Origin of the sequence: Protofrankia coriariae (assembly GCF_001017755.1) — a bacterium.
GTDB lineage: Bacteria > Actinomycetota > Actinomycetes > Frankiales > Frankiaceae > Protofrankia > Protofrankia coriariae.
In genome coordinates this window covers 27,537-74,673 of record NZ_JWIO01000003.1, presented here as the reverse complement: position 1 = coordinate 74,673, position 47,137 = coordinate 27,537, and the positions used below count along the sequence as shown (strand labels likewise).

39 protein-coding genes and 3 pseudogenes (1 of these 42 running past the window's edge) are annotated in these 47,137 nt (G+C 70.3%); 9 read left to right on the top strand and 33 right to left on the bottom strand.

Going from position 1 to position 47,137, the window contains the following annotated elements; translation table 11 throughout:
* Window positions 1-84 precede the first annotated feature (84 nt).
* The 7 genes and pseudogenes from FrCorBMG51_RS33440 to FrCorBMG51_RS34380 form a co-directional block, all read right to left on the bottom strand.
* Window positions 85-492: pseudogene (locus FrCorBMG51_RS33440) on the bottom strand (NAD(P)H-dependent oxidoreductase subunit E); the annotation flags it as partial.
* The gene (locus FrCorBMG51_RS02670) at window positions 492-1,991 is read right to left on the bottom strand and encodes an NADH-quinone oxidoreductase subunit D (RefSeq protein WP_047221543.1); all 1,500 of its coding nucleotides are present in this window, start codon (window positions 1,989-1,991) and stop codon (window positions 492-494) included. The gene FrCorBMG51_RS02670 and the pseudogene FrCorBMG51_RS33440, both read right to left, overlap by 1 nt.
* A gap of 175 nt (window positions 1,992-2,166) precedes the next feature.
* On the bottom strand, window positions 2,167-2,856 hold the full coding sequence (locus FrCorBMG51_RS02665; protein ID WP_047221542.1) for an NADH-quinone oxidoreductase subunit C: 690 nt from the start codon (window positions 2,854-2,856) through the stop codon (window positions 2,167-2,169).
* Complete coding sequence (locus FrCorBMG51_RS33435; protein WP_047221541.1) at window positions 2,853-3,674, bottom strand: NuoB/complex I 20 kDa subunit family protein; 822 nt, start codon at window positions 3,672-3,674, stop codon at window positions 2,853-2,855. Before FrCorBMG51_RS33435 ends, FrCorBMG51_RS02665 begins: the two co-directional genes overlap by 4 nt.
* Complete coding sequence (locus FrCorBMG51_RS02655; protein ID WP_476742089.1) at window positions 3,665-4,027, bottom strand: NADH-quinone oxidoreductase subunit A; 363 nt, start codon at window positions 4,025-4,027, stop codon at window positions 3,665-3,667. The genes FrCorBMG51_RS33435 and FrCorBMG51_RS02655 overlap by 10 nt, the downstream gene beginning before the upstream one ends.
* Window positions 4,028-4,523: 496 nt before the next feature.
* A pseudogene (locus FrCorBMG51_RS02650) lies at window positions 4,524-5,591 on the bottom strand (geranylgeranyl reductase family protein); the annotation flags it as partial.
* Between the two features lie 167 nt (window positions 5,592-5,758).
* A pseudogene (locus FrCorBMG51_RS34380) lies at window positions 5,759-5,971 on the bottom strand (FAD-dependent oxidoreductase); the annotation flags it as partial.
* 744 nt (window positions 5,972-6,715) lie between these two features.
* Between FrCorBMG51_RS34380 and FrCorBMG51_RS02645 the strand changes: the two are divergent.
* Window positions 6,716-7,435 carry a dienelactone hydrolase family protein gene (locus tag FrCorBMG51_RS02645; protein WP_047221540.1) on the top strand — a complete coding sequence of 240 codons (720 nt, stop codon included), beginning with the start codon at window positions 6,716-6,718 and terminating at the stop codon, window positions 7,433-7,435.
* Between the two features lie 150 nt (window positions 7,436-7,585).
* On the opposite strand, the gene FrCorBMG51_RS02640 is transcribed toward FrCorBMG51_RS02645, so the two are convergent.
* The 3 genes from FrCorBMG51_RS02640 to mqnC form a co-directional block, all read right to left on the bottom strand.
* Window positions 7,586-8,353 carry a demethylmenaquinone methyltransferase gene (locus FrCorBMG51_RS02640; protein WP_076843066.1) on the bottom strand — a complete coding sequence of 256 codons (768 nt, stop codon included), beginning with the start codon at window positions 8,351-8,353 and terminating at the stop codon, window positions 7,586-7,588.
* Between the two features lie 284 nt (window positions 8,354-8,637).
* Window positions 8,638-9,831, bottom strand: a complete 1,194-nt coding sequence (gene add / locus FrCorBMG51_RS02635) for an adenosine deaminase (protein ID WP_047221539.1) — start codon at window positions 9,829-9,831, stop codon at window positions 8,638-8,640.
* 178 nt (window positions 9,832-10,009) lie between these two features.
* Complete coding sequence (mqnC, locus tag FrCorBMG51_RS02630) at window positions 10,010-11,146, bottom strand: cyclic dehypoxanthinyl futalosine synthase (RefSeq protein WP_047221538.1); 1,137 nt, start codon at window positions 11,144-11,146, stop codon at window positions 10,010-10,012.
* Between the two features lie 761 nt (window positions 11,147-11,907).
* On the opposite strand from mqnC, the gene FrCorBMG51_RS02625 reads away from it, so the two are divergent.
* Window positions 11,908-12,933 carry an NAD(P)/FAD-dependent oxidoreductase gene (locus FrCorBMG51_RS02625; protein WP_235433256.1) on the top strand — a complete coding sequence of 342 codons (1,026 nt, stop codon included), beginning with the start codon at window positions 11,908-11,910 and terminating at the stop codon, window positions 12,931-12,933.
* A gap of 659 nt (window positions 12,934-13,592) precedes the next feature.
* Entirely contained in the window at window positions 13,593-14,435 is an 843-nt protein-coding gene (locus FrCorBMG51_RS32970) for a sirohydrochlorin chelatase (protein ID WP_420848565.1), read from the top strand.
* 273 nt (window positions 14,436-14,708) lie between these two features.
* Here FrCorBMG51_RS32970 and cobA read toward each other — a convergent pair whose 3' ends face one another.
* From cobA to FrCorBMG51_RS02595, 5 genes are all read right to left on the bottom strand, one after another.
* The gene (cobA, locus tag FrCorBMG51_RS30395) at window positions 14,709-16,769 is read right to left on the bottom strand and encodes a uroporphyrinogen-III C-methyltransferase (protein WP_052914240.1); all 2,061 of its coding nucleotides are present in this window, start codon (window positions 16,767-16,769) and stop codon (window positions 14,709-14,711) included.
* Between the two features lie 427 nt (window positions 16,770-17,196).
* The gene (locus FrCorBMG51_RS02610) at window positions 17,197-17,868 is read right to left on the bottom strand and encodes a phosphoadenylyl-sulfate reductase (RefSeq protein WP_047221537.1); all 672 of its coding nucleotides are present in this window, start codon (window positions 17,866-17,868) and stop codon (window positions 17,197-17,199) included.
* A gap of 191 nt (window positions 17,869-18,059) precedes the next feature.
* On the bottom strand, window positions 18,060-18,275 hold the full coding sequence (locus FrCorBMG51_RS02605; protein ID WP_013875167.1) for a hypothetical protein: 216 nt from the start codon (window positions 18,273-18,275) through the stop codon (window positions 18,060-18,062).
* Window positions 18,275-20,164 (bottom strand): nitrite/sulfite reductase, encoded by a 1,890-nt coding sequence (locus FrCorBMG51_RS02600; RefSeq protein ID WP_047221536.1) that lies wholly within the window; start codon window positions 20,162-20,164, stop codon window positions 18,275-18,277. Before FrCorBMG51_RS02600 ends, FrCorBMG51_RS02605 begins: the two co-directional genes overlap by 1 nt.
* An 86-nt stretch (window positions 20,165-20,250) precedes the next feature.
* Entirely contained in the window at window positions 20,251-20,406 is a 156-nt protein-coding gene (locus FrCorBMG51_RS02595; RefSeq protein ID WP_157180363.1) for a putative leader peptide, read from the bottom strand.
* A gap of 137 nt (window positions 20,407-20,543) precedes the next feature.
* On the opposite strand from FrCorBMG51_RS02595, the gene FrCorBMG51_RS28910 reads away from it, so the two are divergent.
* Window positions 20,544-20,720, top strand: coding sequence for a hypothetical protein (locus tag FrCorBMG51_RS28910; RefSeq protein WP_162233161.1), 177 nt, complete (start codon window positions 20,544-20,546; stop codon window positions 20,718-20,720).
* Between the two features lie 121 nt (window positions 20,721-20,841).
* Here FrCorBMG51_RS28910 and FrCorBMG51_RS02590 read toward each other — a convergent pair whose 3' ends face one another.
* On the bottom strand, window positions 20,842-21,255 hold the full coding sequence (locus tag FrCorBMG51_RS02590) for a response regulator transcription factor (protein ID WP_013875170.1): 414 nt from the start codon (window positions 21,253-21,255) through the stop codon (window positions 20,842-20,844).
* A gap of 391 nt (window positions 21,256-21,646) precedes the next feature.
* On the opposite strand from FrCorBMG51_RS02590, the gene FrCorBMG51_RS27825 reads away from it, so the two are divergent.
* The gene (locus FrCorBMG51_RS27825) at window positions 21,647-21,820 is read left to right on the top strand and encodes a hypothetical protein (protein WP_157180362.1); all 174 of its coding nucleotides are present in this window, start codon (window positions 21,647-21,649) and stop codon (window positions 21,818-21,820) included.
* A gap of 950 nt (window positions 21,821-22,770) precedes the next feature.
* Here the strand turns inward: FrCorBMG51_RS27825 and FrCorBMG51_RS02585 are convergent.
* Window positions 22,771-23,655, bottom strand: a complete 885-nt coding sequence (locus tag FrCorBMG51_RS02585; RefSeq protein ID WP_047221674.1) for a menaquinone biosynthetic enzyme MqnA/MqnD family protein — start codon at window positions 23,653-23,655, stop codon at window positions 22,771-22,773.
* A 278-nt stretch (window positions 23,656-23,933) separates the two neighbouring features.
* Window positions 23,934-24,110, bottom strand: coding sequence for a hypothetical protein (locus FrCorBMG51_RS02580; RefSeq protein ID WP_235433255.1), 177 nt, complete (start codon window positions 24,108-24,110; stop codon window positions 23,934-23,936).
* Between the two features lie 19 nt (window positions 24,111-24,129).
* Here FrCorBMG51_RS02580 and FrCorBMG51_RS30390 point away from each other — a divergent pair, with 19 nt between their 5' ends.
* Window positions 24,130-24,300 carry a hypothetical protein gene (locus tag FrCorBMG51_RS30390; protein WP_235433254.1) on the top strand — a complete coding sequence of 57 codons (171 nt, stop codon included), beginning with the start codon at window positions 24,130-24,132 and terminating at the stop codon, window positions 24,298-24,300.
* Window positions 24,301-24,636: 336 nt separating this feature from the next.
* On the opposite strand, the gene FrCorBMG51_RS02575 is transcribed toward FrCorBMG51_RS30390, so the two are convergent.
* From FrCorBMG51_RS02575 to FrCorBMG51_RS02545, 7 genes are all read right to left on the bottom strand, one after another.
* A complete protein-coding gene (locus FrCorBMG51_RS02575; protein ID WP_235433253.1) occupies window positions 24,637-25,113 on the bottom strand; it encodes a hypothetical protein in 477 nt (158 codons plus the stop codon).
* Window positions 25,114-25,575: 462 nt separating this feature from the next.
* Window positions 25,576-26,724: an aminofutalosine synthase MqnE gene (mqnE, locus tag FrCorBMG51_RS02570; protein ID WP_047221533.1), complete on the bottom strand. Its 1,149-nt coding sequence runs from the start codon at window positions 26,722-26,724 to the stop codon at window positions 25,576-25,578.
* A gap of 194 nt (window positions 26,725-26,918) precedes the next feature.
* Window positions 26,919-27,128 carry a BldC family transcriptional regulator gene (locus FrCorBMG51_RS02565; protein ID WP_076843070.1) on the bottom strand — a complete coding sequence of 70 codons (210 nt, stop codon included), beginning with the start codon at window positions 27,126-27,128 and terminating at the stop codon, window positions 26,919-26,921.
* A gap of 404 nt (window positions 27,129-27,532) precedes the next feature.
* The gene (locus FrCorBMG51_RS26085) at window positions 27,533-27,931 is read right to left on the bottom strand and encodes a hypothetical protein (protein ID WP_086055211.1); all 399 of its coding nucleotides are present in this window, start codon (window positions 27,929-27,931) and stop codon (window positions 27,533-27,535) included.
* Between the two features lie 484 nt (window positions 27,932-28,415).
* Entirely contained in the window at window positions 28,416-29,129 is a 714-nt protein-coding gene (locus FrCorBMG51_RS02555) for a UbiX family flavin prenyltransferase (protein ID WP_083730939.1), read from the bottom strand.
* 366 nt (window positions 29,130-29,495) lie between these two features.
* Window positions 29,496-30,419: a menaquinone biosynthesis prenyltransferase MqnP gene (gene mqnP / locus FrCorBMG51_RS02550; protein ID WP_047221531.1), complete on the bottom strand. Its 924-nt coding sequence runs from the start codon at window positions 30,417-30,419 to the stop codon at window positions 29,496-29,498.
* 91 nt (window positions 30,420-30,510) lie between these two features.
* Window positions 30,511-31,962, bottom strand: coding sequence for a menaquinone biosynthesis decarboxylase (locus tag FrCorBMG51_RS02545; protein WP_047221530.1), 1,452 nt, complete (start codon window positions 31,960-31,962; stop codon window positions 30,511-30,513).
* 740 nt (window positions 31,963-32,702) lie between these two features.
* Between FrCorBMG51_RS02545 and FrCorBMG51_RS02540 the strand changes: the two genes are divergently transcribed.
* The gene (locus FrCorBMG51_RS02540) at window positions 32,703-33,140 is read left to right on the top strand and encodes a PLD nuclease N-terminal domain-containing protein (RefSeq protein WP_047221529.1); all 438 of its coding nucleotides are present in this window, start codon (window positions 32,703-32,705) and stop codon (window positions 33,138-33,140) included.
* A gap of 436 nt (window positions 33,141-33,576) precedes the next feature.
* Here the strand turns inward: FrCorBMG51_RS02540 and ccsB are convergent, their stop codons facing one another.
* The 8 genes from ccsB to cysC form a co-directional block, all read right to left on the bottom strand.
* A complete protein-coding gene (gene ccsB, locus FrCorBMG51_RS02535) occupies window positions 33,577-34,884 on the bottom strand; it encodes a c-type cytochrome biogenesis protein CcsB (RefSeq protein WP_047221528.1) in 1,308 nt (435 codons plus the stop codon).
* Between the two features lie 57 nt (window positions 34,885-34,941).
* Window positions 34,942-36,822, bottom strand: coding sequence for a cytochrome c biogenesis protein ResB (locus tag FrCorBMG51_RS02530; RefSeq protein WP_086055225.1), 1,881 nt, complete (start codon window positions 36,820-36,822; stop codon window positions 34,942-34,944).
* A 520-nt stretch (window positions 36,823-37,342) separates the two neighbouring features.
* Window positions 37,343-38,470, bottom strand: coding sequence for a cytochrome c biogenesis CcdA family protein (locus FrCorBMG51_RS02525; protein WP_047221527.1), 1,128 nt, complete (start codon window positions 38,468-38,470; stop codon window positions 37,343-37,345).
* A gap of 445 nt (window positions 38,471-38,915) precedes the next feature.
* Window positions 38,916-39,404: a TlpA family protein disulfide reductase gene (locus tag FrCorBMG51_RS02520; protein ID WP_338052675.1), complete on the bottom strand. Its 489-nt coding sequence runs from the start codon at window positions 39,402-39,404 to the stop codon at window positions 38,916-38,918.
* Window positions 39,405-40,038: 634 nt separating this feature from the next.
* A complete protein-coding gene (locus tag FrCorBMG51_RS32335) occupies window positions 40,039-40,881 on the bottom strand; it encodes an HNH endonuclease signature motif containing protein (protein WP_052914238.1) in 843 nt (280 codons plus the stop codon).
* Window positions 40,847-41,356: a DUF222 domain-containing protein gene (locus tag FrCorBMG51_RS32330; protein WP_052914237.1), complete on the bottom strand. Its 510-nt coding sequence runs from the start codon at window positions 41,354-41,356 to the stop codon at window positions 40,847-40,849. The genes FrCorBMG51_RS32335 and FrCorBMG51_RS32330 overlap by 35 nt, the downstream gene beginning before the upstream one ends.
* 723 nt (window positions 41,357-42,079) lie before the next feature.
* Window positions 42,080-42,859 carry an SDR family NAD(P)-dependent oxidoreductase gene (locus tag FrCorBMG51_RS02510; protein WP_047221525.1) on the bottom strand — a complete coding sequence of 260 codons (780 nt, stop codon included), beginning with the start codon at window positions 42,857-42,859 and terminating at the stop codon, window positions 42,080-42,082.
* Window positions 42,860-43,276: 417 nt separating this feature from the next.
* Window positions 43,277-45,115 (bottom strand): adenylyl-sulfate kinase, encoded by a 1,839-nt coding sequence (gene cysC / locus FrCorBMG51_RS02505; RefSeq protein ID WP_052914236.1) that lies wholly within the window; start codon window positions 45,113-45,115, stop codon window positions 43,277-43,279.
* A 320-nt stretch (window positions 45,116-45,435) separates the two neighbouring features.
* Here cysC and FrCorBMG51_RS02500 point away from each other — a divergent pair, with 320 nt between their 5' ends.
* Entirely contained in the window at window positions 45,436-46,182 is a 747-nt protein-coding gene (locus FrCorBMG51_RS02500) for a 3'(2'),5'-bisphosphate nucleotidase CysQ (protein ID WP_371390034.1), read from the top strand.
* A gap of 239 nt (window positions 46,183-46,421) precedes the next feature.
* A protein-coding gene (gene cysD / locus FrCorBMG51_RS02495; RefSeq protein ID WP_047221523.1) for a sulfate adenylyltransferase subunit CysD crosses the window boundary here: on the top strand, window positions 46,422-47,137 show its 5' portion. Its footprint extends 226 nt past the window's final position; 716 of the gene's 942 nt are visible here — the first part of the coding sequence; it begins with the start codon at window positions 46,422-46,424; the stop codon falls past the right edge of the window.

The window sequence follows — 47,137 nt, the reverse complement described above, 5'->3', positions numbered from 1 at the left end:
CGGGGCCGGCCGCTCGCCGCGTCGCAGCGCCTCCACGATCTCGCTCGCGGACTGCGGGTCGACCTGGTCGAAGAACTCGTAGTTGACGGTCAGCACCGGCGCGTAGTCGCACGCGGCCAGGCACTCGGCGTGCTCAAGGGTGATCGTGCCGTCCGCGGTGGTCTGGTCGTGCCCGACCCCGAGCTCCTGCGAGAGACGGGCGTAGACCTCCTCGCCGCCGAGCAGCGCGCAGGAGAGGTTGGTGCACACCGACACCAGCCAGTCGCCGACGGGCCGGCGCTTGTACATCGTGTAGAAGGTGGCGACCGCGCTCACCTCGGCCTGGGTGATGCCGAGCAGGGAGGCGCAGAACTCCACCCCCTCGGAGGTGACACAGCCGTCCTCGGCCTGCACGAGGTGCAGCAGGGGCAGCAGTGCCGACCGGGAGTGCCCGGACGGGTACCGTGCGATGATGTCCGCTGCCGCGGCGCGGGTTTCTTCGGTGAGCGGCACTACCGGTCAACTCCCCCCAGGACTGGGTCGACGGAGGCCACGCCGACGATCACGTCCGCGACCTGTCCGCCTTCGGTCATCGCCGGGACCGCCTGCAGGTTGACGAAGCTTGGTTCCCGGACGTGGACGCGGTACGGCCTGGTGCCGCCGTCGCTGACCACGTGGTAGCCCAGTTCGCCGCGAGGCGACTCCACGGCCGTGTACACCTGCCCGGCCGGCACCCGGAAACCCTCGGTGACCAGCTTGAAGTGGTGGATCAGGGCTTCCATCGAGGTACCCATGATCGTGCGGATGTGGTCGAGGGAGTTACCCATCCCGTCGGTGCCGATCGACAGCTGGGCCGGCCAGGCGATCTTCTTGTCCGCGACCATCACCGGACCGGGCTTCAGCCGGTCGAGGCACTGCTCAACGATCTTCAACGACTCGCCCATCTCCTCCAGCCGCAACAGGTAGCGGGCGTAGGAGTCGCCATCCAGCGAGGTGGGGACGTCGAATTCGTAGGTCTCGTAGCCGCAGTACGGGATGGTCTTGCGCAGGTCCCACTCCAGCCCGGCGGCACGCAGCACCGGGCCGGTCACGCCGAGCGCGATGCAGCTGGCCGCGTCGATGTAGTTGACGTCGACCATGCGGCCCTTCCAGATCGGCTGCCCCGACAGCAGGGCGTGATATTCCTTGATCCGCTTGGGCATGTCGACGAGGAAGGCCTGGATGTCGCGCACGACGTCGTTTGGAAGATCCTGGGCCAGCCCGCCGGGACGGACGTAGGCGTGGTTCATCCGCAGCCCGGTGATCGTCTCCAGGAGGTCGAGGATCTTCTCCCGCTCCCGGAAACCAAAGATCATCCCAGTGGTGGCCCCAATCTCCATGGCGCCGGTGGCCAGCCACACCAGATGCGAGGCGATCCGCTGCAGCTCCATCACCAGCACCCGGATGACCGTGGCCCGCTCGGGGACCTCGTCGGTGATGCCGAGCAGCTTCTCCACCGCCAGGCAGTAGGCCGTCTCGTTGAACAGCGGCGCGAGATAGTCGGCGCGGGTGAGGAAGGTGACCGCCTGCGTCCAGGTGCGGAACTCGCAGCTCTTCTCGATCCCGGTGTGCAGGTAGCCGATGACGACCTGGGTCCGGGTGACCGTCTCGCCCTCGATCTCCAGGACGAGCCGCAGCACCCCGTGCGTGGACGGGTGCTGGGGACCCATGTTGACGGTGAGGCGCTCGGAGTAGTCCTCGCCGCCGATCACCTGCTCCCAGTCACCGCCGGTGACGGTGTAGACCCGCTCCCCCGCCGACTCGGTGAAGCCGGCCTCGTAGGCGTCGCCGTATCCGGGAGCGTCGTCGTACCCAGGAGCGTTGTTCTGTCCAGGAGCGCCCCCGCGCTCAGAGGCGCTGTCGCGCCCGGAAGTGCTGTCGTATCCGGGAGCGTCGTCGACGGGCGGTCCGGCGGATGTGGTGGAGCCGGCCGCGGAGGTGAACGCGGCTGACGTGTCGAACGTGTGGGTCATAACGAACCTCGTAGACAAAGACGACACGGGGTGGAACGACGCCGCCGCGAGCCACCGGCCACGGCGCTCGTGCCGGACAGCGCACTCGTACCGGCCATATCTGCTGCACCGAACAGATCTGCCGTACCGAACAGATCTGCCGTACCGGCCATACCGGCTGTATCGAACAGGCTGGTCATGAATAGCTCCGGCGGCTGTCCGGTGCCGGTACCTGAGCGCCCTTGTAGTCGACCGGTACACCGCCGAGCGGGTAGTCCTTGCGCTGCGGGTGGCCGATCCAGTCGTCCGGCATCATGATCCTTTCCAGGCCGTCCCGGCCGGAGAAGACGATGCCGAACAGGTCGTAGGTCTCCCGCTCGTGCCAGTCCGCGGTCGGCCAGACATCCATGACGCTGGGGACGGTCGGGTCGTCGTCGGCCACCGAGACCTCCAGCCGGACGCGGCGGCGCCAGGTCATCGACGTCAGGTGGTAGACGGCATGCAGCCGGCGTCCGGTCGGATCGTCGGGATAGTCCGCGCCGGAGACCCCGGAGAGCAGCTCGAAGCGCAGCTGAAGGTCGTCCCGCAGGGTCTGGGCGACCGCGAGCAGATGGTCGCGCCGGACGTGCAGGGTCAGCTCCCCGCGGTCGACGACCACCCGTTCGAGCGCGTCGGTGAGCTGCGGAAAGGCACGCTCGAGGGCGTCGTAGACGGTGTCGGCGTCAGCGTCGCCGAACGGCCGGGAGCTCGAGGCGAGCACCGGCGGGTTGCGGACCAGACCGCCGAAACCGGAGGTGTCACCGGAGCCGGAAGCTCCGAAGGCGTCCTGCCGACGCGGCCCGCCCCTGCCCGACGCCGCGCCGGCCGCCGGTACGAGCTCGCTCATGACGCCGCCTCACCAGTGGAATCCTCGCTCCCGGCACGCCGGCCGGCCGATCCGGCCGATCCGTCCGGCCCGGCGGCCGGCGGCAGGCGCTTGGTCCGGCCGAAGACCGACTCCGGGGGGATGGCGGCCGGGCGCCGGTCGTCGAGGGACGGCTCGACCGCGCCGACCCCGGCCGGCGCCGGAGCGCCCGCCGGCAGGCGGAAGCGCTTGCGGTCGTTGACCGACAGCGTGCGGGTGTCGACGGCACCGGCCGGCAGGCCCGCNCCGGCCGGCAGGCCCGCGCGCGCCGTGGCCACCTCGATCGGCTTCGGGTAGGGCGACTCGCCGACCTTCGTGTAGGCGACCTTGCCGGTGATCGTGCCGGCCAGGATCTTCTCGTGCAGCTTCAGGATCGCGTCCATGAGCATCTCCGGCCGCGGCGGGCAGCCCGGCAGGTACATGTCCACCGGGACGATGTGGTCGACGCCCTGCACGATGGCGTAGTTGTTGAACATCCCACCGCTGCTCGCGCAGACGCCCATGGACAGCACCCACTTGGGCTCGGGCATCTGGTCGTAGATCTGGCGCAGCACCGGGGCCATCTTCTGGCTCACCCGACCCGCGACGATCATGAGGTCGGCCTGCCGGGGGCTGGCCCGGAACACCTCCATCCCGAACCGGGCGAGGTCGTAGCGGCCGGCGCCGGTCGACATCATCTCGATCGCGCAGCAGGCCAGGCCGAACGTCGCCGGCCACAGGGAGGACCGCCGCGACCAGTTGGCCATCTTCTCGACGGTGGTGAGCAGCAGGCCGCCGGGCAGCTTCTCTTCTAGTCCCATTCCAGGCCTCCCCGCCGCCACACGTAGGCGTAGGCGACGAAAACGGTCGCGACGAACAGCACCATCTCGACGAGCCCGAAGGTCCCCAGAGCGCCGAACGCGACCGCCCACGGATAGAGGAAGATGATCTCGATGTCGAAGACGATGAACAGCATCGCCGTCAGGTAGAACTTCACCGGAAAACGATGTGGGCCAACCGGCTCGCGCGGCGGTTCGATTCCGCACTCGTACGCGTCGAGCTTGGCGCGGTTGTACCTCTTCGGGCCGACCAGCGCGCCCGTGATCACAGATCCGATCGCGAACGCCGACGCGATCACTAAAAGCACGAGGATCGGCACGTAGTTCGACAGCATGCCGAGCTCCTCTCTACAGGTCCGATGCGGGACGTGGCAGTTTTCGGTTCGCGGTTTTCGGTTCGCTGTTCCGGTTCGCGGCCGTGGGCTCACCGCTGGCCGCCGGGACGCGACCGGCCGCCGGGACGCGGCTGGCGNNCCGCCGGGACGCGGCTGGCGCGGCGAGGACGGCCGGCTCACGGCGCCGACACCGATCACGGTCACCGGTTGTCCCGACTCCGGTCGCCGGGTGCCGCCAGGGAGCCTACGCGACGCCCGCCCCAGACGCGCGGACCGGTTTCCCAGCGGCGATCCGGCGGGCGGAAAAAGCATGATCGGGCTGCCGTTGGCCCCCGGAACGAGCGAGCGTCAATGCACGCCCGCCGCATGTCCGGCCACAAACCGATGCTGTCGATGCGGCCACCGGTCTGTTCACCGGGCGGAAGCCGTGTGCCGGAAAACCGTGACCCCGTGTTTCGCCAGTGCCGCAACCATCCGCTCGGGCCACTCGGGCTGCTCAGGTCGCGGGCGCGAGCCGGGACATAGCGTTGATCAGGCGGTCCAGCGCATCACCCCCTCGCGGGTCGGTGAGATTCGCCAGCAGCTTCAGGGTGAAGCGCATGAGCGTCGGTCGCGGCAGCCCGTAACGGGTCAGTATCCGCATCACGGACGGGTTCCCGATCAGTTCGACGAACACCCGCCCGAGTGTGTAGTAGCCGCCGTAGCGTTGCCGGAGAACGTCCGGGTACGCCTGCAGCGCCCGCTCCCGGGCCGGCCCCTGGGAGCGGGCCAGCGCCTGGACGGCCACTTCGGCCGCGAGCCGTCCGGACTCCATCGCGTAGGCGATCCCCTCGCCGTTGAACGGGTTGACCGTCCCGCCTGCGTCCCCGACCAGCAGCAGGCCGTCGCGATAGTGCGGCGCGCGGTTGAAGGCCATCGGCAGGGCGCCGCCGCGGACCGGCCCGACCGCGTTCTCCTCGGTGTAGCCCCACTCCGGCGGCAGCGCGTTGAGCCATCGCCGCAGCAGGTCCCGGTAGTCGGTGTGCTGGAAGGCGCTGGTGGTGTTGAGCATGCCGAGCCCGACATTGCTCGTCCCGTCGCCCACCCCGAAGATCCACCCATAGCCGGGCAGCAGCCGGGACGCGCCGGGCTTTCCCTCCCACAGCTCCAGATGGGACTCCAGGTAGTCGTCATGCGTGCGGGGGCTGCGGTAGTACTGGCGCACCGCCACCCCCAGCGGACGGTCCTCCCGGCGGCGGATGTCCAGCGACAGCGCCATCCGCGCGCTGTTCCCGTCCGCGGCGATCACCAGTGGGGCGTGGAAGGCCAACGGCTGCCCACCGCGGGACGCCCTGGCCTGCACCCCGACGACCCGCCCGGTGCGCTCGTCGCGGATCGGGCCGGTGACGGTGGTCTCCTCCCGTAGCTGGGCGCCGGCCTTCTCGGCGTGCCGGGCGAGCAGCTCGTCGAAGTCGAGACGGGGCCGGACCAGGCCGTAGTCCGGCCAGTTCGCCAGCTCCGGCCAGGGCAGCTCGAGCCGCAGCCCACCGCCGATGACACGCAGGCCTCGGTTGCGGGCCCATCCGGAACCGGCCTGAACCGTGCCGGTCGCGCTGGCCGCCGGACCAGCGGTGGCACCGGCGTCCGCGGGCGCGCCGGTAGNGCGCCGGTAGCCGCGGCCGTGCCGGTATCCGCGGGCGCGCCAGTACCAGTGCCAGTGCCGACGCTGGTGCCAGGGCCGGTGCCCATGTCGGCATCGGTGCCGGTGTCGATGCCCATCTCGATCAGGCTGCGCACGGCACGGGGGGTCAGCCCGTCACCGCAGACCTTCTCCCGAGGGAAGCGGGTCTTTTCCAGCAGGACGACAGCGAGCCCGGTCCGGGCCAGGTGGCAGGCGGCCGCCGAGCCGCCGGGGCCGGCACCGACGACTATGACATCGGCATGCTCGGCCTGGACCGCTGTCATGATCACACATCTCCGGATCGCCGGTTGTATTCCCATTTGCTGCGCTGCCGCCGCTCGTGAAGGTTTTCACGAGCGCAACGGCGAGTCTAGGCCCTGCGCCCGTCGTCGGCACAGGCGCCAGGATCGCGCCGACCCCCGCGCCGCGCCGTCCGGCCGGCGCACACAGGCGACACCAGCCAAACAGCTGAACAAACAGCGGACAACAGACGTCAATTTTCACTGATAGTAGCCAGAAAAACCCAGATTTTACCGGACATACCGCATATTCGGGTCCGCGCGACAATCACGGCCGACAATCGACACGGCCAACAATCGACACGGCCGGCAATCGACACGGCCGGCAAAGCCATGGCCGGCAAAGCCATGGCCGACAGGCGCTGGCCGACAGCCCATGGGTCGACAGGCACGACCGGCCGGCACCCGGTCGTGCGCTCCCACCTCCGCCGGCTCCACCGCCCGCGCCGCGCCCATCGGGCCCACCGGACTTACGGAGCCGGCAGGCCACCGCACCCCGCACCCCGCGTGCCCGCGGCCGGCCCGGACGGCAGGCGGCCCGGCCGGCCGGTCTGCCCAGATCACCCGCTGAATGGTGGACGATGCACCGAACGACCATGGGCGTACTGGAAAGACAGTGATTGATCCCGCACGCTGAGGTGCTGCGGAGCATGGGTCGCGCCGTCTCTGATGCGATCCTCTCGTAGAGCCGCATCCACACCGGATGCGCCGGACAGGAGCAGAACACAGATGAGCCGCGAGACCGTGACGCTGTCCACCGCGGACGGGCCCATGCAGGCCGCCGTCGCCCACCCGGCCGACAGGCCTCGAGGCGGGGTCGTCGTCGTTCAGGAGGCGTTCGGGCTCACCGACCACATCGTGGACGTGTGCGACCGGTTCGCCACCGCCGGCTGGCGCGCCATCGCGCCAGCCCTCTTCCACCGGGTGGGCTCGCCGGTCTTCCCCTACGGCGGGGACTTCACCGCGGTCCGGCAGGCCATGCAGACACTCAACAGCCTCGACATCCTGGAGGACGTCGACGCGAGCATGGCCCTGCTCGCCGACGAGGGGACCGCCGTCGACCGCATCGCGGTGGTCGGCTTCTGCATGGGCGGGTCGGTCGCCACCATCGCGGCCGTCCACCGCCCGCTCGGGGCCGCCGTGAGCTTCTACGGCGGCGGGCTCGCCGAGGGCAGGTTCGGCGAGGCACCTCTGATCGAGATCGCGCCCCGCCTGCAGGCCCCCTGGCTGGGCCTGTTCGGCGACCGCGACCAGGGCATCCCGGTGGAGCAGGTCGAGGCCCTCCGGTCGGCCGCGCGGGAGGCGGCCGTGCCCACGCAGGTCGTCCGCTATCCGGATGCCGAGCACGGGTTCCACTGCGACGCCCGGCCCGCCGTGTACAACGCCGCCGCGGCCGAGGACGCCTGGGCCCGCACCCTGACCTGGCTGGACGCCCACATCCCAACCTGACCATCCGGACCCGCCCGTCCGCCCGTCCGATCGACCGGCCCGCCTGGTCTCTCAGCCCCGGTCATCCGGGCCGCCACCGGCCGGCCACCAGCCGGCCACCGGCCGGCCACCAGCCACTGCCAGCCACTGCCGGCCAGGCCAGGCAAGCCGTCAGGCCGGACGCCAGGCGCGGTGCAGGGCCACGATGCCGCCGGTGAGGTTGCGCCAGCCCACCCTGGTCCAGCCCGCGCCGGCGATGCGGTCGGCAAGGGCCGACTGGTCCGGCCAGGCCCGGATCGACTCGGCCAGGTAGACGTACGCGTCCGGGCTGCTGCTGACGAGCCGGGCGAGGCCGGGCAACGCCCGCATCAGGTACTCCGTGTAGACCGTGCGCCACGGCGCCCAGGTCGGGCGGCTGAACTCGCAGATCACCAGACGCCCGCCCGGACGGGTCACCCGTGCCAGCTCCGCCAGGCACACCTCGACGTCGACCACGTTGCGCAGGCCGAACGAGACCGTCACCCGGTCGAAGGAGGCCGCCGCGAACGGCAGCGCGAGCCCGTCCCCGGCGACCAGCGCCACCGCGCCACCGCCGGGGGCGGCCGGGCGCTGACGCAGGCGGTGCTGCCCGACCCTGAGCATGCCCAGCGAGAAGTCGCAGGCCACGACCGAGGCGCCACGGGCGGCGAACGCCCGCGACGAGGTGCCGGTACCGGCTGCCAGATCCAGTACCCGCAGCCCCGGGCGCAGGTCCAGGGCGTCCGCGGTGGCGCCGCGCCAGGTGCGGTCCAGACCGGCCGAGAGCACCGCGTTGGTCAGGTCGTAGCGCCGGGCGACACCGTCGAACATGGCCGCGACCTCGTCCGGCCGCTTCTCCGGCCCGGCCACCCGCGCCGGAGCCTCACCCACGGGGCCCGCCGGGCTCCTCGTACTTCGCATGCTTCTTCCCAGGCTCCCCGTAATTCTTTCCGGGACTCGCGGGCTTCGCGAACTTCCCAGGTCCTCCGGACCGCGCGGGCTGCGCGCTCTTCGCAGGCCCTGCGGACGTTGCCGGCCTGCCGGTCCTGTCGTATTTTCCAGGCCTTCCCCGCGCTCCGGGCCTGCCGCTTCCGCTCGGCTTCCCGGGCTTCCCGAGCTTCCCGGGTCTTCCAGGATTTTTCGGTTCTCTGGATTTTTCGAGCCTGCCGGGATTTCCGGATCCGCCGGGCCCGCCGGGATGGCACTCACCGCGACACCGCCGCGGTTCCGGCACCGTCGGTGAATCCGGCCCCGGGGCCGGCCCCCGGCCCAGCCGTGGGCACGACCGCTGGTCTCCCGGCCGCGGTGACGGGCGGCGAGGAGGCGGCCGCGGCGATGCCGGCGGCCAGCGGATCCGTACGGGCGGCCGTGGCCAGCGCCGCGGCCACGGCGTCCCAGTCGGTGCCGGCGCCGATCGCCGCCAGCCGCTGCCGCGTCGCGGCGTCACACAGCGCACCGGCGACACCGGCCTCGTACAGGTCACGGGCGGACACGCCCAGCGCTGCGGCCACAGCGTGCTCACGGCCGATATCGGTGTCGAACATGGCCGGGTCGTCGGTGGCCAGCGAGCAGCGCACCCCCGCGTCGACCAGCGCGGGCAGGGGATGCCCGGCAAGATCCGCCACCGAACGTGTCCGCAGGTTGGACACCGGGCAGACGTCCAGGACGATGTCCCGATCGACGAGCTCCGCCACGAGACCGGGATCGTCCAGGGCGCGGATGCCGTGCCGGATGCGGCGCGCGCCCAGGGCGTCCAACGCGCCGCGGATCGAGGCCGGCCCGCTGCTCTCCCCCGCGTGCGGGACGGCGGCCAGACCGCCGTCGGCGGCGATGGCGAACGCCCGCGCGTACGGTTCGGGCGGGTGGCCGGCTTCCGGCCCGCCCAGCCCCAGGCCGACGATCCCCCGGTCGCGGAACCGGACCGCCTGACGGGCCACCTCGCAGGCCTCCTCCGGAGGCAGGACACGGTCGATGTCGGGGGTGAGGCCCATGTGCAGGCCGAACCGTTCGCGGGCCTCTGCCACCCCGTCGGCGTAGCCATTGAAGATCTCTTCCCAGGAGATCCCGCGCCGGACGCGGAACCACGGGGAGAAGATCCCCTCCACGTAGACCGCGCCGTGCGCGGCCGCCTCGGCGGCATAGTCGACGACGACCTGACGGAAGTCCTCGGCGGTGCGCATCACGTGCGTGGTGAGGACCCAGACCTCGATGAAGTGGTCGAAGTCCCGGAAGCGGTACAGCTCGGTGAGCTCCTCGACCGTCGTGGCCGGCAGTGTCTCCCCGTTGCGCCGGGCCATCGCCAGCAGGGTCGCCGGACGGACCGTGCCCTCCAGGTGAACATGCAGTTCGATCTTTGGTCCGGTGGGCGGTCCGGTAGGCGGGCCAGCGGGCACGGTCACCCCGACAGGCTAGCCGTCCCCTCCCGCCCAGGTGCGCGGACAGCCGCCCTCCCCCGCCCCGCCGGGCGCCCAGGCACGTGCCCTCGAACGGAGCCGTGACGTCGAAAACATGGGCGCGGGAGGGCCGTGGAGCACGTCACCGCACCTCTCGCGTGCTCCTCCAGCCGCTCGGGGCAGCCTAGGTGGTGGCGACGATCGGTAGGGCGGTCGAGGAGAAGTGTGAGGCCACCCGGTCGTCCACGGGGTCCTGCGCCGGATCGCGGTGTACGACCAGGTGCTGGTAGAGGGTGTCGCGCTGCGCCGGTGTCCGGTCGGCCGCGCGGATGAGGTGGATGAGTTCGGTGCGGTTGGTCCGGTGCCGGGCGCCGGCCGAGGAGACCACGTTCTCCTCCAGCATCACCGAACCCAGGTCGTCGGCGCCCATGTGCAGGGTGAGCTGGCCGACCTCCTTGCCGGTCGTCAGCCACGAGCCCTGCAGGTGCGCGATGTTGTCGAAGAACAGCCGGGCCACCGCCACCAGCCGCAGGTACTCGATGGTCGACGCCTGGGTGCGTCCGCGCAGGTGGTTGTTTTCCGGCTGGTAGGTCCACGGGATGAACGACCGGAAGCCACCGGTGCGGTCCTGCACGTCACGGATCATCCGCAGGTGCTCGATGCGCTCGGCGTTGGTCTCCCCGGTGCCCATCATGAACGTCGCGGTCGACTCAAGACCGAGGCCGTGAGCGGTCTCCATCACCGACAGCCACACGTGCCCGGGTTCCTTCAGCGGGGCGATCGCGTGCCGGGGACGTTCGGTGAGGATCTCCGCACCCGCGCCGGCGAAGCTGTCGAGCCCGGCGTCCCGCAGCCGGACGATGACGTCGGTGAAGCTCAGCCCGGACGTCCGGGCGATGTGGACGACCTCGCTGGCGCCCAGCGAGTGCAGCGCCAACTGGGGGTAGACCCGCTTGATCGCGGCAAAGGTGCCCTCGTACCACTCGATGCCGAACTCGGGATGGTGGCCGCCCTGGAGCATGATCTGGGTCGCGCCCAGCTCGACGGCCTCGCCGCATCTGGTGAGGATGTCGTCGACGTCGCGGACCCAGCCCTCCTTGTGGCCGGGCGCCCGGTAGAACGCGCAGAACCGGCAGGCGGTCACGCACACGTTCGTGTAGTTGATGTTCCTGTCGATGATGTAGGTGACGATGTCGTCCGGGAAGCGGCGGCGGCGGGCGGCGTCGGCGGCCCGGCCGAGCGCGTGCAGCGGCGCCCTGGTGTACAGCAGCAGCGCCTCGTCGGCGGTGATCCGCCCGCCGTCCGCGGCACGCGCGAGCACGGACGAGACCGTCTGGTCGCNGAGACCGTCTGGTCGCCGGCCGCCGCTGTTCCCGCGGCCGCCGCCGCTGCGGTCGGGGCTGACGGGCCCGCCTGCGCGGACGGGGAATCACTGCCGGCATCCACAAGGCTCACCCTGCGATGGTACGGCGGGCCACCTCCACCCGGCGCCGATCCCGCCCCGTTCGCACTCGCCCCCGGCCCGCCGTACTTCCTCGGCCACCTCCGTTTCCTGGGCCGTCTCCTCGATCGCCCGGCTTCCGGGCACCATCCCGGCCGCGCGTCACGATCACCAGCCCGGCCACCTCGCCAACGGGGCCATCGATACCAACGGGGTCGTCGATACCAACGGGTCGTCGGCCGACGCACCGCTCGGCACCTACCGGCGATTTCGCCCGGCATCTACCGGCGATTTTGTCGGTACCGTCCGCCAGACCTCGGTACCGTCCAGCGGACCAATGAGGCGCAGGCATGTTCCCGACGGTGAGCGTCCGGCACCGAGCCGGATTATCCGCCGGCCCACCGAACCGATGACACGACCGGCTTCTTCCTGATTTCTCCCGTCCTGCCGGAATATCCGCGCTCCGGATCACCGGCGGGGAAAGAGCACCGTAAATGCCCGCGTGCCACGCCGACGCCAACGCGCATGTTGAGGCACCTCACTCTCCGATGCGGCAGGATGAGTAAAAAATTCTTCCGGTGGCTCTGTCCGACCCCTGCGCATCCGGTCCGGCCACGGCCACATGGCACCAGGAGTCGCATGTGGACGCACTGACCACTACTGGCCCTGACGGCTCGACATCGGCGGATGTCGACACCGACATGCTGATCATCGGAGCCGGCCCGGCCGGCCTCTTCGGCGCCTACTACGCCGGATTCCGCGGGCTGTCCGTGACGGTGATGGACTCGCTTCCCGAGGCGGGCGGTCAGGTCACCGCAATGTACCCGGAAAAGGTGATCTACGACGTGGCCGGGTTCCCCGCGGTACGGGGCCGGGAGCTCATCGCCGCCCTCGTCGCCCAGGCCGGCGCGTTCTCCCCCAGCTACCTGCTCGGCCAGCAGGCAACCGAACTGGCCCACGAGGCCGACGCCGTCGTGGTCACCAGCGCGCAGGGGACACGGGTGCGGGCGAAGGCCGTTGTCATCACCGGCGGGCTCGGGACGTTCACGCCGCGCCCACTGCCCGTCGGCAGCGATCATCTCGGTCGCGGCCTGGTCTACTTCGTCCCGAAACTGGACGTCTACGCCAACGCCGACGTCGTCATCGTCGGCGGGGGCGACAGCGCCTTCGACTGGGCGCTCGCCCTGGAGCCGCTGGCCCGGTCGGTGACTCTCGTCCACCGGCGGGACCGGTTCCGCGCACACGCGCACACCGTCGAGAAGGTGCTGTCCTCCAGCGTCGAGGTGCTCACGCACACCGAGGTCGCGGCCATCCACGGAGACAACCAGGTGGAGAAGGTCGAACTGGTGAACAACAGGTCCGGCGACCGCCAGGTCCGCCCGGCCCAGGGGATCGTCGCCGCCCTCGGGTTCACCGCCGATCTCGGCCCCCTGACCCGCTGGAACCTGACCGTCGAGAAGCGTCACATCGTGGTGGACACGACCATGGCGACCGGAGTCGAGCGGGTCTTCGCCGCCGGCGACATCACCGAGTACCCGGGCAAGGTGCGTCTGATCGCGACCGGTTTCGGCGAGGTAGCGACCGCGGTGAACAACGCGGCACCGATCATCGACCCGTCCGCCAAGGTCTTCCCGGGCCACAGCTCCGACGACGGCCCCGCCGCCTGACACCCCAGAGCACCGCCGGGGACGCCTGGGCCCCTGATGACCCGGGCGTCCTGATGATCCGGCATGCGCCGTCCACGACGGCCGCGTTCTCTCCGCACGCCCTCCGTACCGCTCGGATGTACCGCCCGAAGTTGTTTTACATTGTTCAAAATTATTTGACGTTGTTCGATTCGGCCGTGCGGGTTCGACGCCGTGCGGCCGCATCCACAAACGACCCGCCGCCCCGGGCGGGCGCCCTCCGACGGAGGCATCCTCCACGCCGTCCGGCTGAATCGCCATCCGACCGGACCCCGCACGGCCAGACCTGGCGACGCAGCCACCGACCGGAGGGGGCAGCCCGACAACGACATCACCGACCTGGCTGACGACGCCTGGGCCCACCGTCACACCGATGAGTCATCCGGCGGGATCAGATCACCGTCCGGCACAACGCCGCCGTTATACGACGAGACCACCATTCACCCTCGGTGGTCGCCCGACGAATGGGCCATTACCGTCAAGCAGCCAGCGGCGGTGCGACCGGTACCCCCCGATATCTCCCACGTGATCACATCCTGGCGGGGGCGGCCAGCGGCGGTGCGGCGGTGCGGCGGTGTACCCGTACTCCCGACGAACGCGCCATTACCCGACGAGCGCGCCGCCGGCGCAAACTGGTGGGCATGCGGGGTCTACTGGTGATCGGGCACGGCTCACGGCGGGACGAGGCGAACGCAACCGTCCGCGAGGTCGCCCGCCTGCTCACCATGCCCGGCCGGGCCACTGCCGCCGCACCCGGCGCACCCAGCCAAGCCGTGACCGCCACGTCCGGCCGTCCCACAACCTCTACTTCTGGTTCCACATCCGGTCAGGTCACACCTCCCGCACCCGGCCAGGGCACACCCTCCGCAGCCGGCCAGGCCGCGGCCTGCGCGCTCAGGCAGGAAGCGGCTTCCGCGCTCGGGCGGGGGGCAACTCCCGTGCTCGACCCGTCCGGCTCGTCCCGCCTGTCCCACCCGTCCGGCCGGTCCAGCGCTTCCGGGCCATCCGACACTTCCGGGTCGTTCGATGCTTCCAGACGTGTGACGGGCCCCATGCGCGATCCGGCAACGGGCACCGTATCTGACGATCTTGAGGCCTCGTCCTGCGAGTTCGAAACCCCGTATGCCGAGCCCGGTCCTGGCGTGACGGGTGGTCACCGTCAGATCCGCTGGCACGCCGTGGAGCCGGCCTTCCTGGACGTGGTCCAGCCCGACATCATGACCGGCTACGCCAACCTGGCCGCCGCCGGCTGTACCGAGATCGTGGCCCACCCGTTCTTCCTGTTCGACGGCAGCCACACGTCGCGGGACATCCCGGCCGCCCTCGCCCGGGCCCGGGAGCGCTTCCCGCACACCCGCTGGACGCTGACCGCGCCGCTCGGGCTGCATCCCGGCGTGCTGACCGCCGTCACCGCCCGCATCGACGACGCCCTCACCGGCCATGCCTTCGCCCCGGACGAGCCCTGGCCGGACGGGCTCCGATGACAGCGATGACAGATATCACTTAATACATCACTGGATGTGATGCTCGACGACGGCGGTGGCAGGCACCGACCCGCTCACACCAGGCTCGCGCCCACTCCGAACGGGCTCACACCCCGACCAGACCCCCGAACACCGATCAGCCGACCACCCGCCTCGTCTCACCCCACCCTGCCCCGTCCCGATCAGGACAATCCCCAAACAGGACAATGAGGGTCGAAACGGCTGCCACAGCGACCGTTTGATCCCTCGTTCGTATGGTCCGGCAGTATTCGGTCATCTGTTTTTGATTGATTTCGGGACGGATCCGCGTTGGCTGGCCGACGCTTCAGCCGAGCGGGCCCTGGTGACGGCGTCGGCGACCGCCGCGGCCAGGGGATGGATGCCGGGCTCGGTCGCCACCGCGTCCACCCGGACGCCGGCGCGCCGACAGGCCTCGACAGTGCGCCGCCCTATCGCGGCCACCATGATCCCATCCGGTAGGGAGCCGTACAGCGCGACGGTCGCGCGGACCGCGGTCGACGACGCGAACGCCACCGCGTGCAGATCGCCGTGCCGGATCTCCTCGACGATCCGCGGGTCGGGTTCGGCGACAACATCGGTCAGGAGGCTGATCCGACGCACCGTTTCCGCTCCGGCGGGCGGCGACGCGGACGCGCACACCACCACCCGGACGCTGCCGCTCACCACCCCGGAGCCGAGTGGCAGCCGGCGCCTGTCCCGCCCGCGGGAAGGCTCCTCCGTGCTCCGCACATCAGCGGACTCCGTGCTCCGCGCACCGACAGAGCTCGTGCCCCGCACGTCAGCGGATGATCCCGCCCGCTGCGTGCCAGCGGGCTCCACGGTCCGCGGCTGTGCGCCGCGCGTGTCGGCTGGCTCCGAGCCACCGGCGGGCCCCGCGTCACAGGCGCTGACGGGCAGCCGGACGCAGGACAGCCCAAGGGCCTCCAACGCGACCTCCGCCTCGGCGTCGGCGGCCACCAGCACGAGCCCGGCAAGCGCCCGGATGTCGTGGCCTGCCCGGCGCAGCAGCGCGACCACCGCCGCGACCTCCGCGACACCCGCCAGCACCAGCGCGTCCGCGTCGGTGAGCGCAGCCAGCAGCGGCGCCGGGTCGGCCACCGGCCCGGGACGCGAGACCGTGCTCTCCACGGCGTCCGCGCCGAGCGCGCGCAACCGGGTGACCAACAGCCCGGGACGCGGTCTCGTCCGCGGGACGAGAACCCGGACTCCCGCCAGCGGACGGCCGGCACCGGCGTCCACAGCCGGCGAGCCGGCGGCGGATCCGTACGGATCATCATAACTGTCCGTTGTGCCGTAAATATCGGCATTGCGGAGACTGTCGATGTCATCGCCGGGGCTGTCGGTGTCACCGGGGCCGGCTCCATTCCAGAAGCGCGGTCTCACCGTCGCCCGGTCCGGCCGGTTGTTGGCGTCGCAGGGGCCCGCACCGTTGCCGCCTGCGGCGGTGTCGGTGCCTGCGGCGGTGCCGGTGCCGGTGCCGGTGAGGCTGTCGCGGCTGCCGTCGCCGTTGACAGCACGGGGACGGCAGCCGTGGCTGCCGCTGTCCGGAGGCGGGAGGATCCGGGGTACCGCGTCGTGACGGGCCGCGACGTCACCGATCACCACAACAGCTGGTGATCGCACACCCCGCGCAACCGCGTCGACCACGATCGTGTCGAGGGTGCCGCGCACGACCCGCTGCGCCGGCGTGGTGGCGCGTTCGATCACCGCGACAGGCGTGTCGGGTGACCGCCCGCCCTCGATGAGGGCCGCGGTGACGTCGGCGAGCCGGGCGACCCCCATCAGCACGACGATGGTCATCCGGGACGCGCCGAGTGCCGCCCAGTCGATGGTGGAGTCGGGATGCCCTGGCTGCAGATGACCGGAGACGACCGCGACATCCTGCGCGACGCCACGGTGGGTGACCGGAATACCTGCATAGGCGGGGGCCGCGAACGCCGAGGTCACTCCCGGGACAACGGTGCAGCGCACCCCGGCGAGCCGGCACGCCTCCGCCTCCTCGCCGCCACGGCCGAGCAGGAACGGGTCCCCGCCCTTGAGCCGGACGACCCTGCGGCCCGCGAGTGCCCGTTCGACCAGCAGCGCGTTGATGCCCTCCTGGGTGCGAGTAAGCGCGCCAGCGCTCTTGCCGCTGTAAACAATCTCCGCCTCGGGCCGGACGTATCCGAGAACGTCAGTGGACACCAGGCGGTCGGTGACGACGACATCGGCCGCACCGAGCAGTTCCCGACCGCGGACAGTGAGCAACCCTGGATCACCAGGCCCTGCCCCGACCAGCCAGACCTCCCCGTGGGGGCGCTCCGGGCCGTTCACGATCTCCTGCCCAGGCGGGTCAGCCCCCGGTAGGTCATCACCCTCACCGCCGCCGTACCCGCCCGTGGGCCAGGGCCGAGCGGTCCGACCTCCCGGCACCTCACCAGCCTCACCTCAGCCCCACCGCTGCCGCGCTGACCCTCGCTCATCCCTGCGACGCTACCGCCCACGCGCACCCCGCACCCCGGGCACGAACCCGGCCGGCCAGTAGGTGGAAACCGTTGCTACCACAGCGATTTTCACCTACGGCCGCGGAAGCCGTAGGTGAAAAAGGCTACCGTAACGACGGTTTCCACCTACGACTCCCGCGGCAACTCGCCTCGCCAGGCCGGGGCGGGCAGTCGTCACCGACGGCTTCCGGAAAGGAGATCCGAGACAGCGGCGGAAAGAAGAAAGGCGAAGAGGAACAGGCAGAAGGCTCAGTGGCTCAGTGGATGCCGCATTCGGTTTTGGTTGAACCGACCCAGCGGCCGGCACGTCCCTGGCCGCGCTGGGTGCACGGCCAGCAGCCGACCGAGTCGTAACCGTCGGAGAGCAACGGGTTGACGATGATGCCGTGCTCGCGGACGTAACGCTCGACGTCCTCGTCCGTCCATGCCGCCAACGGATGGATCTTCACCTTGCCGCGGCGCTCGTCCCACCCCACGACCGGCAGGTTCCCGCGGTTGGCGCTCTCGGCCCGCCGTGAGCCCGCCGCCCAGGCCTGGTACGGCGCGAGTGCCCGGTCCAGGGGCACGACCTTGCGCATCCGGCAGCACTGGTCCGGGTCACGCTCGAACAGCCGCGGTCCGTACACGGCGTCCTGGCCGGCCACGGTGAGCTGCGGGGCCGCACTGATCAGCGGCAGGCCGTAACGGTGCCGGACCGCGTCCCGGGTGCCGATCGTCTCGGCGAAATGGTAGCCGGTATCGATGAACACCACCGGGACGTCCGAGCGGATCCGGGAGAGCATGTCGACGAGCACCGCTTCGGCCATGGACGCGGCGACGGCGAGCCCGGTACCGAACCGCTCCACCGCCCAGCCCAGGATCTCCTCGGCCGGCGCGCCCGCCAGCTCGTCGCCGGCGCGTAGGGCCCGGGCCTTCAGTGCGGTGTCCATCAGTGTCCCTCCTTGCGTTGCCGCGACCGTTGCCGCGGCGGCTGCCGTTCTCCCTGCATGCCGAACAGACCGCTGCCGGACCAGACAAGCGCGGGTCTGGGCAGGGGCCGGGCGGGACGGCACCGAACGGGTTCAGTGCCGGATGGGTTCAGTGCCGGCGGGCCGCTGGGGTGCGGGGATCCACCCGTGGTTCAGTGCCCGACGGGTTCAGTGCCCGACGCGGCTGGCGTCACCGCGACCGCGAGTGCGGTCAGACTCAGCCGGAACGCCCGTCGACAGCTACCGCACGACCACTGGCCGTGCCCGGATCCAGCGGAGGCTTCCCCGGCCTCGGCCGGCAGGTAGGGGACAAGGTCCTCCTCGCCGCAGTACGGGCAGTAGAACGGGACCGAATGCGCGCTGGCCATCAGCTGCCGCCACCGCGCTCGCCCGGCGTGCCCGCCGCCGAACCGGCCCCGCCGGCCGCGGTACCGCTGGCCGCGGTATCGCCAGGCGCACGGCCCCCGCCGGCTGTGCGGCCCCCATCGGAGACACCGACCCCGCCGGTGGCACGGCCTGCGCCGGCGCTACTGGCGGCGCCGGCACCGCCGGGGACGCCGGCTCGCACGGATGCGACGGAGAGCGCGGACTCGTCCACCCGTTCCACCCAGTCCGCGAAGGACTCGCCCGCGCCGCGGTCCGCGGAGTAGGCGCGCAGCAGGCCGTCGACGTAGTCGACGACCCCGACGGAGGTGACCTTCAGCCCTCGGGACTTCCGACCGAGCCGCGACCGGGTGCCGAGATGACCACCGAGGTGGACCTGGAACCCCTCGACGAGTTCCCCGGAGGCGTCCGGCACCAGGGAGCCCTTGAGCCCGATGTCGGCGACCTGGAAACGCGCGCAGGCGTTGGGGCAGCCGTTGACGTGGATGCCGATCGGCTCGTCGAAGTCCGGCAGGCGGCGCTCGAGCTCGTCGATCAGCGAACCGGCCTTCCCCTTGGTCTCGACGATGGCGAGCTTGCAGAACTGGATACCGGTGCAGGCCATGGTGCCGCGCCGGAACACACTCGGCCGTACGACCAGGTCGAGCGCGGTGAGCTCGGCCTCCAGCTCGTCGACCCGGGCCGGGTCGACGTCGAGGATGACCAGCTTCTGCGTGGTCGTCGCTCGGATGCGGCCGGCGGCGAAACGGTCGGAGAGGTCAGCGACGGCGGCGAGCGTGGTACCGCTCAGCCGTCCGGCGCGGGGGGCGAAGCCGACCGCGAAGCGGCCGTCGCGCTGCTGGTGGACGCCGATGTGGTCACGTCCCTCGTTACGCGGCGGCGCCGGGGGTGGGCCGTCGGGCAGCGCCGTGGCCAGGTACTCCTTCTCCAGGGTGGCGCGGACCCACTCGGGCCCCATGTCGGCCACCAGGAACTTCAGCCGGGCCCGGGTGCGCATCCGCCGGTAGCCGTAGTCCCGGAACAGGCTGGCCACGGCGTGCCAGACCTCGGCGACCCGGTCGGGGGGCACGAAGGTGCCGAGCCTGACCCCCAGCTTCGGGTTGGTCGACAGGCCGCCGCCGACCCACAGGTCGTAGCCGGGACCGAACTCGGGGTGAACGACACCGACGAACGCGATGTCGTTGATCTCGTGCAGCGTGCAGTGGTCGGCGCAGCCGGAGATGGCGCTTTTGAACTTGCGCGGCAGGTTGCTCAGGGACTCGTCGCCCACGTAGCGCCGGACGGTCTCCTCGATCGCCGGGGTGGCGTCGATGACCTCGTCGCCGTCGACGCCGGCCAGCGGGCAGCCGAGAATGACGCGGGGGGTGTCACCGCATGCCTCGGCCGTCGTCAGCCCGGCGCCCTCGAGCGCTGCCCAGATCGCCGGCACGTCCTCGATGCGGATCCAGTGGAGCTGGATGTTCTGCCGGTCGGTGACGTCGGCTACGTCCCGCCCGTAGCGGGTGGAGATCCCGGCGACGACGCGGAGCTGGTCGCTGGTCAGCTGGCCGCCGTCGAGGCGGATGCGCTGCATGAAGAACGGCGCCTCGAGCTCCTCGGGCTCCAGGACTGCCGTCTTGCCGCCGTCGATGCCCTCCCTGCGCTGGGTGTACAGCCCCCACCAGCGGAACCGCCCCCGAAGATCCTGGGGGTCGATGCCGGCGAAGCCCGTGTACGGGTAACGGTTGAGGATCCGGTCCCGGACGGCCAGGCCGTCCTGGTCCTTCTTCATCCGCTCGTTGGGGTTGAGGGGCTCCAGGTGGCCGAGCGCCCACTGGCCCTGCCCCTTCGGACGGGACGGGCGCGCGGAACGGGAGCGTGCGGGGGTCGTCATCGAATCTCTCGCAACCGTGTGCGGGGTGCGCCGACAACATGCCGACAGCATGAGGTGGCGCGACGGAAAGGTCAGCGGTGGAAAGGTCAGATGTGACGCGGACAGACCGCGCTGGCGACCCTGAGCAGGTCGACATGCAGGCGCGCAACCAGTCCGAAGTCGACCAGGGTCGCGAAGTCCGCCGAGGTGTGGCCGGCGGGCGTGAAGCCGGTCCACGGGAGGTCCGAACCAAAGTCCGTCATGCCTGAACCGGTCAGACGGAGATCCGGGCGTGCGGTCACGGACCCATGCTTTCACATCGAGCGCCCGCAAGACAGCGAATGCACCCAGAATCAGGATAAAATTACGGAGCGTCCAAAATTTGGATGGATGCCGTTGGATGGATGCCGTTGGATGGATGCCGGCCGGTCGTCCGGGCCATCCGATTTCATTGTTCAGCAGACTGGTGGATAAACGGGTCAACGACAATAAACAGATCGACCGGTCGGACAGATCTCGACCGGTCGACGGCGCCGCCGGCTCGGCGCGGGGCCGTCGCCTGACTGTCGTCGCCTGACTGTCGTCGCCTGACTGTCGTCGCCTGACTGTCGTCGNNGGCCGCCTCGCGCGAGCCGCGGCCGGTCGACGGTTCGGCGCGGAAGCGGCCAGCCCGGTCGTGCCCCGGGCCGGCCGATGGTTCAGCTCTGGACCGGCCGGCTTGCGACAGTTCGGACGGGAGCACGTCCGCACACGTCTCGCAGGCGGTCGACCAGGCTGTCGATGGCGAGGCCCTTCTCGATCAGGGCGTGCGCGCCGAGCGTCGAAGCCTGTTCGCCGAGAGCCCGCTCGGAGAAACCGGTGAAGATGACGACCCGGGCCCGGGGCACCGTCCGGCGAATCACGGGTAACGCCGTGAGGCCGTCCATGACGGGCATGGCGACGTCCAGCAGGACGAGGTCGGGGTCGGTACGCGAAACGATCTCAATTGCCTCGGCCCCGTCCCTGGCCCGGCCGACGATCACGAAATCGGGCTCCATGTCCAACAGGAGACAAACGAGATCGCGTACGCCGTCGGCATCGTCGGCCACCACGACGCGGACGGCATCCTGCACACCTGGCTCTCCGTCCATATCCGACGTTCTACGCTGTGCCGGTACCACCCGCCCATCGTCATTCAGGATGGTTTCCGGAGCTAGCCCCCCGGCGAATCCCCCAAAGGGAGGACAGCTACCGGCAAAGGGAGGACATCCGCTGGCACCGGACACCCACAATCACACCTGTTCATAATCGCGAAACGATGCGGAACGACCGTGCGTGGATTGTCATCGATGTCCGGCCGGCGGCAACACCGATGACGGCTGCCGGTAACCTTCGGCCGCCCGAACCGGCGGATCCGATGTCGGTCGGCTCACCGCCCCGCACCCGGCCGCCCGGCCCACCCGCACCGGCGGGGCATCCGCGGGGCGCTCTACCCATTGGGGCCAATGGGGGTCCAAGGGGTCAATGGGGGTCCGCAAGGAGGACCTGGACGCCTACGAGGCCAACGAGGCCAACGAGGCCTTCGGGTCCAAGGGGTCAATGGGGGTCCACAAGGGCCATGGCCCGTATGGGCCGCGCAAGTTCCTGGTCCGGCATCCACGGCACCCTGCATATTGGCGGGCCACACCCCGGGCCTGATCGGTGGGGCTGTGCCCCGGGTCCGCCTGGCGGTCTAACGTCCCGAGCCGGATCCCGTTGGGGCCACGTCCTGTTTGAGCGCGAGCCAGGGCCACCACCTTGATCCCGAGCCGGGTCCGTGGGGCCACGCTCTGAGCTGGGCCCGAGTCGGGCTGTGCCCCGGGTTCCGGTTCACCCGCGCCGACGGCACCTATATGATCATCCTCAGGGGCGGGCCGAGCGGCAGGTGCTGACCCAGCGTGCCAGCGGCATCCGACCGGGCGGCGTCCGCGGACCATCGCCGCACCGGAGCGTCGCCTGTGCCGGGCCACTGTGCCGGGCCCCTGTTCCAGACCGCTGCGCCGGGCCACCCATACCGACGTGACATCTGCGCCGGTGTCACAGGCTGTAGGCAGCCCACCGGACTCCGCGAACGTCCGGGTACGGTTGGCCACCGGATTCCACGCGTGGCCACCGAGGGCGGCCGCCAGGGATGAGCCGGCAGCACGGCCACCGGCACCGATGCCACCGATGTTGCCTGTGCCACCTGTGCCACCGATGGCACCGGTGCCGCCGATGTCGGTGCCGACACGCGCGGACGCACGCCCATGCCGTTCGATCCAGATGGCCGCCCCCGTACCCCTCGTCCTCCTCATACGCGACCGTTGGCGCGCGGGGGCGCGTCGCCGAGAACAACGAAACCGACGAGCAACGGGCTTCGCTCCACAAACCGCGACGGTCAGATCCTCGACGGCGAGATCCGCCCCATCCGGGAGACGGCACCAGAAACAACGGATCGCGCCACCACCGGCAGCGGAATATATCGTTATGAACAAAATATCGTGTCACCGCAGGCGATGGGATACGCCGTGACGGACGGCGACCGGTACGGCGCCTTAGCCTTATCCCGTACCCGTTCGTATCGGTACCCGTTCGGCCGTTCGTATCCGCCCGTACCTGTCCGCCCGCACTTATCCGTTGGCGAACAGCACGTTCACGTCCGCCGGAACGGCGTCCCGTGCCGCCGCCCGCCGGGCGAAAGCCGTTATTCCCTCGAGCTGACGCTCCCCCAGGGAGAAATCCAGCGTGGTGAAGTACCGCGTCAGCGTCGCCACGTCGAAAACCTCCCAGCGCGCCGCGTGCCGGGCCACGGCGTCCACCTGGCGCAACGCGAGATCGAGGCTGCCCCGGAAGGCGTCGTGCACCTCCTTGACCACCCCCGGGCGGGCCTGGGCGAAGTCACGGCGCGCCGCCCACACCGCGAACACCATCGGCAGCCCCGACCAGTCCCGCCAGGCCGCGCCCAGGTCGACGACATGCAGCGGATGCGCCTCCCCGGCGCGCTCGGCGTCATAGGTGGCCCGCAGGGCCACGTCACCGATCAGCACAGCGGCATCAGCCTCACGCAGCATCAGAGGCAGATCAGGCGGCATGATCGTATAGGTCGGCCACAGCCCCAGCCGGTCCTCCAGCAGCATCTGCGCGAGCAGCACACTCGTCCGCGAGGTGGAACCCAGGGCCACCGATCGAATCCGGTCCACCGGCACGGCGCTGGCGAGCACCACCGACAGCACCGGGCCGTCGGAGCCAACCGCGAGGTCCGGCAGGACGACAAGTTCGTCGGCGTGCCGCAGGTACTCGACCAGGCTGATCGGGCCTATGTCGAGATCGCCCGCCACCAGCGCCTCGTTGAGCCGGTCGGGGGTGTCCTTGGTCAGTTCGACGTCCAGTACCGCGCCGGAGTTCACCAGGCCCCAGTAGAGCGGGAGACAGTTGAGAAACTGGATGTGGCCGACCCGCGGCCGCCTGAAAGCGGACGCCGGCACGGACGGGACCGGTACCGGCGCGGCGGGCACAGGCGCGGCGGGCTGCGGGCTCTGAGTCGGCAGCGACGGCGGCACCGTGTGCCCGGCCTCCTGGCCGGGCACCTGCGTGACATCGCTGGTCACCTGCACGACATCGCCGGTTATTTTCGTGACGTCAACGGCCGCTTGCGTGACATCTCGCCGCTGCGCAATGTCACGCTGCGGTACAGAACTACACTTTTCGGTGATATCAGGCTGGGATGCGGCGTCGTGCTCCCGGGTGGCGTCACGCTTTCTCGCGGCGTCGTGCTCCCGGGATGGCTCGCCGCTCAACGCAGCCAACCGCGTCGTTGCTCGAGGGCATCGAGCACCGCCCGGCGCTGACGGATCGCCAGCGGATAGCTCACCAGCCCGCTGAGGACCACCGCGACGGCGAAACCAAGCAGCCAGTGCAGGCCCACGAGCAGCACGACCGTCAGCACAGCGGCGAAGATGACAGTCCGCAACGCGAAGTAACGGGCGTTGATGGCGAGCAGCCCCGGCCTGGACGGCAGCGGTCCGGCTGACGATGATGACCCGGACGACGGTGCCCTGTACGGTGACGGCGATCCGTACGGTGACGGTGACCCAGACGGCGACAGCCCGGCCGGCCGCTGGCGCGAGGCCCGCCCCCACCTGCCCGCCACTCGCTTTTGAAGATCCACAAATCCTCCCGCTCCCCGGCCGCCGGGCGGTTCCCGGCGACCGGACATACACGGCTGCTTCATCCCTTCCCGTCTTCCCGTCCCCTCGCCCTCCCGCCTCACCGTCCTTCCGCCCAGTCTCCTCCCACGCCCCGTCATCTCGTATACGTTGGACGGCATGGGCGGGTTCCGCGGCCCGTGCCCACCAGGCTCACCTCGCCGCCGGCCTTATCCCGATCTCACCACCGGCCTCTCATCCCGCCGCCGGCCGTTCCCCGTAGCCCACCGCCGCCGCATCGCCGGTCGCCGCCCGCGGCCCCGCGGCCGGCAGCCATCCCGCCGCCGGCCGTCATCTCGTCCGGCGGGCGCGACGCCGAGGCACCCAGCCGAGACGTTGCAGCAGGGACGGATACAGCCCCAGGCAGACGAACATCACCAGCAGGCCGAGCAGGCCGGCCGGCCCGATCGCCAGGCCGGCGAGCCGCAGCAGCGCGTACGCGGCCACGCCCGGCAGCAGAATCGCCAGGAAAGCCAGCGTGAAGATGGAACCGATCCCCGCGGATCCCCGCGGCAGGACACGGCGCGCCGACGGAGCCGGCCGCGGCACCCCGGGCCGCGGGGTGGACGGAGCCGACGGAGCCGACGCGGCAGGTCGTGGCGCCCCGGCTGCCGCGTCCGACCGGACGGGCGGAACCGACTGCGGCAGCCGGCTGTCCGGGCCGGACGGGCGATCGTTCAGCCGGTTGTCCGACCGGTCACCATTCATGATCAAGCCGCCTTCGGCTAGTAGTCCTCCGCGCACCTCCGGCAGCACGATGAACATCATCATGCTGCCTTCGGCCGATACTCCTCCCGATGCCCCCGGCAGCGCGACACAACGCCCACGCCGCCTTCGGCTGCACCCCCTCCAAGCCTCCGGCAGCACGACACAACGATCGCGCTGCCTTCGGCTGGTGCCGTGAGCACATGCCTTCATCGCCCCCGCAACACTGTGATCGTTGTGGTTTCGATGTCGCTGGAGCGGCGTCCGGGTCACAAGAACCAAGAATCATGCCGCCCGAACCCGGTCGACGTCGGCGGTCATCGCGCTGGAGCGCCAGCCACGCGGTACGGACACCATCCGCGACCACCCACGTGGAGCATGATCCAGGCGAGTTTGTCGTTCGGTACGCTTTTCAGCCCAATGGGCGTACCTGACGACAAACTCGCGGCGATCTTCTCTGCTGGCCGGCACCCGTTGACGTTGGTCGTCGACCGTATCGCTACACATGGTCACATAACTGGCGCTTCAGGCGTTGATCTCCTGGGGGAGATCCCGACGGGTGGAGTCGGGGCCGTCGAACTCACGAATCACGCGATACCGGGTGTCCCGCTCCACCGGGCGGAAGCCAGCGTCCCTGATCACCTCGAGCAGGTCCTCCCGGGTCATCGTGTCCGGCGTCCCGAAACCGTCGGCATCATGAGTGATCTTGTATTCGACGACGGAGCCGTCCAGGTCGTCCGCGCCGAAGTTCAGGGCGAGCTGGGCGGTGGTCAGGCCGTGCATCACCCAGAAGCACTTGATGTGATCGACGTTGTCGAAGAGCAGCCGGGACACCGCGAACGTCTTCAGCGCCTCGGCCCCGGTCGCCATCGGCTGGTTCATGAGCCGGTTACGCGGGTCACCGGCCGCGTCGTGCTGGAAGCGCAACGGGATGAACACCACGAATCCGCCGGTCTCGTCCTGCAGTTCGCGCAGCCGCAGCACGTGGTCGACCCGGTGCCGTGGCTGTTCGATGTGGCCGTAGAGCATGGTGGCCGGCGTCCGCAGGCCCTTGGAGTGGGCCAGGCGGTGGATGCGCGACCAGTCCTCCCAGTGCGTCTCGTGCCCCACGATGTGCTGGCGGACCTCCCAGTCGAAGATCTCCGCCCCGCCTCCGGTCAGCGACTCCAGGCCGGCGTCGATCAGCTCGTCGAGGATCTCCTCCGCGGGCAGACCGCTGATCTTCTCGAACCAGTGGATCTCGGTGGCCGTGAACGCCTTGAGCGCCACACCCGGCAGCGCCTTCGACAGCTCACGCAGCGAACGCGGATAGTAGCGCCACGGCAATGTGGGATGCAGGCCGTTGACGATGTGCAGTTCGGTGATGCCGGCGGGCTCCATCGCCCTGGCCAGCCGCACCGCCTCTTCGATGCGCATCGTGTACGCGTCGACCTCACCCGGTTTGCGCTGGAACGAGCAGTAGGCGCAGGATGCCGCGCACACGTTCGTGAGGTTCAGATGCCGGTTGACGTTGAAGTACGTCGCGTCCCCGTTCTTGCGGACGCGGACGGAGTGCGCCAGCTCCCCCAGCCAGGCCAGCTCGTCGCTGGCGTAGAGCGCCTCGCCGTCCGCCCGGCTGAGCCGTTCGCCGGCGTGTACCTTCGCCTCGATCTCCCGCTTGAGCCCGACGTCCATGAGAACGAGGGTAGTCCCGCCCGGTGCCGCGTCCCGCCGACATGTGACCTGTGGCGCCTCGAACTTCCGGGCCACGGGTGCAGCGCGACCTGGGCGGCCGGCCCGAAGGCCGAGCCGGTCCGAAGGCCGAGCCGGCCGCGTCCGGTGGATCAGCGGGTGTCACCCGGCATCCACCGGACGCGGCGGCCTGGTGGCTAGGCCAGGCTGTCCCCGGGCGAGACCCCGGCGAGGAGCGCGCGGACCTCCGCCTCCTGATAGCGCCGGTGGCCGCCAAGGGTACGGATCGAGGTCAGCTTCCCGGTCTTGGCCCAGCGGGTCACCGTCTTCGGGTCGACCCGGAACATGCTCGCCACCTCGGCCGGTGTCAGCAGCGGAGCGGATTGTGGTGTTGGTGTCGTTGTCACTGAGCCTCCTGTCACAGAGCGTTGACAGTCAACATACAGAAGGTTCTTGCTTCAGTGGTAATTCGGGCGTGACACATCGGGGTCATGTGGTGACTAGTCCGCTCACGTCCGCATGAGTGAGAACACGTTCAGTGACCAAGCGCCTGCGAGGATGATAAAGAAGAGATCACTGCGGCGCACGGCCAGCCGCCGGTCCCCCGGCTACCGGTTCCCCCGGTAACCGACCGTCAGCTCAGGACTCGTTCGCCCCGGGGACCACCGGCGTCCCACCAGGAGCGTGGCCGTCCCACCAGGAGCACGGCCAGGAGCACGGCCACACCACCACCCTGTACCCGTTCGCCCCGGGGTTACCGACTCCCGGGGACTACACGCGTGTTCCTCCGGGGGCGGCGGATACTCAGCCGTCAGCGTCCCGCGCCGACACCGGCGCGGCCGGCGGCCTGCTGGGCGGCCCTGCGCTGCAACCGGCCCAGCGGATAGGTCAGCACACCCACGATCACGAGACCGGCCAGGATCGCGAGGAGCGGATTGACGCTCAGGATGAGCAGGATGGTCAGCATCACGAGCAGCGCCGCGATCCGCGCGGCGAAATACGGCAACTGCACCCGCAGGCCGAGGGCGGCCTGGCCGGCTACGGGGCGCCCGGCGGGCCAGCCCACCCGGGCACCCGAACCGTCGGCGGTGCCACCGGAAGCGGGCGTCCGAGGCCGCGGCGTCCGGTTCAGGTCCGCAGGCACGGCCCGCGTGCCGTTGCCTCTCGTCTGCCGCTTCCCGTCGCTCTTCCTGCCGGCGTCGTGTGTCATGCTCGCCTCTGTCCCAGTCCGGTGTGCGTCTCCCGACGGGCATCTCGAACCGGTATGAGCACGGATCCCGCGAATTCACGGTACGACCCACCGGATCCGCGGCGGTCACGAGGGCGGGTATCGGGCGGGGCCGAGCCCGCGCACCCCTTCACCCCGGTCACGTTCCACACCATCCGGTCACGTTTCACACCATCTCAAAGATCATGGGGACGGGCGGCGCGTGACGCCGAGCCCGCTGGCCTCTCCGGCCCTGACCGCGTTCCGTGCCGTTCCATCCGCGATGCTCCAAAGATCCGCGACGCTCCAAAAATCATGATGGTGGGCGGCGGCGCCACCAGAGCCGTCCCGTCTGTGCGCCCTCGTCCTGTTCGCCCTGGTCCTGTTCCGCGCCGCCTCGCATTTATGACCGCCCACATTCATACATATTCATGCATATTCACATATCAAGGACCATGAAAGTACAACGGACGCGGAAACATGAAGATCATGAGGGTGAGCGGCGGGCGGCGCCGAGCTCGCCGGTCCAGCGACGCAGCAGGTCATTGGGCACCCCGGCCGCGTCCAGGACCTTGCCGGCGACGAAGTCCACGAGCGCGCGCGCGTCGGTCGCGCCGGCATAGAAGCCGGGGCTGGCGGCCGCCACCACCGCGCCGGCATCGTGCAGGGACAGCATGTGCAGCAGGGTCGAGCGGGTGAACGGCATCTCCCGGGGTACGACCACCAGCCGGCGGCCTTCCTTCAGCGTCACATCGGCGGCACGCTGCAGCAGGTCCTTGGACAGCCCGAGGGCGATCCCGGCCACGGCGGCCGTGCTCGCGGGGACGACGATCATTCCCCTGGTCAGGTACGAGCCACTGCTCGGGCCGGCGGCGAGGTCACCGCAGGACCAGTGACGGAGCAGATCCGCCGCGGCCGCCGCGGAGATGACGGACGGGTCGACTCCGAGCCAGCCGGCCAGAGACCGTGGCCAGGTGCTGTCCCGCCAGGCGATCCCGGTCTCGTCCAACAGGGTGAGCCGGGCCGCCCGGGAGACGACCAGGTCCACCGGCAGCCCGGCGTCCAGCAGGCCGCGCAGCACCGACGCCGCGTACGGCGTCCCGCTCGCGCCGCTGACACCGACCACCCACGGTAGCCGCGGTAGCCGCGGTTCGCCTTCACCCGGCCGCGGCGGCACCGCGTCCCGGCTGTCGAGACGCACCCGTCCTCCCAACTATCCGCCCGGCCGCCCGACTGTCCGACCGCCCGACCACCTCCGACCGCCCGACCACCTCCGACTGCCCGGCCGTCTCCGAATGTCCGACCGTCCGGCCGCCTGACCGTCCGGCTGCCCGACTATCCGGCCAGCTGTCCGGATGCGCCCCACGCCGGTGGTCGCCGGACGCACCCCGACGTTCTTTTACCTGCGGCCGCCCTTCCCGCCTCGCTCACACCGGTGGTCGCCCGGACGCACCTTGACCCCGTACTCTCGACGCCTCCCGCACTTCCGACGATCATGAAGTCCTCTGCGATCCCCGTCGTCCGCAGTGGCCCGGTCGTCACGGGGTGGCCGCGGTCGTCGTGGCCGTCACCAGGCCAGGCCGCGGGAGACGAAATCGAGGACGGCGAAACCGAACAGGGCAATGCCGACGAACCCGTTGGCCGTCAGGAAGGCCCGGTTCACCCGGGACAGGTCGTCCGCGGAGACGATCGCGTGCTCGTACCAGAACGCGACAGCGGTCACCACCAGCCCCGCCCACCACCACGCGCCGAAGTCCTCCATCAGCCCGAACACGACGAACAGGGCGAACGTCACGACATGGGTGACGACCGAGGCGGCCAACGCCACCCGGATCCCGAACCGGGCCGGCACCGAGCCCACCCCGATGCCACGGTCGACCTCGGCGTCCTGACAGGCGTAGATCAGGTCGAAGCCGGCTATCCAGGTACCGACCGCGAGCCCGAGTACGACCGAGGCCCACGACCAGCGATCGGTGATGGCGATCCAGGCACCGACCGGTGCGACCGCCTGGGCCAGCGCGAGGACGGCGTGCGGGAAGTTGGTGAACCGCTTGGCGTACGAGTAGACGATCAGGGGGGCGACCGCGAACGGAGCGAGGGCCAGGCAGAGCCAGGACAGCGCGGCTGCGGACCCGGCGAAGACACCCAGGGCGACCACGGCGCCGACCGCGGCCGTGCGTACCGACACCACGCCGGTGACCAGCTCCCGGCCGGCCGTCCGCGGATTACGTCCGTCGATCTTCCGGTCGATGATCCTGTTGGTCGCCATCGCGAAGGTGCGGGCGGCGACCATCGCGACGGTCACCAGCGCGATGTCCAGCCAGTGCACGGAGCGGGAGACGTCGAACGATGCGGCGAGCGCCGCCACATAGGCGAACGGCAGCGCGAACACCGAGTGCTCGATCACCACCACCCGCAGGAAGGCGCGGACGGGACCGTCAGGCGCCGATGCCGGCCCCGGCACTCCCGGGGCGAACGCCGTGTCGCTCACCAACGACCATCTCCCGGACGTTCCGGCGAGCGGCGCGCCCCCGCAGTGGACGGTGGTGAAGTGGACGGTGGTGAACAGTGGTCGACGGTGGTCACAGCCCGTACTCCTTCCAGCGCCGGGCGACCTTGTCCCTGACCGCCTGGTCCATCACGGCCTCCGCGGGCCAGCCGCCCTCGCGACGGTATCCCTCCGTCGGGAGTTTGCGGGTGGCGTCCACACCGATCTTCCCACCGAAGAACTGCTCGTACGAGGCGTGGTCGAGGTGGTCGACCGGGCCGATCGTGGTCAGCAGGTCGTGGGCGTAGTCGACATTGCCGAACGCCCGCCACGCCACCTCGGAGTAGTCGTGGACGTCACAGTCGGCGTCGACGACCACGACGAGCTTGGACAGCGACAGCAGCCCGGCACCCCAGATGGCGTGCATGACCTTCTGCGCGTGCTTGGGGTAGCGCTTCTCGATCGAGACGATCGCGCAGTTGTGGAAGACGCCCTCGACCGGCAGGTCGTAGTCGACGATCTCCGGGATCATCATCCGGACCAGCGGCAGGAAGATCCGTTCGGTCGCCTTGCCGAGCGGCCCGTCCTCCTGCGGTGGGCGGCCCACGACGATCGTCTGGAAGACCGGGTCACGCTGCATGGTCATCACGTCGACGTGCAGGGCGGGGAACGGCTCGACCGGGGTGTAGAAACCCGTGTGGTCGCCGAACGGGCCCTCCGGGAGGCGCTCCCCCGGCTCCAGCCAGCCCTCGAGCACCACCTGGGCATTCGCCGGCACCTGCAACGGGACGGTCAGGCAGTCGACCATCTCCACCCGTTCGCCGCGCAGGAACCCGGCGAACAGGTACTCGTCGATCTCCGCCGGCAGCGGGGCGGAGGCCGCGTAGGTCACCGCCGGGTCGCAGCCGAACGCGATCGCCACCGGCAACCTCTCCCCCCGACGCTCGGCGACGGCGTGATGGGCGTTGGAGTCCTTGTGGATCTGCCAGTGCATGCCGACCGTCCGGGCGTCATGGCGCTGCAGCCGATACATGCCGAGATTGCGCTGACCTGTCTCGGGATGCTTCGTGTGGGTCAGGCCCAGGTTCAGGAACACCCCGCCGTCGTCCGGCCAGGCGTGCACGCCGGGCAGGCGGAACAGGTCGACGTCCGAGCCCTTGAGGACGACGTCCTGGCACGGCGCGGTCCGGACCCTGCGCGGCGGCACCGACCGGAGCGCGGCGACCTTGCCCAGCGCCTCCCGCAGCCCGCCGAGCCCGACCGGGAGCTCGGGTCTGAGCAGGGTGGCGATCCGGTCGCCGATCTCGTCGAGGCTGCCGGCCCCCAGCGCGGCGGCCATCCGCCGCTCGGTGCCGAAGACGTTGATGGCCAGCGGCATGTCGGCGCCGAGCGGCCGGTCGAACAGCAGCGCGGGCCCGCCCTCCCGAACCACCCGCGTGACGATCTCGGTGACCTCCAGGACCGGGTTGACCGGGACGCGGACGTGCCGCAGGTCGCCGTGACGCTCGAGATGAACGAGGAACGCGCGCAGATCCGCCCAGGCCATAACGCCCATCCTGGCAGGACACCCATCCTGGCAGCGACCCGCGGGCCCGGGCCGTCCGGGCTTGTCAGGCCAACCGCCGGAACCCGCTGCCGGCCGCGTCGCGTAGCACTGGCCGCAGCGTCCGTCCGGCTGCCAGACGGATCCGGCGGGAACCCGCGTCCGGTTACCAGCCGGATCCGGCGGGAGCCCCCCGCCCGCCCGGTCGGACAGACAACGCCCTCGGGTGGCGGACACGTCCCGGCAGCCACGATCGACGCACTGGCCCGACACACTGGCCCAGCACACCGGCCCAGCACAACAGCAGCCTTACACAACAGCAGCCCGACACAGCAGCCATGGTCGACGCGTTGGCCCCGGTGCCGATGGACGACACCCGGGTGGTGGGCACCTCGGGACGTGCGCCGACCGGCCGTACCCGATACGGGTTTCCACCCATGCGGCACGTCCCACAATCGAAAGGAGCACACTGGGAGTGTTGTCGTTGCGCGGCGGCCGCCCTGGCGTCACTGATCTGACTGGACGGGCGGATGGTTCCAACGGGCATCAGCTGTTCCAATGGACATCGGCTGTTTGGGCATCAACAGGCATCCATGGTCACCTATGGGCGTCGGAACCGCCCCAGAGAGCATTGGCTGTACCGTCGGACGACGGTGGATATGGATCTGCACGCGATCAGGACTCCGGGTCGTGACGGACGGTCATGACGGTCGGAGTGAAGACTGGAGAGGAGCAACGGTGCGGTGGTGGGGTTCGTACTGACGCTGATGATCTTCGGCTTCTGGATTTTCACACTCATTGACGCGATCATGGCTCCGTCCGCCGCCGTGCGTACACTCCCCAAGCTCGCCTGGATTGCGATCATCGTTTTCTTCTACGCCCTCGGCGGTGTGGCCTGGCTTCTGGTCGGCCGCCCCCGCCGTGACGACCGCGTCGGCGAGGGTATCGATCCTACGGATCATCCAACATGGGGAGGCCGGGGCCGCTGGGCCGGGGCGGACGGCTTCGGCCGGGGCAGCCGGGAAAGCGGCCAGGACGGGCCGTCGAATGTCCGGTGGCCGTCGTGGCCACGCCGTAGTCCCACGCCACAGCCGGTCGCGCCCGACGACAATCCGGAGTTCCTGCGGGAGTTGTCCGAGCGTATCCGCCGCGGGGATGGCGACGGCACCTCCCGGACCTGACCACAATCGGCTGACCACAACCGGCTCGTACGGCGACGCCCGCGGCATCACCTACCCGGCCTCACCCACCGCCGTGCCGGATCGACCGTCCTGTCACGTCGACCGCTGTATCACGCTGGCGGCAGCAATCATGCTGGCAGCGCTACCACGTTGGCATCACGTTGGCATCACAGCCAGCGCGGTGCTGTTGATGCCGGCCGGCGTCATCCGGCCGGCATCCCGGCAGCGACACGATCGAGCACGATCGAGAAGGTGCCGCTTACGGCCGAGGCCACCGGCGGCCAGCATCATCCTGGCGGCCTCCTGTCGGTATCCCTGGCCAGATTCCTGGCAGATTCCTGGCAGCATCCCGTCGGGAAGCCAGCCGGGCAGGCATCCGGCACGGACCGGTCCGAGCCTCGACCAACGGCACTCAGGATGATCGCGTTGACGGGCCTCACCCACCGACACCCGCGTAGGAGTGCAGCCCCGAGATGACCAGATTGACCAGATAGTAGTCGACAAACAGCGCACTGAAACCAAGCAGTGATATCGCCGCGGCCCGGCGGCCCTTCCAGCCGGCGGTGGCGCGGGCATGCAGGTAGGCTGCGTAGATCACCCAGGTGATGAACGACCAGGTCTCCTTGGGATCCCAGCCCCAGTAGCGGCCCCAGGCCGCCTCCGCCCAGATGGCACCGGCGACGACCGCGAACGTCCAGACCGGGAATGCGAAGCCGATCACGCGGTAGGTGACGCGGTCCAGCGACGCGGCCGTGGGCAGTCTCATCATGATCCCGCCGCGCCTGCGCATCGCCGCGGAGGCCTCGGCCTGTCCGGTGGCAACCGCCGCGAGGCGGTTCTCCCAACGGTCCTTCAGCAGGTACAGGACGGTGGTGACCGCCGAGACCATGAACACCCCACTGGCCACGATCGCCGCCACCACGTGAATCTTGAGCCAGTAGGAGTTGAGCGCCGGAACGAGCGGGCCCGCCGCCACGTAGAGCACCGTGCCGGCGAGACCGAGGTAGAGGACCACCGGCAGCATCACGAAGACGCCCAGCCAGCGGACACGCGCCCGGGTCCGGGCCAGCATGCCCAGATAGGTCAGCACCGCGACCAGGGTGATCATGGATGAGAACTCGTACATGTTCCCCCACGGCACCCGGTCCGCGGCCAGGCCGCGGGCGGTCACCGAACCCACGTGCGCCGCGCATCCGAGCGCGGTGAGCAGCACCGCGGCCCGGCCGAGCCAACGCGCCCGGGGTGAGGTCAGCAGGTCCGCGCCGTCCCCGGCCATCGCCTCAGCCATCGCCGCCCGCTCGGCGGCCTGCCGGACCGCCCTGGCGTCGGCCGCGGCGAGCGCCTCGGCGGCAGGGTCCACAACAGGATCGCGATCGTTCACGGCAGGGGTGACGGACGCGCCCGCCACGTCTACGCCTGCCGTGGCTACGCCTGCCGGAGTTGTGCCTGCCGTAGCTGTGCCAGCCACGTCCGCGCCGACCATCGACGCCACCCGTCCGGGCGTCGTGACCGCCGCGGCCCGCACCGACGACACCGATGAGGAGGCCGATGACGCCACCGATACCGACGCAGCCAGTGACGACGATCTACCCGCCCGGCCTTCGGCCAGGGCCGTGGCACTGGCACGCCCGAAACGGCTGAAGGCGAACTCGGCCGCGTAGCCGAGCATAGCCAGCGCGTAGACCGCCATAGTCACGCCGAGAAGATGGTCGGACAGCGTGGCAAGACCGGAATTGACGGGCATCACAGCTCCTGTTCGGTGGGATCCCCGGTTCCACTGCTGGCCCGGGCAGCCTCCGGCTCAGTCATCAGATCCTCCCTGTGCCGGTTCCCCGGATCCGCTGGTGGTCCTGGAGGTCCGGATGGCGCCTGCCGCCCGGTCCGCCTGTGTCTGTTTCGCCAGTCCCCGCTCCGATAGCGCCTGAGTATCCGATGGCGCCTGAACCTCAGACGGCGCCTGAACAGGTGCAACCGCAACCCATCCGGGCGGCTCCGAGCGCTCCGGGCTGCCCGACCGGGTTGGACGCGCCCCATCGGCGGGTGTGGTAGCCAGCCGTATGTCCTCGATGATCGCCCGTAGTTCGGCCGCGAAGCCGTCCACGTCGGAACGGGACAGTCCGCCGACCTCGACCATGCTCATCGCGCGGGCGCCGGCGTCGGTGTCAGGACCGGAACCGGAACCGCTGCCGCTGCCGGTTTCGGTGTCGCTGCCGGTGTTGACGCTGGCGCTGGTGTCTGCGCCAGCTGGCGCGGATACGGCGGGACGTGCCCGCAGCCAGACCCGGCGTCGGCGTACCCGCATGCTGACCAGCAGGCCACCGATGATCGCTACAGCCGCGACCAGCACCCAGCCCTTGAACGGATCGGACTTGGTCTGGAACGTGGCGAACGCACGAACCCCGTCGACCTCCAGGGTTATCCCCCCGGGCAGACCGCTGATCGTCCGCTGCTCGGGATTGTTCAACGCGAGTACCTGCGCCACCCGTCCGGCGCCGATCGGGCCGTCTATGTGGAGCTGGCGCATGTCCCGGGTGTCCAGCGAGTAGATATTCTGTGGCACGCCCTCGTTGATGTGGAGGTTGCCGACATAACCGGTGAGTGTGAGGCCGGGGGCGGTCGCGGCCGGATGGGTCGAAATGTAGCCGTGCGCCGGATCGAGCTGCGTGGTCGGAGTGAACACACCGGTGAACGCCAATTGCTGAGGCTCTCTGGTCGGCCCGGTCGGCGGGAGCCCAGTGTCACCGATCTTCAACGTGCAGGTGGACGCGAACATGGCGTCCCGCGGCGTACAGGGCTGATAGCCCTCCCAGACAACGCTGCCGTCGCTGTTCCGCAGCACGAAGTGCGGAGCATATCCGTGGCCGATCAGGTACACCTTGGCGCTACTGATCGCCAGCGGATGGTTGACCCGGATATCGGCCGTGCGGATCCGCCCGCCGAGATCGGTGCTGTAGGCGACTTCGGCGCGGAAGTCCGCTGGTTGCCCGTTGGGCTGATAGGAGGCGGTGAACTTCTCCAGTGTCAGGGAGAACGGCGCCAGGTCACCGGCGGGGTCGACCAGCTTGCCCCGGCTGAACTGGTCGTAGGAGACCAGCGTGTTCGTGAAACCGTCACCCTGTATGACCAGGACGGTGCCCTGGTAGCCGAACCACGAACCCAGCCCGACCCCGAGGAGCATCAACACCAGCGCGATGTGGAAGACGAGGTTCCCGGTCTCGCGCAGGTAGCCCTTTTCCGCGGCCACGGAGAAGTCCTGGCTGCCGTCGGGCCTGGTTGCGCCCTCGGGCGCGACCGCGACCCGGAACCGCCGCCGCCGCAGGACCACCCGCGCCGCCTCGACCACCTCCGGGGGGCGCAGCGTGCTGTCCCACGACCGGCCGCCGGCCAGCCGGCTCGGCCGGGCCGGCGCCCGCGGCGGCCGTCCCACCAGCTCCCTGGCATGCCAGCGGACCCTCGACGTCAGACAGCCGATCAGGGAGACGAACAGCAGCAGATAGACCGCGGCGAACCAGGGAGCGCCGAAGACATCGAAAGCTGACAGCCTGTCGAGGAACGGCGCGAGCGAAGGATGATCGCGAAAGTACTCCTCGACCTTCAACGGGTTCAGTGAGCGCTGCGGCAGCAGGGAACCGGGGACGGCCGCGAGCGCGAGCAGAAACAGCAGCAGTAGCGCCGTGCGCATACTGGTCAACTGGTGCCAGGCACGCCGGACCGGACCAATGATCAATAGTAGGGGACGGGACGAGCCGACGGCCCCGATGGTGCCGCCGCCGGCAGCGCGCGGGCCGGACGGCACCGCGGGTATCCGTTCCCGCACCTCGTCAGGCACGGTCGTCAGGATCCCGGCCCGGTCGGAGACATCTGTCGAGTCGGTCAGGCCGGTCCGGTCAGTCGGCTCGGCGACCGGCGATCCAGAGGGGCCCGATGGAGATGATGGCCTGCCGGTCGAGCCGCTTGGGGTGGTCAGGTCAGTTGGCTTGGCGACCTCGATCGGATCATCCGCACCCGGGCCAGCGTCCACGCCCGGACCAGCGTCCACACCTGGGGTAATTGGTACAGCCATGGTCGCCGTTGCTCCTGATCCGTCGATCGCCAAGCTGTCGATCACCGGGCTGGATGCGGCATTGCGCTCCAGATCGGACCCGGATGGGCGCCTCCGGCTCGTCCGACTGGTCCGGCTGGTTCGCCCGCTCACAAGACGCTCACAAGGGGGTCTCCGTGAATCCCGGGGCGTATGGCCGAAGAGCAGCGATCAGATCGGTCCACAGGCCGGTGACCTGAAGAAGCCCGACAGCGACAAGAAGCACACCGCCGGCAAAGGTGAGCGCCCGGGCACGCCTGCGGGCCGCCGCCAGAGCACCGGCCACCCGCCGGAAAGCCAGGCCCACGACGAGGAACGGCACTCCCAGGCCGAAGCAGTAGGCGGCGGAGAGGAACGCGCCTCGGCCGGCGGTTGCGCTCTGTACCGCGAGCGCCAGCACCGCCGTCAGGGTGGGCCCGAGACACGGTGTCCAGCCGATCCCGAACAGGACGCCGAGGACAGGCGCGCCGACCAGGCCAGGTGCGGGCAGCCGGTGTATGCGCCACTGGCGGTTGGCCAGCGGGAGCCGGGCGAACACCCCGGCGAACGCCAGCCCCATGACCATGGTCACCGAACCGAGGATCTGGCTGACGCCGACCTGGTGCAGGGTCAGCCAACGGCCCAACCCGCCGAAGGCCGCACCGTAGCTGACGAAGACCGCGGTGAAGCCAAGGACGAACAGCACGGTACCGAGCGTGACCCGGCCCAGCAGTCGCCGCCGAGCCCAGCGGATAGTACTGATGCTGTCACCGGCACTGATTCCGGTATCAGTACCGCTTCCGGTATCAGTACCGCTGTTGCTGTTGCTGTTGTTGCCAGTGCCGGTACCAGCGTTGATACCGCTGCTAATGCCCGTACCGGTGTCGCTGCCTCTACCGGTGTCGACACCGGTAGAGGCAGCGGGCCGCGGTCCTGCCACCCGGCCACCGACCGCTGGCGTCGAAGCTCCGACCAGCACCGCTGAAGCGGCAGCCACCACCGTAGAAGTACCAGCCGCCGCTGAGGAAGCGACCATCTGCGACGAGGTGTCAACCATCGGCGACGAAGTATCAACCGCTGGTGGCTGGGAGTCGACGCCAACCGAGGGGCGGGCGGCCAGTTCCTCACCGGACAGCCCCGTGATGAATGACAGGTATCCCGGCACGAGGGGCAGCACGCACGGAGACAGGAACGACAACAGCCCCGCCGCCGCCGCGACCGGTGCGGCGAGCAGCAGCGGCCCGTCCGCGACGAACGATGTGACGCTCACCGCGGGACTCCCCCCAACCAGACCGGAGCTCCCTCCAGCCGGACAGCGCCGCCGATTCTGTCACCGCTGACAGCACCATGAGCACCCACACCGCCGGCATCCATACTGCCGGCATCCATACTGCCGGCATCCGTATGGCCGACGACCGTACGACCGACATCCGCGCCACCAGCGACCGTACGACCGACATCCGCGCCACCAGCGACCGTACGACCGACATCCGCGCCACCAACGACCGTACGGCCGACATCCATGCGACCGGCGTCTATTCGGCCGACATCCATGTCACCGGCGACCGGATGGCCTGCGACCGTATGGCCCATCCTGACGCCGCTCATGCCTCCGTCAGAGGCCAGACAAACCACGTCTCCACCCGCCGTGCCTCCGCCAGAAGTCGGGCAAGCCACGTCTCCGCCCGGTGCTGGGCGGGTCACGCCTTCGCCCATCATGTCTCCGCCTGGAGTCGGGCGAGCACGGGCGTCAACTCGTCCGGGAGCACACCGCCGGTGAAACGGGCGGCAAGCCGGCCCTCGCGGTCGAGCACGAAGGTCGATGGCAGACCAGGCGGGACCGGCCAGCGGGCCGCGAGCGTGCCGATCCGGTCGACGATGCTCGGATAGGCCACGTCATTGTCCCGGACGAACGCCTTCGCCGCGGAGAGGTTGTCCTTCTCGTTCACTCCGACAAAGGCCACCTCCGGGTTGTCCGCGGCCATCCTGACCAGGCCAGGCGTCTCCGCTCGGCACGGCGCGCACCATGACGCCCAGAAGTTCACAACGGTGATCTTTCCGCGGAAAGCCACCAGGCTCAGCTCGGGACCGGCCACGGTGGGACCGGTGAGGTCAGGAGCCGGCTTGCGGCTGCCGATCGGGACGAAATCGGAATTGGGTGCTTGTTGGACGAAACCGAAGCCACCACCGGCGGCCTGGTCCACACTGTCGCTTCCGCCTGAACACGCGGTCGTCATCAGCGCCAAAGCGCCCGCCGCCAGCACCGAGACGCACAGTGCGCGGACGATCCTCAGGGGATGGCGGTACGACGTCCGGCCAACCCGCATGCGCGACGCATCGGATGCAGCCCGCGCGTCCTGCCGTCCGTCCACACACACTCCTCCCGGTAACCCCGTGATCCGGGCCTCCCGGATCTCTGGCGACCCGGTGATCCAGAGCTGTCGATTCCGGACCTTCCGCTTCCGGGTCTCTCCGGGCCTCCCGGTTGGGCGTCCGGACTCCAAGCACGAAAGGATCATGATCGCGCTACCGCCACCTCTTTGCCCGGCTGGCTACCGTCCGGACCAGAGTGAGTCGGTAGGTGCCCTGACCCACCAGCCTACGACCAACTGTAGAACTCAACCCCGAGGATCAGCTTCAGCCACGGGCGCGTTCCGGACAGTCGGCACCCCACATAACCCGACAAACCAGCTATTCGCCATCGAATGAACATCAAATAATCTCTGTTGACGATCTCCGAAGCGGGGCTGTGACCCGTGGAACCGCTTGAATATCACTGTCCGTTACACCGCTCCTCGAGCTGGCCCCTGAACCTGCGGGCATGCCCGCCATCGACTTTCAGAAGGGCGGTGGGCCGAGGTCCGAAGGGCCGCTCCGCCCGGTCTCGTCCGTGGTCGGCTCGTGTGATCCGACCCGGCTCCAACCCCCGGCACAAAGATCGGAGCCAGGCGCGGAGACAGTAGCGGCCGTCCGTCGGGGTGCATGGCGGAGGCCCTCTTCTTCCCCGGCCCCGGGCTGCTCTCCAACCTCGGGCCGGATCGGTTCGTCCCAGGGTTCGGGGATGCTGGGATAGGTCCGCCCGGTCGGACTGGTCCAGATCGCCGTGTCACCGTCGGTGCGGTGCACCGTCCAGCCGCCGTCATGTTTTGCCCGGTGATGCCGCCGGCACAGGGTGAGCAGGTTGTCCTCGCTGGTGGGTCCGCCGGCGGCGTGGGGGTGGATGTGGTCGAGGTCGCAGAACTGGGCGGGTTTGCGGCAGCCGGGGAACCGACAGGTCCGTTCCCGGGTGCGTAGCAGCCGGGCGAGTCCGGGGGCGGGGAAGCGGCGGCTGACCTCGACCGGCCGGTTGCCCGCGGCGGGGTCGGTGAGGATGCGCCGCCAGGTCGCCTCCGCGGCCAGTTCGCGAGCGGTGGCAGCGGGAATCGCCCCGTACCCCGCCAGTTCCCCAGGAACATCACTCACCCCGGCGAGGGTAGCGGCCGACACCAGCACCCCGACCTCCACGGACACCTCGGCGCCCCGGTCCCGGCCGAGCAGCAGGTCGACCAGCGCGTCGGCGCGGCGGGCGTCCATGCTGCGGGTCTCGTCCGGGCTGTCAGTGGCCTGACGAGCGAGGGCATCCAACCGCTGGTAGACGGCCTGGGCGTCAACGGCGGACAGCAGCGCCCCCAGCTCGGCCATCCCGTCCTCGGCCGGGCGGATCCAGANCCTGCCGATCCTCGCGAGCGTGGGCGTGCCGACGGCGGGCTCCGTCCGGGTCAATGGCGAGCACGGCGCGGCGTAGCGCCTGGCGGAACAGGCTATGACTGGCCCGCCCGCCTCGGGCGAGGACTTTCCGTTCGACGGCGGCGGCCTGCTCCTTGGTGAGGGCGGCGGTGGTCTCCGCGGCCGCGCGGACCCGGCCGAGATCGATCGTGCCGGCTTCCAGCGTGGTCAGGGTGGCCGGCAGCCGGTCGACGACGGTGATCGCCAGCTCCGGACTCGCCGCCGCGGCGGCCGGGGAGAGGGCCAGTTCGGCGGCGATCTCCTCGGCGGCGAACCCCGGCCCGGCCGGATTCCCCTCCCCGGGAGGGGTGGGCCGTAGCGCGGCGAACCGGGCCTGCGTGCGCAGCATCACCGCTTCCAGCCGGGCGATCCGCCGCCGCACCGCGGCCATCAGGGTCAGGCAGCCATCCGCATCACAGGACTCCACCGCTGGCAGGCAACCGGCCGCGTCATCGCCCTCCCCCGCCGGCAGGCCAGCACACCCCGCGCAGCCAGCACACCTCACCGGAGCGGCCGGGGTCGGAGCGGCCGTAGCGACCGGGGCTGGATCACTCACCTCGGTATCGAACATATGTACGAGTATAGTCGCTTATCCGGACATTTCCACCCCAATGACGGTCAGTCTCTCGGCTCTCCACGCACGTACATCCCGGACTGCATGCGGAAGGTATCCGTATAGATCCGTAGAGTTACTTGCTGCTATCGAGGGCCCCTGGACCGCGGCCCGCGTCTCGGCCCGCGTCTCGATCTACGTCTCGATCTACGATGTCGTCATCGCCTCGGACCGGCAGCCAGACCTCGCCCTCGCGCGCCGCCGCGTCAACGTGCTCTGGGCACCACTGCGCGACAACCGCTGTTACCAACCGGTACCACCGCCCCTTACCGCTGCCGCCGCATAGCACGATCAACTTGACAACTTCACCGAGATTCGGTCCCAGACGAACAGGTTCCGTTTGTCCAGCTGTGCGTGAACGGATCAGTGGCACCTGCTCTCCTCCTGCCGGTGATCCGCCGTCTCGGCTCGCGCTGTCGCCCACCTTCAGGTGTTGGCCGGTCGTCTGATCGAATCGAATTCGATGATCCGAAAATGTTGCGGTCAGTGGCCGCGTCGTGGTCAGTAGCCGTTGGCGGTGGGGCGGCCCTGCGCGCCGTCCACGGGAATGTGCGCGCCGTTGATCCAGCGGGCGCGGTCGGAGAGCAGGAAGGTGACGACGTCGGCGACTTCCTCGGCGGTACCGAGGCGGCCGGCGGGGAAGTTCCGGCCTTCGAACTCGGCGAACGAAGCGGGGTTGCGCTGCTGGTAGGCCTCCCACCCGCCGCCCGGTATCAGGATCGAGCCCGGGCTGACGGTGTTGACACGGATGTTGTCGGCAGCGAGTTCACGGGCGAAGGCGCCCGCCAGGTAGATTTCGGCGGCTTTGGCCGCGCCGTACTGGGCGCGCGGGGCCGGTTTCCACCCGGAGATCGACGCGATGACCACTATCGCTCCGCCGGAGCGGTGGCGCATGTGTGGGACGGCCGCGCGGACCGCGCGCACGACGTGACCGACGTTGAGCTCGAAGGTGTCCGCCCAGTCCCGCGGCGTCGACTCCAGCAGGCCGCCGCCCACGGTGGCGCCGACATTCGCGACCAGCAGGTCCACCCCGCCGAGGGCGCCGGCCGCGCCGTCGACGAACTCCTCCACCCCGCCGGCGGCGGTGACGTCCGCGGTGTGTGTGAACGTCGGGACGCCCAACCGCCCAAGCTCACCTCCGACGGCGGCGAGATCGTCGCGGGTGCGGGCGCAGATTCCGACCCCGCAGCCTTCGGCGGCGAGCCGGTGCGCGACGGCCCGCCCGATCCCGCGGGAACCACCGGTCACCAGCGCGATCTTCCCGTCCAGCGCCAGATCCACGTGGGGTGTTCTCCTTCGGGGCGCTGATTCAGTGCGCTGGTCTGTCAGGCCGCTGATCTGTCAGACCACTTGGTCGGATCGCTGCCGGCCATGCCCCGCTCGGCACCGGCCACCCGGATGGCGCAACACCCGGCATCGTTCCTCGAATGTGGCCATCCTTCGCACCATACGACGCTGACCACACGCCCGGCCAGACACGCCCGGCCATACGTGCATACCGCATGTCCTGTCGGCGCCATCCGTCGAAAATCCATGATCGAGAAATGCTCGACTGTGAAAGTGAGGGAATAAACGGTCGCCACGACGGCCGTTTCCGCCCTCGCTTTCACACGTCGGACAGCTTTCGCACATCGAACAGCTTTCATGCGTCGGACAGGTTGTGACCGGCTGGCCGGCGCGGCTGATGTGGGGAGTGGGTCAGGGGGCCAGCCAGCCGTCGGTGCGCAGGTGACTGAGGACGGTCTGGACGGCGTCGTGGGGGGAGGCGTCCACGGTGTCGATCACGATGTCGGCGTCGGTGGGTTCCTCGTAGGGGTCGGAGACACCGGTGAAGGTCGGGATGATGCCGGCGCGGGCCTTGGCGTAAAGGCCTTTGCGGTCCCGGGCCTCGCAGACCTGAAGCGGGGTGGCGACATGGACCAGGACGAACCCGCCGCCGCTGTCCTCGACCATCGTCCGAACCTGGTGGCGAACGTCGTCATAGGGGGCTATCGGGGCGCAGACGGCGGTGCCGCCGGCGGCGGTCACGGATGCCGCGACAAAGCCGATCCGCAGGACGTTGGCATTGCGGTCCTCACGGGAGAATCCCAGCCCCTTGGACAGGTGCAGTCGGACGACGTCCCCGTCGAGCAGGGTGACCCTGCGGTCCCCGCGTTCCAGCAACCGGCACACGAGCAGCTTGGCAAGCGTCGACTTGCCCGAGCCGGACAGCCCGGTGAAAAGCACGGTCAGGCCCCGCTCGCTGCGCGGTGGCTGCGCCCGGACCAGTTCGGCGGCCACCGCCGGGGGGGTCAGCGCCGGGGGCAGCCGCGTCCCGCGGTCGAGCAGCATCGACAGCGCGGCCGCGCCGGGGGCGCTGGGCGCCGGGCCCACGGTCATCGCGCTGAATCCGTAGGCGAGGCAGACCTGCGTCCGGTAGGCCACCTCCCCGGCGAGGGCAGGTTCGCTGTCGCGGTCGTCGGTCTCCTGGTCGGCGTTGCGCTGGTACTGGCCGTCGCCACCGCCACCGCCACCACTGCCACCGCCATCCCGGCCACCGGCTCCCCGGCCGGTGCCTCGTTCCTGGCCGGTGCCCGGCCGGCCGGCTGGCTGCCGGCCGGCGGTGGCGGCCCGGCCGGACACCGCGTGGCCAGCGGCCGTCGGCCTGCCGCCATCCGTGACGGTCTCGAAGCGGATGACGGTGTTCGGGCCGAAGGCGACCGACTCCGTCAGGCGGGTGACCGGCTGCACCGGTACCAGGGCGAGCAAGGCCCGCACGTCGCTGAGCGTGGCCAGCGCCGCCTTCAGGCACCGGATGCGCAGGTGGTGACGGGCATCGGCGGGGTCTGCTCCACCGACCGGGGCGAGTACGACGACAGCGCCGCCGGCGGCGCCCAACGCCTCGATGCGGTCCAGGTCGGCGGTGTGCAGCAGGCCGTCGGCCCATACCGCGACGGGCGCCGGCTCGTTCGGGGCGGTCCAGCCGCGCCGGAGCAGTTCCGCGCGCAGCGCCGCGGGGGTGAAGCGCAGCTCCGGATAGTCGGGACGCTCGGGCAGTCGCAGCCCTTCGACCGTCCCGGACAGGGTCGAGCCCACAACCTCGGTCAGATGCAGCGCGGCGAGCATGACGCCTTCGGAGTCCCGCAGGGCGACCGTCGAACCGGACTGGAACTTCTCGGCGTCCTGGGTACCGGCGTCCCCGGCGTCCACGGTGTACTGCGGTGTCGGGTAGTGGGCGGGCAGCGGCGAGGCCGGCGGGTGCCCCGGTGCCGCCGGCGGGGAGGCAGGTACCGGGAAGATCGACGCTGGGGAGATCGATACCGGGGAGGCCACCGCCGAGGGCGTCCGGGCCGGGCTGGCCGAACTGGCCGGGCCGTCGTGTCCGTGGTCCGGTGGCGGATCGTCTCGTGGTGGATACCCGCCGGACAGCCGCAGCTCCAGTTCCGCGAGCTGAACAGCGCTCAGTGTCACTGACTGCCAGCGCAGCGAGGCCGCGGTCAGTTCCGCGGCACGCGCTTCGTCGACCAGCAGTGCGGTCCTCTCACCGGTGGTACGCACACCGGTGACGGTAACGGTTGGCGCGCGTATCCCGCCGCTGGTGACGGGCTGACGCGCCGCCCGCCGTCACAATCGGTGGCACACTTCCGCTGATGAGCAGCCAGCGGCCGGCGGGCGCCGGCGGGGAAGTCCCCGGCATATCCGCAGACGCCGCCACGGGTGGGCCCGCCCTCGGCGATTCCCCATCCGATGATCCCGCATCCGCCGCTCCCGTATCTGGTGGTCCCGTATCCGGTGGTCCCGTATCCGGTGGTCCGGCATCTGGTGGTCCGGCCGTCCGCGACCTGCCTGCCGATGTTCCCGCGCTCGATGACGCCGCGTTGGCTGCGCGGCTGGCCACCGACGCGGGCGCGCTGCTGCTGCGGATCCGCGCCGAACTGGGGTTCGCCGATCCCGCCGCGCTGCGGGACGCCGGCGACGCCCGTTCGCAGGCGCTGCTGGCGGCCGCGCTGGCCCGTCACCGCGGCCAGGACGCGGTCCTGTCCGAGGAAGCAACCGACGACCCCGCCCGGCTCACCGCCCGCCGGGTGTGGATCATTGACCCGTTGGACGGGACCCGGGAGTTCAGTGAGCCGGGCCGCTCCGACTGGGCGGTGCACGTCGCGCTGTGGCAGGACGGCGAGCTGGCCGCGGGCGCTGTCGCGCTCCCGGCGCAGGGCATCACGTTGGCGACCGGCGGGCCGTCCGCTGTGCCTGCCCGGTCCGCCGCTCCTGCCCCGCCTGCCGGTGGTGGTGGCCCGCGGCTGGTGGCCAGCCGGACCAGAGCCCCCGCGCTGGTCACCACGGTGGCCGAGGCGCTGGGTGGCACGGTCGTGCCGTTGGGTTCCGCCGGCGCGAAGGTGGCGGCGGTCGTCCGTGGTACGGCAGATGCCTACCTGCACGCCGGCGGTCAGTACGAGTGGGACTCGGCCGCGCCGGTGGCCGTCGCCCGCGCGGTGGGCCTGCACACCAGCCGGCTCGACGGATCCGCGCTGGTCTACAACCGGCCGGACCCGTACCAGCCGGATCTGCTGGTCTGCCGTCCCGAGCTGGCCACCGGGATCCTGGCGTTGGTCACCCGCGGCTGACCGGTGCCGACCGACTGGTGCCGGCTGATCAGTGTCGGCTGACCGGCGCCGGTTGATCGGTGCCGCCCGGTGGCCGGCNCATCAGCCAGTGATCAGCGATTGGCGATCACTGACTGAAGGTAATCATCCGCTGGTCGCCGCATGCCCGCCGGAGTCGCTGTCCCGTGGGCCGCCGCGTGGGCTACGTTGGGTGGAATCATCCGCCGGCTTTCGCCACTGTTCTCGACGGGGGATTCCGCGTGCCCGCGATCGGCTACGAGCTCACCCATCTGCAGACGCTCGAGTCCGAGGCGATCCACATCTTCCGCGAGGTGGCGGCCGAGTTCGAGCGTCCCGCGCTGCTGTTCTCCGGCGGCAAGGACTCGATCGTCATGCTCCGGGTCGCGGAGAAGGCGTTCTGGCCGGCGAAGCTGCCCTTCCCGCTGGTGCACATCGACACCGGCCACAACTTCCTCGAGGTGATGGCGTTCCGGGACGCCCGGGCGGCGCAGTTGTCCGCGCGCCTGGTCGTGGGCTCCGTCCAGGACGCCATCGACGCCGGGACCATCACCGAGGACACCCGTCCCGGCGCGTCACGTAACCAGCTGCAGACGCCGGTGCTGCTCGACACCATCGAGGAGAACAGGTTCGACGCCGTCTTCGGCGGGGCGCGGCGGGACGAGGAGAAGGCCCGGGCGAAGGAGCGCGTCTACTCCTTCCGGGACGAGTTCGGCCAGTGGGACCCGAAGAACCAGCGTCCCGAGCTGTGGTCGCTCTACAACGGCCGGCACCGGCCGGGTGAGCACATCCGGGTGTTCCCGCTGTCGAACTGGACCGAGCTCGACATCTGGCGCTACATCGCACAGGAGAACCTGGAGATCCCGTCGATCTACTACGCGCACACCCGGGAGGTGGTGGAGCGCGACGGCATGCTGCTCGCGGTGACCCCGCTGACGCCGCCGCTGGCGGGGGAGCG

Bases quoted from the DNA above. Each gene is read 5' to 3' on its own strand.
- FrCorBMG51_RS02600 (WP_047221536.1), bottom strand. From the start codon at position 20,164: ATGACGACCCCCGCACGCTCCCGTTCCGCGCGCCCGTCCCGTCCGAAG.
- FrCorBMG51_RS02645 (WP_047221540.1), top strand. From the start codon at position 6,716: ATGAGCCGCGAGACCGTGACGCTGTCCACCGCGGACGGGCCCATGCAG.
- FrCorBMG51_RS02640 (WP_076843066.1), bottom strand. From the start codon at position 8,353: ATGCGAAGTACGAGGAGCCCGGCGGGCCCCGTGGGTGAGGCTCCGGCG.
- FrCorBMG51_RS02605 (WP_013875167.1), bottom strand. From the start codon at position 18,275: ATGGCCAGCGCGCATTCGGTCCCGTTCTACTGCCCGTACTGCGGCGAG.
- FrCorBMG51_RS26085 (WP_086055211.1), bottom strand. From the start codon at position 27,931: ATGACACACGACGCCGGCAGGAAGAGCGACGGGAAGCGGCAGACGAGA.
- FrCorBMG51_RS02655 (WP_476742089.1), bottom strand. From the start codon at position 4,027: ATGCTGTCGAACTACGTGCCGATCCTCGTGCTTTTAGTGATCGCGTCG.
- FrCorBMG51_RS02665 (WP_047221542.1), bottom strand. From the start codon at position 2,856: ATGAGCGAGCTCGTACCGGCGGCCGGCGCGGCGTCGGGCAGGGGCGGG.
- FrCorBMG51_RS02530 (WP_086055225.1), bottom strand. From the start codon at position 36,822: ATGCGCACGGCGCTACTGCTGCTGTTTCTGCTCGCGCTCGCGGCCGTC.
- FrCorBMG51_RS28910 (WP_162233161.1), top strand. From the start codon at position 20,544: ATGGATGCCGTTGGATGGATGCCGGCCGGTCGTCCGGGCCATCCGATT.
- FrCorBMG51_RS02595 (WP_157180363.1), bottom strand. From the start codon at position 20,406: ATGACGGACTTTGGTTCGGACCTCCCGTGGACCGGCTTCACGCCCGCC.
- FrCorBMG51_RS02670 (WP_047221543.1), bottom strand. From the start codon at position 1,991: ATGACCCACACGTTCGACACGTCAGCCGCGTTCACCTCCGCGGCCGGC.
- mqnE (WP_047221533.1), bottom strand. From the start codon at position 26,724: ATGGACGTCGGGCTCAAGCGGGAGATCGAGGCGAAGGTACACGCCGGC.
- FrCorBMG51_RS30390 (WP_235433254.1), top strand. From the start codon at position 24,130: ATGGCGAGCAGCCCCGGCCTGGACGGCAGCGGTCCGGCTGACGATGAT.
- FrCorBMG51_RS27825 (WP_157180362.1), top strand. From the start codon at position 21,647: ATGGGGGTCCGCAAGGAGGACCTGGACGCCTACGAGGCCAACGAGGCC.
- FrCorBMG51_RS02545 (WP_047221530.1), bottom strand. From the start codon at position 31,962: ATGGCCTGGGCGGATCTGCGCGCGTTCCTCGTTCATCTCGAGCGTCAC.
- FrCorBMG51_RS02575 (WP_235433253.1), bottom strand. From the start codon at position 25,113: ATGATGTTCATCGTGCTGCCGGAGGTGCGCGGAGGACTACTAGCCGAA.
- FrCorBMG51_RS32970 (WP_420848565.1), top strand. From the start codon at position 13,593: ATGCGGGGTCTACTGGTGATCGGGCACGGCTCACGGCGGGACGAGGCG.
- FrCorBMG51_RS02610 (WP_047221537.1), bottom strand. From the start codon at position 17,868: ATGGACACCGCACTGAAGGCCCGGGCCCTACGCGCCGGCGACGAGCTG.
- ccsB (WP_047221528.1), bottom strand. From the start codon at position 34,884: ATGCCCGTCAATTCCGGTCTTGCCACGCTGTCCGACCATCTTCTCGGC.
- FrCorBMG51_RS32335 (WP_052914238.1), bottom strand. From the start codon at position 40,881: ATGGCCGAGCTGGGGGCGCTGCTGTCCGCCGTTGACGCCCAGGCCGTC.